The 57,671-nt window shown below is 65.7% G+C and carries 51 protein-coding genes and 1 tRNA gene (1 of these 52 running past the window's edge); 17 read left to right on the top strand and 35 right to left on the bottom strand.

The window, feature by feature from the left end; translation table 11 throughout:
• Both ASE64_RS10655 and ASE64_RS10650 read right to left on the bottom strand, forming a co-directional pair.
• Positions 1–2,691 carry the 5' portion of a GH32 C-terminal domain-containing protein gene (locus ASE64_RS10655; protein WP_156351813.1) on the bottom strand. 429 nt of this gene lie to the left of the window's left edge, so 2,691 of the gene's 3,120 nt are visible here — the first part of the coding sequence; its start codon is at positions 2,689–2,691; the stop codon falls past the left edge of the window.
• A gap of 178 nt (positions 2,692–2,869) precedes the next feature.
• Positions 2,870–3,919, bottom strand: a complete 1,050-nt coding sequence (locus ASE64_RS10650) for a LacI family DNA-binding transcriptional regulator (protein WP_055780100.1) — start codon at positions 3,917–3,919, stop codon at positions 2,870–2,872.
• A gap of 109 nt (positions 3,920–4,028) precedes the next feature.
• Between ASE64_RS10650 and ASE64_RS10645 the strand changes: the two genes are divergently transcribed.
• The 5 genes from ASE64_RS10645 to ASE64_RS10625 all read left to right on the top strand — a co-directional run bounded on the left by ASE64_RS10645 (position 4,029) and on the right by ASE64_RS10625 (position 8,401).
• Positions 4,029–5,126 carry a substrate-binding domain-containing protein gene (locus ASE64_RS10645; protein WP_055780099.1) on the top strand — a complete coding sequence of 366 codons (1,098 nt, stop codon included), beginning with the start codon at positions 4,029–4,031 and terminating at the stop codon, positions 5,124–5,126.
• Positions 5,127–5,198: 72 nt separating this feature from the next.
• Entirely contained in the window at positions 5,199–6,245 is a 1,047-nt protein-coding gene (locus tag ASE64_RS10640) for an ABC transporter permease (RefSeq protein WP_104278054.1), read from the top strand.
• Positions 6,242–7,036 (top strand): ATP-binding cassette domain-containing protein, encoded by a 795-nt coding sequence (locus ASE64_RS10635; protein ID WP_055780092.1) that lies wholly within the window; start codon positions 6,242–6,244, stop codon positions 7,034–7,036. Before ASE64_RS10640 ends, ASE64_RS10635 begins: the two co-directional genes overlap by 4 nt.
• Positions 7,033–7,347, top strand: coding sequence for a putative quinol monooxygenase (locus tag ASE64_RS10630; RefSeq protein WP_055780089.1), 315 nt, complete (start codon positions 7,033–7,035; stop codon positions 7,345–7,347). The genes ASE64_RS10635 and ASE64_RS10630 overlap by 4 nt, the downstream gene beginning before the upstream one ends.
• A 73-nt stretch (positions 7,348–7,420) precedes the next feature.
• On the top strand, positions 7,421–8,401 hold the full coding sequence (locus ASE64_RS10625; RefSeq protein ID WP_055780086.1) for a carbohydrate kinase family protein: 981 nt from the start codon (positions 7,421–7,423) through the stop codon (positions 8,399–8,401).
• Between the two features lie 48 nt (positions 8,402–8,449).
• On the opposite strand, the gene budA is transcribed toward ASE64_RS10625, so the two are convergent.
• The 4 genes from budA to ASE64_RS10605 form a co-directional block, all read right to left on the bottom strand.
• Positions 8,450–9,187: an acetolactate decarboxylase gene (gene budA, locus ASE64_RS10620; protein ID WP_055780083.1), complete on the bottom strand. Its 738-nt coding sequence runs from the start codon at positions 9,185–9,187 to the stop codon at positions 8,450–8,452.
• Positions 9,184–10,860 (bottom strand): acetolactate synthase AlsS, encoded by a 1,677-nt coding sequence (gene alsS / locus ASE64_RS10615; RefSeq protein ID WP_055780080.1) that lies wholly within the window; start codon positions 10,858–10,860, stop codon positions 9,184–9,186. Before alsS ends, budA begins: the two co-directional genes overlap by 4 nt.
• A gap of 77 nt (positions 10,861–10,937) precedes the next feature.
• Positions 10,938–12,548, bottom strand: coding sequence for an MFS transporter (locus ASE64_RS10610; protein WP_055780077.1), 1,611 nt, complete (start codon positions 12,546–12,548; stop codon positions 10,938–10,940).
• 252 nt (positions 12,549–12,800) lie between these two features.
• Positions 12,801–12,874, bottom strand: a tRNA-Leu gene (locus ASE64_RS10605).
• Between the two features lie 132 nt (positions 12,875–13,006).
• Between ASE64_RS10605 and ASE64_RS10600 the strand changes: the two genes are divergently transcribed.
• The 5 genes from ASE64_RS10600 to ASE64_RS10580 are packed head-to-tail and all read left to right on the top strand — an operon-like array spanning position 13,007 to position 18,194.
• Positions 13,007–14,041, top strand: a complete 1,035-nt coding sequence (locus ASE64_RS10600) for a LacI family DNA-binding transcriptional regulator (protein WP_055780074.1) — start codon at positions 13,007–13,009, stop codon at positions 14,039–14,041.
• Between the two features lie 40 nt (positions 14,042–14,081).
• A complete protein-coding gene (locus ASE64_RS10595) occupies positions 14,082–15,362 on the top strand; it encodes an extracellular solute-binding protein (RefSeq protein WP_055781863.1) in 1,281 nt (426 codons plus the stop codon).
• Positions 15,363–15,373: 11 nt separating this feature from the next.
• Positions 15,374–16,294: a carbohydrate ABC transporter permease gene (locus tag ASE64_RS10590; RefSeq protein WP_055780071.1), complete on the top strand. Its 921-nt coding sequence runs from the start codon at positions 15,374–15,376 to the stop codon at positions 16,292–16,294.
• Entirely contained in the window at positions 16,294–17,127 is an 834-nt protein-coding gene (locus ASE64_RS10585; protein ID WP_055780069.1) for a carbohydrate ABC transporter permease, read from the top strand. Before ASE64_RS10590 ends, ASE64_RS10585 begins: the two co-directional genes overlap by 1 nt.
• A gap of 2 nt (positions 17,128–17,129) precedes the next feature.
• The gene (locus ASE64_RS10580) at positions 17,130–18,194 is read left to right on the top strand and encodes a glycoside hydrolase family 130 protein (protein ID WP_055780065.1); all 1,065 of its coding nucleotides are present in this window, start codon (positions 17,130–17,132) and stop codon (positions 18,192–18,194) included.
• Between the two features lies 1 nt (position 18,195).
• Here ASE64_RS10580 and ASE64_RS10575 read toward each other — a convergent pair whose 3' ends face one another.
• The gene (locus ASE64_RS10575; RefSeq protein WP_082466162.1) at positions 18,196–20,031 is read right to left on the bottom strand and encodes an alpha-amylase family protein; all 1,836 of its coding nucleotides are present in this window, start codon (positions 20,029–20,031) and stop codon (positions 18,196–18,198) included.
• 60 nt (positions 20,032–20,091) lie between these two features.
• Between ASE64_RS10575 and ASE64_RS10570 the strand changes: the two genes are divergently transcribed.
• Complete coding sequence (locus tag ASE64_RS10570) at positions 20,092–21,084, top strand: alpha/beta fold hydrolase (protein WP_055780059.1); 993 nt, start codon at positions 20,092–20,094, stop codon at positions 21,082–21,084.
• 52 nt (positions 21,085–21,136) lie between these two features.
• Here ASE64_RS10570 and ASE64_RS10565 read toward each other — a convergent pair whose 3' ends face one another.
• The 11 genes from ASE64_RS10565 to mfd all read right to left on the bottom strand — a co-directional run bounded on the left by ASE64_RS10565 (position 21,137) and on the right by mfd (position 34,757).
• Positions 21,137–22,666 carry an NAD(P)/FAD-dependent oxidoreductase gene (locus ASE64_RS10565; protein WP_082466156.1) on the bottom strand — a complete coding sequence of 510 codons (1,530 nt, stop codon included), beginning with the start codon at positions 22,664–22,666 and terminating at the stop codon, positions 21,137–21,139.
• 38 nt (positions 22,667–22,704) lie between these two features.
• Positions 22,705–23,970, bottom strand: a complete 1,266-nt coding sequence (locus ASE64_RS10560) for a S8 family peptidase (RefSeq protein ID WP_235480583.1) — start codon at positions 23,968–23,970, stop codon at positions 22,705–22,707.
• Positions 23,967–24,485 carry a DUF501 domain-containing protein gene (locus ASE64_RS10555; protein ID WP_055780056.1) on the bottom strand — a complete coding sequence of 173 codons (519 nt, stop codon included), beginning with the start codon at positions 24,483–24,485 and terminating at the stop codon, positions 23,967–23,969. Before ASE64_RS10555 ends, ASE64_RS10560 begins: the two co-directional genes overlap by 4 nt.
• Positions 24,482–25,033, bottom strand: coding sequence for an FtsB family cell division protein (locus tag ASE64_RS10550; protein WP_055780054.1), 552 nt, complete (start codon positions 25,031–25,033; stop codon positions 24,482–24,484). The genes ASE64_RS10555 and ASE64_RS10550 overlap by 4 nt, the downstream gene beginning before the upstream one ends.
• A 43-nt stretch (positions 25,034–25,076) precedes the next feature.
• Positions 25,077–26,357 carry a phosphopyruvate hydratase gene (eno, locus tag ASE64_RS10545; protein WP_055780051.1) on the bottom strand — a complete coding sequence of 427 codons (1,281 nt, stop codon included), beginning with the start codon at positions 26,355–26,357 and terminating at the stop codon, positions 25,077–25,079.
• A 98-nt stretch (positions 26,358–26,455) separates the two neighbouring features.
• A complete protein-coding gene (locus ASE64_RS10540) occupies positions 26,456–26,911 on the bottom strand; it encodes a MarR family winged helix-turn-helix transcriptional regulator (RefSeq protein WP_055780047.1) in 456 nt (151 codons plus the stop codon).
• Between the two features lie 10 nt (positions 26,912–26,921).
• Positions 26,922–28,523 (bottom strand): MDR family MFS transporter, encoded by a 1,602-nt coding sequence (locus ASE64_RS10535; protein ID WP_055781857.1) that lies wholly within the window; start codon positions 28,521–28,523, stop codon positions 26,922–26,924.
• Between the two features lie 204 nt (positions 28,524–28,727).
• The gene (locus ASE64_RS10530) at positions 28,728–29,180 is read right to left on the bottom strand and encodes a MarR family winged helix-turn-helix transcriptional regulator (protein WP_055780045.1); all 453 of its coding nucleotides are present in this window, start codon (positions 29,178–29,180) and stop codon (positions 28,728–28,730) included.
• 19 nt (positions 29,181–29,199) lie between these two features.
• On the bottom strand, positions 29,200–30,483 hold the full coding sequence (hisS, locus tag ASE64_RS10525) for a histidine--tRNA ligase (RefSeq protein ID WP_055780041.1): 1,284 nt from the start codon (positions 30,481–30,483) through the stop codon (positions 29,200–29,202).
• Between the two features lie 9 nt (positions 30,484–30,492).
• Positions 30,493–31,149 carry a MazG family protein gene (locus tag ASE64_RS10520; RefSeq protein WP_200920209.1) on the bottom strand — a complete coding sequence of 219 codons (657 nt, stop codon included), beginning with the start codon at positions 31,147–31,149 and terminating at the stop codon, positions 30,493–30,495.
• Complete coding sequence (gene mfd / locus ASE64_RS10515) at positions 31,146–34,757, bottom strand: transcription-repair coupling factor (RefSeq protein ID WP_055780036.1); 3,612 nt, start codon at positions 34,755–34,757, stop codon at positions 31,146–31,148. Before mfd ends, ASE64_RS10520 begins: the two co-directional genes overlap by 4 nt.
• A 91-nt stretch (positions 34,758–34,848) precedes the next feature.
• On the opposite strand from mfd, the gene ASE64_RS10510 reads away from it, so the two are divergent.
• Positions 34,849–35,451: a DUF6264 family protein gene (locus ASE64_RS10510; RefSeq protein WP_055780033.1), complete on the top strand. Its 603-nt coding sequence runs from the start codon at positions 34,849–34,851 to the stop codon at positions 35,449–35,451.
• Positions 35,452–35,460: 9 nt separating this feature from the next.
• On the opposite strand, the gene pth is transcribed toward ASE64_RS10510, so the two are convergent.
• The 4 genes from pth to ASE64_RS10490 form a co-directional block, all read right to left on the bottom strand.
• A complete protein-coding gene (pth, locus tag ASE64_RS10505) occupies positions 35,461–36,045 on the bottom strand; it encodes an aminoacyl-tRNA hydrolase (RefSeq protein WP_082466154.1) in 585 nt (194 codons plus the stop codon).
• Positions 36,046–36,075: 30 nt separating this feature from the next.
• Positions 36,076–36,699, bottom strand: coding sequence for a 50S ribosomal protein L25/general stress protein Ctc (locus ASE64_RS10500; protein ID WP_055780027.1), 624 nt, complete (start codon positions 36,697–36,699; stop codon positions 36,076–36,078).
• Positions 36,700–36,894: 195 nt separating this feature from the next.
• On the bottom strand, positions 36,895–37,821 hold the full coding sequence (locus ASE64_RS10495) for a hypothetical protein (protein WP_055780024.1): 927 nt from the start codon (positions 37,819–37,821) through the stop codon (positions 36,895–36,897).
• Between the two features lie 12 nt (positions 37,822–37,833).
• Positions 37,834–38,724, bottom strand: coding sequence for an EamA family transporter (locus ASE64_RS10490; RefSeq protein WP_055780022.1), 891 nt, complete (start codon positions 38,722–38,724; stop codon positions 37,834–37,836).
• A 71-nt stretch (positions 38,725–38,795) separates the two neighbouring features.
• On the opposite strand from ASE64_RS10490, the gene ASE64_RS10485 reads away from it, so the two are divergent.
• Positions 38,796–39,740 carry a LysR family transcriptional regulator gene (locus ASE64_RS10485; RefSeq protein ID WP_055780019.1) on the top strand — a complete coding sequence of 315 codons (945 nt, stop codon included), beginning with the start codon at positions 38,796–38,798 and terminating at the stop codon, positions 39,738–39,740.
• On the opposite strand, the gene ASE64_RS10480 is transcribed toward ASE64_RS10485, so the two are convergent.
• The 6 genes from ASE64_RS10480 to ASE64_RS10455 form a co-directional block, all read right to left on the bottom strand.
• A complete protein-coding gene (locus ASE64_RS10480) occupies positions 39,714–40,784 on the bottom strand; it encodes an L-idonate 5-dehydrogenase (protein WP_055780016.1) in 1,071 nt (356 codons plus the stop codon). The genes ASE64_RS10485 and ASE64_RS10480 overlap by 27 nt on opposite strands.
• Positions 40,785–40,796: 12 nt before the next feature.
• Positions 40,797–41,534, bottom strand: coding sequence for a fumarylacetoacetate hydrolase family protein (locus tag ASE64_RS10475; RefSeq protein WP_055780013.1), 738 nt, complete (start codon positions 41,532–41,534; stop codon positions 40,797–40,799).
• A gap of 48 nt (positions 41,535–41,582) precedes the next feature.
• A complete protein-coding gene (locus tag ASE64_RS10470; RefSeq protein WP_055780010.1) occupies positions 41,583–42,350 on the bottom strand; it encodes a glucose 1-dehydrogenase in 768 nt (255 codons plus the stop codon).
• A 53-nt stretch (positions 42,351–42,403) separates the two neighbouring features.
• Positions 42,404–43,852 (bottom strand): MFS transporter, encoded by a 1,449-nt coding sequence (locus ASE64_RS10465; RefSeq protein ID WP_055780007.1) that lies wholly within the window; start codon positions 43,850–43,852, stop codon positions 42,404–42,406.
• A gap of 143 nt (positions 43,853–43,995) precedes the next feature.
• On the bottom strand, positions 43,996–44,784 hold the full coding sequence (locus tag ASE64_RS10460) for an IclR family transcriptional regulator (RefSeq protein WP_055780005.1): 789 nt from the start codon (positions 44,782–44,784) through the stop codon (positions 43,996–43,998).
• A 35-nt stretch (positions 44,785–44,819) separates the two neighbouring features.
• Complete coding sequence (locus ASE64_RS10455) at positions 44,820–45,878, bottom strand: D-2-hydroxyacid dehydrogenase (RefSeq protein WP_055780002.1); 1,059 nt, start codon at positions 45,876–45,878, stop codon at positions 44,820–44,822.
• 89 nt (positions 45,879–45,967) lie between these two features.
• On the opposite strand from ASE64_RS10455, the gene ASE64_RS10450 reads away from it, so the two are divergent.
• Both ASE64_RS10450 and gndA read left to right on the top strand, forming a co-directional pair.
• Entirely contained in the window at positions 45,968–46,900 is a 933-nt protein-coding gene (locus ASE64_RS10450) for an NAD(P)-dependent oxidoreductase (RefSeq protein ID WP_055779998.1), read from the top strand.
• A 41-nt stretch (positions 46,901–46,941) separates the two neighbouring features.
• Positions 46,942–48,408, top strand: a complete 1,467-nt coding sequence (gene gndA, locus ASE64_RS10445) for an NADP-dependent phosphogluconate dehydrogenase (protein ID WP_082466153.1) — start codon at positions 46,942–46,944, stop codon at positions 48,406–48,408.
• A gap of 56 nt (positions 48,409–48,464) precedes the next feature.
• Here gndA and ASE64_RS10440 read toward each other — a convergent pair whose 3' ends face one another.
• From ASE64_RS10440 to ASE64_RS10425, 4 genes are all read right to left on the bottom strand, one after another.
• Entirely contained in the window at positions 48,465–49,244 is a 780-nt protein-coding gene (locus ASE64_RS10440) for an amino acid ABC transporter ATP-binding protein (protein ID WP_055779994.1), read from the bottom strand.
• Positions 49,241–50,209, bottom strand: a complete 969-nt coding sequence (locus ASE64_RS10435; RefSeq protein ID WP_055779992.1) for an amino acid ABC transporter permease — start codon at positions 50,207–50,209, stop codon at positions 49,241–49,243. The genes ASE64_RS10440 and ASE64_RS10435 overlap by 4 nt, the downstream gene beginning before the upstream one ends.
• Positions 50,210–50,214: 5 nt before the next feature.
• Positions 50,215–51,105: an ABC transporter substrate-binding protein gene (locus ASE64_RS10430; protein ID WP_055779989.1), complete on the bottom strand. Its 891-nt coding sequence runs from the start codon at positions 51,103–51,105 to the stop codon at positions 50,215–50,217.
• A 70-nt stretch (positions 51,106–51,175) separates the two neighbouring features.
• The gene (locus ASE64_RS10425) at positions 51,176–52,825 is read right to left on the bottom strand and encodes an amidohydrolase (RefSeq protein WP_055779986.1); all 1,650 of its coding nucleotides are present in this window, start codon (positions 52,823–52,825) and stop codon (positions 51,176–51,178) included.
• A gap of 119 nt (positions 52,826–52,944) precedes the next feature.
• On the opposite strand from ASE64_RS10425, the gene ASE64_RS10420 reads away from it, so the two are divergent.
• Positions 52,945–53,313: a hypothetical protein gene (locus ASE64_RS10420; protein ID WP_055779983.1), complete on the top strand. Its 369-nt coding sequence runs from the start codon at positions 52,945–52,947 to the stop codon at positions 53,311–53,313.
• 25 nt (positions 53,314–53,338) lie between these two features.
• Here the strand turns inward: ASE64_RS10420 and ASE64_RS10415 are convergent, their stop codons facing one another.
• From ASE64_RS10415 to glmU, 3 genes are read right to left on the bottom strand one after another with little or no spacing between them, the layout of a single operon-like run.
• Positions 53,339–53,593 (bottom strand): mycoredoxin, encoded by a 255-nt coding sequence (locus tag ASE64_RS10415; RefSeq protein WP_055779981.1) that lies wholly within the window; start codon positions 53,591–53,593, stop codon positions 53,339–53,341.
• Positions 53,594–53,620: 27 nt separating this feature from the next.
• Positions 53,621–54,598 (bottom strand): ribose-phosphate diphosphokinase, encoded by a 978-nt coding sequence (locus ASE64_RS10410; RefSeq protein ID WP_055779977.1) that lies wholly within the window; start codon positions 54,596–54,598, stop codon positions 53,621–53,623.
• A gap of 1 nt (position 54,599) precedes the next feature.
• A complete protein-coding gene (gene glmU / locus ASE64_RS10405; RefSeq protein ID WP_055779975.1) occupies positions 54,600–56,039 on the bottom strand; it encodes a bifunctional UDP-N-acetylglucosamine diphosphorylase/glucosamine-1-phosphate N-acetyltransferase GlmU in 1,440 nt (479 codons plus the stop codon).
• A 144-nt stretch (positions 56,040–56,183) separates the two neighbouring features.
• Between glmU and ASE64_RS10400 the strand changes: the two genes are divergently transcribed.
• A complete protein-coding gene (locus ASE64_RS10400; RefSeq protein ID WP_156351807.1) occupies positions 56,184–56,984 on the top strand; it encodes a LysM peptidoglycan-binding domain-containing protein in 801 nt (266 codons plus the stop codon).
• Positions 56,985–57,671 lie beyond the last annotated feature (687 nt).

Here is a 57,671-nt window from a genome sequence, read left to right as displayed (position 1 = left end):
ACCCTGCTCAGTCGACGTCGCCGCAACCGAGGTCGGAGCACCGGGCGTCTCGAGCACCGTCTGCGGATCGTACATTCCGCCGTACAGCGGCGTGATCGTCAGGCTCTCGATCTCGGCGGAGCCTCCGTTCGACACGAGCGAGATTCCCGTCGACGACGGGTCGGGGAACACCTGATCCGTGATCGTCGTCCCGCCTCCCTGGGCGAAAGCCTGCACCGACGCATTGTCGACGTACACCTCGAGCCCCAGACGGCCATCGCTATCCAAGGCCACGGGTGCCGTCTCGACAGACGAGAAGGTCGGGTTGAATGACACATCACCCGACGTGCGACGATCCAGACTCAACGACCCGGATGCGGTGTCGTAGGTGAGCGGTGTCGACTGCGCGCCGTCGCTCGACGTGCGCAGGGCGAGCCCGAAGCTCGACGCCGTACCCGGCTTGAGAACGGCATCCACCCGGTACACCGCACCGACGCCGTCGACCGGTAGGGCCGTCGTGCCCTCGGAGACGGCACCGGCGGGCACCGACACCGCGGCGAACGGCTTGGCCAACCCATCGACCTGAGGCGTGACCTCGGAGACGAGCCGCGGACGCCCATCGATGGTCTGCAGCGAGAGCTCGCGAGGCAGAGCCATGGCGCTCCTCCACTGGCCGGTCGGGATGTCGTTCGCATACTCCCAGTTGTTCATCCAGGCGATCATGATGCGTTTGCCGTCGGGCGCGTTGTCGTAGGTGACTCCCGCATAGAAGTCACGCCCCCAGTCGAGCCAGTCGTACGACTCGATGCGGGGCGCGGCGGCCGTGTCCGAGAACATGAACTGGTCGGCGAGAACGTGCCCCCATCCGGCGCGATTGTTGTCGACCACCTCGATGTGTGCCGTCGTGCCGATGAGATCGGAGACGTCCCATGCGGACCAGTCCAGGGTCTCGCTGTCGTTGCCGGTGGAGCTTCGAGCCACCTGGCCGTCGACGACGAGGTTGACGGAGGTCTCACTGCTTCGCACAAGGGCAGGGCTGTCGGCCAGAACGACCTCGTCGAGGGTGAGATGGCCCCATCCGCCGGTCGCCTGGTCGTTCACTCGTAGCTGAGCCTGCTTGCCCTGGTACGCGCTGACATCCCAGCTCTTCCAGTTCAAGGCGCCGTCGTTGTCGCCTGACGCCGCCGCGACGACCGCTCCGTCGACGAGAAGTTCGACCTGCAGAACCTGGCCGCTCGACGCGTCGCGTTTTCCGCCCCCGACGAGCATGCTGACGAAGGACTTGTCGATGGTGAAAGACCCCGAGGTGAGGGTTCCGGTGTTGTCGTCTCCCCTGGCCCCGCCCTCCCAGGTGTTGATGCGTTTGGCTCCGATGGCGTAGTCGCCGCCCGAGGTGGAAGGATTGCGCTCCGCCACGAAGTCGCCCGACACTGTCCACCCGTGATCGACCACGCTCTCGGTGCCCGCGTACTCGAAGCCGTCGAAGAGAAGCTCACTGCCGACGGGCGGCTCATTGCCCAGCTGACCGCCGTCGAGGTGAGCATGCTTGCCGCCTCCGACCAGGAAGTTGACGTAGTCCTTGCTGATCGTGAAGTCCGGCGACGACACGCGTCCGATCGGCCAGTCGCCATCGTTGAATCCGTTGATGAGTCCAGACCCGACCTGGCCGACGACCGTCTGCTGTCCGTCGATCGCGCCGGCGGCCGGCTGGTCTCCGAACGGTCCGTTCTTCCAGTTTCCCGGCTCGTTGTCGACGGCCCATCCTGAGTAGGTGCCATCGTCGAATCCAGCGAAGAGGTCACCCTCGGGCAGCGAGTCGGTCGGCTGCGTGGTGTCCGACGTGAAGGTGGTGCCGTCGAAATCACCCACGAAGTACTGCCCGCCAGAACCGCCGGACACCGCGCCCGGGTTGAGATTCACCACCATCACCCACTTGGTGTTGGCTGGATCGCCGTCGACGGCGAGCGGAAAGAGATCGGGGCATTCCCATACGCCACCCGTGGCGTTGGCAGGGCCGAAGTCGCTGAGGTAGCTCCAGTCGACCAGATTGTCAGAGCGGTAGAGCAGCACGCGGTGTTCGGTCGCCTCGACGGTAGCCACGACCCAGTAGGAGTTCTCGGGCGAGCCGCCGTCGTACCAGAACATGTGCGGGTCTCTGAAGTTGTTCGAGTCGCGATCGAGGATGGGGTTGCCGGAGTACTTGGTCCAGGTCGTGCCCGCGTCGGTGCTGTAGGCGAGCGCCTGAGCCTGCTTGCCGGTCTTGTACGCGGCCGTGTACATGGCCACCAGCGGAGGGTTGTCCGCCGTTCCGAAACCGGAGGTGTTGTCGTGGTCTACGACGATGGAGCCCGAGAAGATGTCCGCGTCGGCATCTTGGGGAATCGCCAGCGGCTGCTCAGACCAGTGCACGAGATCGGTGCTCGTGGCGTGGCCCCAACTCATGTTGCCCCAGGTCGTGCCGAAGGGGTTGTACTGGTAGAAGAGGTGGTAGACGCCCTCGTAGTAGACGAGACCGTTGGGGTCGTTCATCCAGTTCTTCTCGGGGCTGTACCCGAGGTAGGGGCGATACGGCTCGGCAGGAGGGGCCACGTCGGACACCGCTGCCGAGCCGATGGACTGCGCCGGCGATACAGTCACCGGATCAGCCGCCGCCGCCGAGGTGGCACCCGAGACCCCGGCGGCCACGAGCAGACAGGCCCCGGCCGCCGCCACGATTCTCGTGGTTGTTCCGGGTCGATTTCTCCATTGCTGTTGTTGTTTGTCGTGATGCTTCACGGGACGCCCTTCGCTGCGCGTTGTCGCGATGACATCGATGTCATCGATCGCGAGCGATGCTACGGAATGTCCACCGAACAATTCAAGGAGCACCGTGAATTGTCCTTCGAACGGCTCAAGCCGGCGGGATCTCCCCCGAGCCCCTCACGACGAGTCGGGTCGGCACGACGAAGTCGCGCGCCGGTTCGTCGAGTCCGTCTAGCCGCTCGAAGACACGGCGTGCCGCGATCTCTCCGATCGAGGTGGGATCCTGCGCCACGACGGTGATCGCCGGCTCGAGCAGAGCGGCCATGGGCACGTCGTCGAAACCGACGAGGGCGACTCGCGTCGATGCCCCTGCCGACCTCAGCGAGGTGATCACTCCGAGCGTGATGAGGTTCTGTGCGCTGAAGATGGCCGTCGGCGGGTCATCGAGCGCGAGCAGTCGAGCGACAGCATCGGATGCCTTGCCCTCGTCGTCGAGATTGTCCACGATGATCCGCTCGTCTGGCGCAACACCATGACGCCGAAGCGTGTCGAGGTAGCCGCGCTTGCGCTCCCTGGCCGTGAAGATCTTCTCGTCGTCGCCGAGATAGGCGATACGGCGGTGACCGACGGCGAGAAGATGCTCGACGGCCCCGGCGGCCCCTTCGGCGTTCTCCGTGATCACGGCGTCCGCCTCGATTCCGTGGGGCCTGCGGTCGACGAAGACGATGGGGATACCCTGATCGAGCTGAGACCCGAGATAGGCCTGACTCGGCTGGATCGTCGTGAGGATCAGTCCATCGACTCTCCGGCGAAGAAAGGCGTTCACCGACGAGAGCTCGCGCTCCGGATCCTCGTCGAGGCTCGAGGCGAAGACCGCCACATGTCGCTCGAGCGCGATGTCTTCGACCGCTCGATGAACCGCGGCCGAGAACGGGTTGGCCACGCTTCCGACGAGCAGACCGAGCGTGTCGGTTCGACGGTCGGCCCGTCGCAGATTCCCGGCGTGGATATCCGGTTGATACTGCAATTGTTCGGCAGCCCGGCGCACCCGCGCGATGGTCTCCTCCGACACGTGCGGTTCACGATTGATCACGCGAGAAACGGTCTTGACCCCGACGCCCGCCAGGTCGGCCACGTTCTTCATGGTGGGACGGCGACGAAGCGCTTCGCTTCGCCGGGGGTCTGATAACGATGTCATAACTGCTCTTCTTCTTCGAGGATTAACTTGACTCTACTAATCGAAGGCGCCTATACCTATACCTGACATCGTTGTCGGGCAGATCGCCCCCTGAGCCAATGAGGACTCCATGAACACACGCAAATCGCCCATCGCCCGGCTAGCCGGCCTTGGCACCATCGCGCTCGTCGCATCCGTGGGGCTCGCCGCCTGCTCGAGCGGCGGAGCATCGACCAGCACCGACTCGGCCGGCAGCGGCGACGTCGGCGTCACGCTCATCGTCAAGACCACGACGAACCCCTTCTTCGTCGCCATGGAAGACGGCGCGAAGGCCGCGGCCGACAAGGCCGGCGTCAAGCTGACGCTGGCGGCCGGCAAGGAAGATGGCGACGAGGACACTCAGATCCAGGCCATCGAGAACGCGATCTCAAAGGGAGACAAGGGCATCCTCATCACGCCCAACGGTCCGTCGGTCGTCGACGCCATTCAGAAGGCACGCGACGCCGGTCTCTATGTGATCGCCCTCGACACGGCCCCCGACCCCGCCGACGCCGTCGACATCACCTTCGCCACCGACAACTTCACCGCCGGAGAGTCGATCGGCAAGTGGACCGCAGCACAGCTCGGTGGCAAGAAGGCCACCATCGCCATGCTCGACCTCTTCAACGACAAGGTCGTCTCGGTCGACTACAACCGCGACCAGGGATTCCTGACCGGAATGGGCATCGACACCGCCGACGACAAGAAGAACGGCGATGAGGCCAAGACCGGCAAGTACAGCGGCGGCGAGTACGAGCTCGTCGGCAACGAGGCGACCGACGGAGCCGAAGATGGCGGCCGCACGGCGATGGAGACCCTGCTGTCGAAGAACTCCGACATCAACGTGGTCTACACGATCAACGAGCCTGCTGCGTACGGCGCATACCAGGCTCTGCAGGCCGCAGGAAAAGAGAAGGACGTGCTGCTCGTCTCGATCGACGGCGGCTGCGCCGGCGTCAAGAACGTAGCCGACGGCGTCATCGGAGCCACGGCACAGCAGTACCCCGTGAAGATGGCCGAGCTCGGTGTCGAGGCCATCGCCAAGCTCGCCACCGACGGCACCAAGCCGTCGACCAGCGCAGGACTCGACTTCTTCGACACCGGCTCGAAGCTGGTCACCGAGAAGCCCGTCGACGGACTCGACAGCATCACCGCTGCCGACGCTACCGACATCTGCTGGGGCAAATAATCCGACGGCAGGGGGTGGAGCAATGCTCCGCCCCCTGCATCCTCCTGCTCCACCTCCCCCAGAAAGGCTCTCGTGACTTCTCCCAACCCGGTGACCAACCCACCGACCTCTTCACTCGCTCTCGCTTCTGAATTTCTCGACCGCCGCACGCCCATCGACCGCGTGCGAGGCGTCCTCCACCGCTACCCGGCCGTCAGCCCGGCCGTGGTTCTCGTCATCGCCGTCATCGTCTTCGGCATCCTCAACGACCGATTCCTCGCCCCCGCCAATCTCTCGCTGATCACTCAGCAGGTCGCCGTCGTCGGAACCCTCGCCGTCGCGCAGACCTTGATCATCCTCACCGCGGGAATCGATCTCTCGGTCGGTGCCGTGATGGTGCTCGCCTCGATGGTGATGGCTCAGACCGCCACCCAGAACGGAGTGCCCGCCTTCCTGGCTCTGCTCATCGGCATCCTGGTCGCCGTTGCCGCGGGTCTGTTCAACGGTCTGCTCGTCACGAAGCTCAGGCTTCCTCCGTTCATCGTGACCCTCGGAACCCTGAACATCTTCGTCGCCCTCACCCTGCTGTACTCCGCCGGCTCCACCGTTCGTGGCTCCGACATGCCGGAACTGCTGCCCTCGACGGGCCAGACCTTCGACCTCTTCGGTGTGCGGGTCAGCTTCGGCGTGATCATCATGCTCGCGCTCTACATCGTCGTGGCCTTCATTCTGGGCAAGACGGCCTGGGGTCGTCATGTTTACGCGGTGGGTGACGACAAGGAGGCCGCACGCCTCGCCGGAATCAGTGTCAACCGCGTGCTCGTCAGCGTGTACATCGCTGCCGGCGCCATCCTGGCCATCGGCGCCTGGATTCAGATCGGTCGCAGCAACGCGGCCAGCCCGAATGCCGGAGCAGACCTCAACCTCGACTCGATCACGGCCGTCGTGATCGGCGGAACGAGCCTGTTCGGCGGTCGAGGCACCATCTGGGGCACCTTGCTCGGCGCCCTCATCGTCGGTGTCTTCCGCAACGGGCTCTCGCTCGCCGGACTCGACGTGCTCTACCAGACGCTCGCCGTGGGCATTCTCATCATCGTCGCGGTCGGCGTCGACCAGTGGATTCGAAAGGTACGCAAGTGACCATCACAGACAACGTCGTTCCCGAAGCCGAGACACGCACGCCGGTTCTGCAGGCCCGTCGTCTCGTCAAGACCTACGGCCGGGTCGTAGGCCTCGACGGCGTGAGCCTCGAGCTCTACCCCGGCGAAGTGCTCGCCATCATCGGCGACAACGGAGCCGGAAAGTCGACCCTCATCAAGTGCCTCACCGGTGCCGAGATTCCCGACGAGGGTGAGATCTTCCTCGACGGCAAACGGGTCTCGTTCAAGCGGCCGCAGGATGCCCGCTCGGCAGGCATCGAGACCGTCTACCAGAACCTCGCCGTCTCCCCGGCCCTCGACGTGGCGTCGAATCTCTACCTCGGTCGAGAGAAGCGCAAGAAGGGCATCCTTGGATCGGTCTTCCGTGTGCTCGACACCGCGGGAATGCGGCGCGAGGCGAAGGAGGAGCTCACGAAGCTCGGCATCTCGACGCTTCAAGACGTCACTGTGCCCGTCGAGAATCTCTCCGGCGGACAACGCCAGGCTGTGGCCGTTGCGCGTTCCGCGGCCTTCGGGTCGAAGGTCGTCGTCTTGGACGAGCCGACAGCTGCCCTCGGTGTTCGCGAGTCGAACCAGGTTCTCGAGCTGATCCGCAATCTGCGCGATCGTGGCGTGCCCGTCATCCTGATCAGTCACAACATGCCGCACGTGTTCGACGTGGCCGATCGCATCCACATTCAGCGCCTGGGAAAGAGGGCGGCGACCATCACGCCGCAGTCGCACTCGATGACCGACGCCGTCGCCATCATGACGGGTGCGGCCACCGCGTGAGCGCCGTCGCCCCCGCCTCGAAGGTGTTGTTCGCCGAGTTCACGGCGCGACCCGGATGCGAGGAGACCGTGGCCGAGCTTCTGGCAGGGCTGGCAGACGACGTGAGGCGCGAACCCGGATGCATCGAGTTCGCCCCCTCTCGTCTGAGCGCTGAGCCCGCCCGTTTCTTCGTCTACGAGGTCTATCGCGATGACGACGCGTTCGCGGCGCACATCGGCGCGTCCTACGGTCGTGTCTTCAACGAGCGGCTCGCTCCCCTGATCGTCGAAGACGGGTCGCAGCTAACCTGGCTGCAGCCGCTTTCGAACTGATCACTCCCGACAATGGCTCTGCCTGCTGCTTCTCGGGCAGGCAGAGCCGTTTCCATGCCCCGAAAGGCCCCCTGTGTCGCACTCGCTCACCGCAGTCACCGCAATCGGTGAATCCCTCGTCGACGTGATCGTGGGCTCCGGCGAAGCACCCAGCGTGGAACACCCCGGCGGATCGCCGATGAACATCGCACTGGGACTGGCACGGCTGAACAGGCCCGTCTCCCTCGTCACGCATATCGGCGACGATGCCCGCGGGGCGGCGATCGCGGAGCATCTGAGCGAAGCGGGCGTCAGCCTGGCCGCCGGCTCGATCCGCGACGAGCCGAGCTCGACGGCCACGGCCTACCTCAAGGCAGACGGATCGGCCGACTATGTCTTCGACCTCCGCTGGTCGCTTCCGCTCGGTCTCAGCATCGACGACGCGGTGCTCGACGGATCGGAGATCGTGCACGTCGGATCGATCGGAGCGTTCCTCGAACCCGGCGGAAGCACCGTCGTGTCGCTGCTGAGGCAACTGGTCGATTCCGAACGACCACCCCTCATCTGCTTCGACCCCAACATGCGACCGAGCATCGTGACCGACCACGAGGCGGCACTCGCTCGATTCGAGCAGATCGCGTCGCTCGCGGGCATCGTGAAGCTCAGCGACGAAGACGCCGAGTGGCTTTACCCCGAACTGGGTCTCGAGGCCGTCGTCGAGCACATCCTGCGTCTCGGCGTCGGGCTCGTGACGCTGACCCTCGGCAGCGCCGGTGCGATGCTGGCGACGCGCTCACTGCGGCTGACCGTCGCGGGAATCGTCGTGGAGGTCGCCGACACCATCGGCGCGGGCGATTCGTTCATGAGTGCGCTCATCGACTTCATCGCCGAACTACGCGACGAGGGCGTGTCGACCGCTGATCTGAGGAGCGGCCACGCGTTCGACGCTGCGCTGCTCACGGACATCGGCGACTACGCGGTGCGCTGCGCCGCCATCACCGTCTCGCGTCCCGGAGCCAATCCCCCCACCCGAGCCGAGATCGGCTATCCCCCGAAGGGACCGCGCGCCTCCTAGCGAGGCAGGCCCGTACCGAAGGGCTCGGTCGGCGACAACGCCCGAGTGCTACGACCCGCCTTCGGCTTGGTTCTCGTCAGCGGCGACGTCGGTAGAGATCGTGGCGTCGAGAAACTCCGTCGTCTCGGGGAGGCTGAGGTGCAGCTCACTGATCGGAGATATGTCCACCTTCCCGCTGCTGAGCACGAAGTCGAGCACATGACCTCCGCGGGTGCGGGAGTCGTCGATGAAGTGGAGGTGGTAACCCGCCACGGATATCTCGTCTTCGAACGGCGGAGTCCGGTATCCGGCGATCGTCCCTGTCACCTGAGTGAGCGTGTTCTCCGCCTGGCCGGCGGCGGCGTCGACGAGCGGGGGGTACGGCTTTTTCTGCTCCCCCACCGTTCGGGTCCGAACGCTGTCGAAGGTTCCGGAGATTCGGATGGACGCTCCCACATTCGCACTGTTGATGGTGCCGTCTATCAGAGCGGTGAGGGCATGGCGCGTAGTCACCGTGTCGATGGCGAGTTCGTGTTTGGCGTGGAAATACGTGACAGCCGCGAACGGCGTTTGCTCCGTTCCCGTGGCGACTGTCACCGAACCATCTGATCGCAGGTGGTAGCAGACCCCGTCGAGGACGATCATCTCCCCGTCGAGGTGGTTGAAGGTGCCCAATCCGAAGTCGCCGTGAGCGAGGAGCTCCGAGACGGTCACGGTTCCGTCGTACACGCCGGCCAGCAGGGCCGAGATGGTAGAGGTCTGGTAGACCGAGTAGTCGTCGTTCGTGTCGATCGCTGCATTGCTCATTCGAACGCGTCCTCCGGCAGGTCCTTGGCGATGTCGGTGTTCTTGCTGTAGTCGACCCAGATATCGATGATCGACACTCCGGGCTCGTTGAGCGAGGCCGAGAACACGGTCGAGAACTCATCCAGAGTCGTCACCTTGTGGCCCTTCGCCCCGAACGCTTCCGCCAGAGCCACGGAGTCGTAGTCTCCGAGCTGAATCCCAGAAGTGCGCCCGTATTTCAGCTCCTCCTGGAAAGCGACCATGTTGTACGTGTTGTCGCGCATGATGACGTGGGTGAAGGTGACGCCGAGACGCGTAGCCGTTTCCAATTCCTGAACGGAGAACAGGAACCCTCCATCGCCCGAGATGGAAACGACGTGGGTTCCGGGGCGCACGAGACTCGCGGCGATAGCCCACGGCATGGCAACGCCGAGGGTCTGCTGCCCATTCGAGAACAGGATGTGACGGGGTTCGTACACGCGGAAGTGGCGGGCCGTGAAGATGTAATTGGAGCCCATGTCCACCGCCACCGTGGCATCATCGTCGAGGAGTTCGCGCATGCGAAGCACGAGGGCTGCAGGGTTGACACCCTGGTCCGAGTCCGGAGTCGCTCTCGCCTCATCGTCGAGCGCGGCCAGCGCCGCGCGGTGGGCTGCGAGACGCGTCTGCTGCTGCTCGCTCACCACGAGCCCATCGAGAAGCGGCACGAGGGCGTCGACTGTTGCGGCTATGTCGCCTCGCAGCTCCAGTGTCGGCTGGTAGTGATTGTCCATGTCCGGAGACACGACATCGAGATGGATGATGGTTCTGGAGACGTCTTCGTTCCAGATGACCGGGTCGTACTCGACCGCGTCATAACCGATGGTCACAACGACGTCGGCGTCGTAGAGCACGAGATCGCCGGGCTGATTCTGGAACAGACCGACACGACCGATGTACTGGTCTTCGAGCTCGCGAGAGACGACCCCGGCGGCTTGGAATGTCTCGACGATCGGAAGCCCGGTTGCCGTGAGAAGCGAGCGCACCGCGGCGGTCGCCTCATCGGTTGCACCCCTCAGCCCGACCAGCAGCACCGGAGTCTTGGCTGCTTTGATGAGTTCGGCGGCACGGGTGATGTCGGCCTGCACCGCAGGGCCGTATTGCGCTTTCGGGGCGATATCCGTGATCTCGAACGTGGTCGGTGTCTTCAGCACGCTTGCCGACAGGACGACGGCAGCGGCGCCCTTCGGCTCGTCGATCGCGGCACGGAAGGCGTTGGCCACAGCTTCTGACACATCGTCCGCATCCGTGGACTCGACGGTGGACTTGGTGACGGTCGAGAGGAACGCGGCCGCGTCCATCGACTGGTGCGTGCGCTTGAGGCGATCCGAGAGCTGAACGGAGCCAGCCAGCGCCACAACGGGATCCTGTTCCGTGTTTGCCGTGAGGAGCCCGGTCGCGAGGTTCGTCGTGCCGGGGCCTGAAGTGACCAGTACGACGCCGGGGACCCCGGTGAGTCGACCGATGGCCCCGGCCATGAACGCGGCGTTCTGCTCGTGACGACACACGATCAGTTCGGGGCCACCGTCTTCGAGGGCATCGAAGATCGCGTCGACCTTCGCACCAGGGATACCGAAGATGTACTTCACACCGTGACGGGCGACGGTGGAGACAACGCGGTCAGCACTTCTCAGCGCTTCGGATTGCGTGGACATGTGAACTCCTTGGATGACGTTGGACTCGGTGAGCATCACGGTAGGAGCTGTCTGCGACGGCGGGTATAGACGAATGTCTAGACGTGACGGCGGTGTTCATTCGGATCATGGGGAAAATAGTGGCGTTCCACTGTGTCGCCATCGACATGGGTCATGGCTGCGGCACGGATCTCACGGTCGCGTCCGGTGAGGCGCTGGGTCTCCTGCCGTCGATACTCCGCCCACGATGGCACGATGAACGACTCGAGAAAGGCGTCGGTCACCTCACCGCTGCGGTAGAGCTGCCAGCGAGAGCCACCCGTCCGGCGACGCGACCGTTCAACCTGACCCATGGCATCCACAAACGCGTCGAGCGACGCGGCCCGCACCGTGTAAGAGATCTGGACGAGCATGGGGCCGTCTGCGGGATCGGGCTCGAACACCAGGGTCGGCGTCGGCCACGACATGGAGATGGTGCGGTCGACTGTTCCGGTTCCCGGCAGAAGAGGCAGGCCTCGAACGCTGGCCGCGACGAGGAGCAGCAGCACGGCCGCGGCGGCGAGAGCGGTCGTTGTGCCGAGTGCCTGGGCGACGAGGCCCCAGGCGAACGACCCGACGGCCATCGTTCCCATGAAGACCAGGATGTAGATGGATGCCCCGCGTGACCGCACCCACTGCGGCAGCGTGAGCTGCAGGGCGGCATTCAGCACCGTGAGAGTGCCGATCCAGGCCAGGCCCGCGAGCACGAGCAGCACCAGAGTGGGCACGAACGGCAGGAGGGCCGCCGCGATGGTGCCGGCCGCGAACAGGATGGCGCTGGCTGCGACTATGGCATTGTCCGAGACGCGCTTGCGCGCGATCGGCAGGGCGAAGATGCCGAGAACGGCACCGAGCCCGACGGCGCCGAGCAGCAGTCCGTATCCACTCGAGTCCAGGTCGAGTCGTTTCGCTGTGACGGGGAGCAGCGCCCAGAGGGCACTTGCGGGCAGGGCGAAGAGCGCGGAGCGAACGAGGATGCGCCGCACAAGTCGGGCCGATGCGACGTAGCGCACTCCTGCTCGAAGTGCAGCGCCAAACGGTTCTCGGTCGTCGAGGCCCGTCTGCGGCGGCCGCTTCCACCACCAGAGGGCGAGGACCGCGCCGACGAAGCTCAGTGCGTTGATCCCGAAGACGACAGGTGCCCCGAAGGCCGAGAGGATGACGCCGGCGAGAGCGGGCCCAACGGCCCGCGCCCCATTCACCGTGACCCCGCCGAGCGCAGATGACGAGGCGATGAGGTTGCGCGGAACGAGCTCGGGCTGGATGGCCTGCCAGGCTGGCGAGGTCAGCGTCGAGGTGATGCCCAGCAGGAAGGTGAAGCCCAGAATCGTCAGTGGCGTGAGCGCGTTCGACGCGGCGACGACAGTCAAGCCCGCGGCGATCACAGCGCTCGCGGCCGATCCCCAGATGAGCAGCCGGCGTCGATCGAGCGAGTCCGACAGCACGCCAGCAGGCAGCGAGAAGATGACCGCCGGCGCCAGGCTGGCCGTCTGGACGAGCGCGATGATGGTGGCCCCCGCCGCGGCTTCGACCAAGTACCACTGGGCGCCGACCGTCTGCATCCAGCTGCCGATGTTGCTTCCCAATTGCGCGAACCAGAGAACACGGAACGCCGTGATCGCCATCGGCGCCCAGGCCGATACAGGTGGGCCGGACGGTGTGCTTGTCATCGGTTCTCCTTCAGCCGGGGAATCTCGCTTCCGATCTCACTATGCCCGCCCGCTCACAGATGCGGTTCCGTCGCCCGCCATTGGCAGCGTGATGAACGCGCAAACAATCAAATCCTCGACAAATGAAGCAAGATGACGACGACGTCATCGACCCGATGCGATGGACAGACCCAGGGACGGCGCCCCGGTACCTGTTGCGATCGACAGGTGCGGTCGGATCGTCGAGCCGCGACCAGCGCTCACTGGCAGATGTACCCCCACAGGGACTCGAACCCTGACTGAAACGATTTTAAGTCGTCTGCCTCTGCCGATTGGGCTATGGGGGCGTGAGCCACTTCCGAGGATACCGAACACCTCTCTTGACCATGACGCCGTCGAGGTCTACCGTGTCCCTAAACCGGTTTAGATCAGCGCCCCACACGAACTGACCGGCCCGCCGACTCGATGAGGAGACCGCGATGGACGCATCTCGCCCGACCATCGCCGACGTCGCGCGTGTCGCCGGAGTCAGCAAGGGTCTCGTCTCATTCGCCCTGAATGGGCGCCCGGGGGTATCGCCCGAAAGCCGAACCCGCATCCTCGCCGCAGCCGACGAGTTGGGGTGGTCCCCGAGCATTCGGGCCCGCTCGCTGAGCGCTGATCAGTCGTTCGCCGTAGGCCTGGTCATCGCGCGCGATCCGGAGATCATCGCCGACGACTCGTTCTTTCCCTCGTTCATCTCGGGCGTCGAACAAGTGCTGGCCCCACGAGGTCAGTCGCTGGTGCTGAGCGTCGTGCCCGACGAGCACCTCGAAGAGGCGACGTACCGCAGGCTGGCATCCGAGCGACGCGTCGACGGGGTCATCCTGACCGACCTCCGATCAAACGACTCCCGCATCGCACTTCTCGGCGACATCGGCCTGCGCGCGGTCACCCTCGGCCGACCCGACACCGACGCGACGGCCCCGCCCGCCGTTACGCTCGACGACGACCTGGCCATCCACGATGCCGTTCGTCACCTCGTCGATCTCGGCCACACACGCATCGCACACGTCGCCGGGCCCGACCGCATGGTGCACGCGGCCAAACGCAAGGCGTCGTTTCTGCACGCAATGGCTGACTTCCCGCAGGCGCAACCGGTCGTGGTCGAGACGAACTTCAGCGCGGCGGACGGTGCCCGCGCAACCTCCCAGCTCATGTCCGCCTCCGCTCCCCCGGCCGCGATCGTCTATGCGAACGACGCGATGGCGATCGCCGGAATCGGAGTCGCCCGACGTGCCGGCCTCGACGTACCTTCCCAACTGTCGATCCTCGGCTTCGACGACTCTGCGATCGGGCGTTACATCGAGCCCGCGCTCACGACCGTGGCGACGGATGCGCGGGGCTGGGGATTCACGGCCGCGGACGTTCTGCTTCGGCTGGTGGGCGGCGAGTCCGTTAACGACGTCGAGTTGCAGCCCGCACGACTGGTAGTCCGATCGTCGACGGCGAAGGCGCCCGGCGAACCGGCATAGACGAGGGCTGCAGCGTTGCCGCCCGAGACAGGAGATGACGATGAAGAAGAGACGCGTTGTGGCTGCGGCCGCACTTGTCGTGGCGGCGTTGGCCCTGACGGCGTGCTCGCGGGCGGGGTCGGGAGGATCGCCCGATAAACATGGACCAATCACGATCTGGTACTCGAACAACGAGCAGGAGGTCGCCTGGGGCAAGCAGATGGTCGAGGCGTGGAACGCGGAGCATCCCGATGAGAAGGTCACCGGGCAGGAGATTCCCGCGGGAAGGTCGAGCGAGGAGGTCATCGGAGCCGCCATCACGGCGGGCAACGCTCCCTGCCTCATCTACAACACGGCGCCGAGCGCCGTGGGCCAATTCGAGAAGGCGGGCGGGCTCGTCGACATCTCGTCGTTGCCGGATGGCGCGGAATTCGTCGAGGGGCGGTCGGGTGCGTTGTCGACGCAGTACCAGAACGCCGACGGCGACTACTTCCAGATCCCCTGGAAGTCGAACCCGGTCGTGATCTTCTACAACAAGGACATCTTCGACAAGGCCGGACTCGACCCCGACGATCCGCAGCTGTCCACCTACGATGATTTCCTCGCTGCTTCGAAGACCGTCGTCGCCAAGGGTGGCGCCGACTACGCGATCTGGCCCGCGCCGACGAGCGAGTTCTTCCAGATGCAGTTCGACTTCTATCCGCTGTACGCCGCCCAGACGGGCGGAAAGCTCGTCGTGGAGGACGGCAGGTCCACCTTCGACGACGAGGCCGGCGAGGGAGTCGGCGAATTCTGGTCGACTCTCTACACCGACGGCCTCGCCGGGCAGGAGAAGTACACGGGCGACGCCTTCGCCGACGGCAAGGCGGCCATGGCGATCGTCGGCCCGTGGGCGGTGTCGGTCTACGAAGGCGTGAACTGGGGTTCCGTTCCGGTTCCCACTCAAGATGGAATCGCCGCCGACGAGACCTACACGTTCAGCGACGCGAAGAACATCGGCTTCTACACGGCGTGCGTGAACCAGGGAACGGCGTGGGACGTGGCGAAATTCTCGACCAGCCTCGAGCAGGACAGGAAGCTGCTCGAGACCACCGGCCAGATGCCGTTGCGCGCGGATCTGCTCGACACCTTCCCCGACTACTTCGAAGCCAATCCGGCCTATGCCGAGTTCGGCGATCAGGCCAGCCGAACGGTCGACGTTCCCGCCGGCCCGAACACGGTGCAGATATTGCAGGCTTTCCGCGACCAGTGGTCTCAATCGGTGATCTTCGGCGGCAAAGACGTCAAGCAAGCCCTAGCCGATGCGGCGGCCAAGATCGACGACATCGCGAAGCAGCCGTAAGGGAGACGACCATGACCACACTCATCGAGAACCCGCCCCGTCCTGTCGGCCGTACGCGTCGAATCTTCGGCCGCAACCCGCTCGGACTTCTGTTCAGCGCCCCCTACCTGGTGTTCGTGATTGCGGTTTTCGCCTATCCGCTCATCTACTCCGTCTGGATCTCGTTCCACGACTTCTTCTTCACGGCGCCCGGCTTCGAGGCCGACCGGCCGTTCGTGGGTCTGACCAACTATCTGACGGCGTTCCAAGATCCCGCGGTCATCCGCTCGTTCGGCAACGTGGGCGTCTTTCTCCTCATCAACGTTCCGCTGACCGTCGTGCTGTCCCTGCTGCTCGCCTCGGGCCTGAACCGCATCGTGCACTTCCGCACGTTCTTGCGCGTCGCCTACTATGTGCCCTATGTGACAGCGAGCGTGGCCGTCGTGGCCATCTGGTTGTTCCTCTTCAATGGCGACGGACTCGTGAACGCGGTGCTCGGTCCGCTCGCCCCTGATCCGTCGTGGCTCATCAACTCGGCATGGGCGATGCCCACGATCGCATTCTTCGTCACCTGGAAGCAGCTCGGCTTCTACATTCTTCTCTATCTCGCGGCCCTGCAGGGCATTCCGAAAGAGCTCTACGAGTCCGCGTCGACCGACGGCGCCGGCCCCATTCGGAGCTTCTTCTCGGTGACCGTGCCCGGTGTGCGGCCCGCAACAGTGCTCGTGCTTCTCGTCTCCACCGTCACGGGCGCGAACCTGTTCACAGAGCCTTATCTACTCACGGGCGGCGGCGGCCCCGACGGCGCCTCGGCCTCGCCGGTGCTCATCATGTATCAGAAGGGCCTGCAGCAGGGTCAGCCCGACGTGGCCGCGGCCATCGGCGTTGTCCTTGTGATCCTCGTGCTCGGGGTCGCATTGCTGCAGAACCGTTTCGCGGGAGGTAAGGACTGATGTCGAGATTCCAGAAGATCCTGCGCGGCATCGTGCTGTTCATCGGTGCGGTCGCATTCCTGTTCCCCTTTTACTACATGATCATCGGGTCCCTGCAGACGGCTCCCGATCCCACGATCGCGGGCGCGTTTCCCAACCCGGCGAACGTCACGACAGAGAACTACACGGCGATCAACGAACGCATCAATCTCTTCCAGGGACTGCTGAACTCCGGCATCTTCACCGGCGGCGTACTGCTCGGCACCCTCGTCTTCGGTGTGCTCGTCGGCTACGCACTGGCTGTTCTGCAGTGGCGTGGTCGAGGGGTGACCTTTGCGCTGGCACTGCTCGTTCAGGTCGTTCCGTTCCAGTTGCTCATGATTCCGCTCTACGTGTTGATCGCTCGCGACTACGGCCTGAGCGACAACTACCTGGGCATGATCCTGCCGTTCGCCATCAACTCCACGGCGGTCATCATCTTCCGGCAGTACTTCCTGCAGCTTCCCAAGGAGCTCTTCGAGGCGGCGCGGATCGACGGTGCCGGGGAGTTCGCGGTGCTACGCCGAGTCGCGCTGCCTCTTGTGCGGCCGGCTCTCATCACAGTCGTGTTGCTGACGTTCATCGGGCCGTGGAACGAGTTCCTCTGGCCATTCCTCATCACGAAGGAGGCGGGCCTCCAGCCGCTCGCGGTATCTCTGGCCAACTACATCTCGAATGTCGCCGCCACTGCGGCCAACCCGTTCGGCGCGACCCTCGCCGGCGCCGCGGTACTCGCGGGCCCGGTCGTCATTCTGTTCATCGTGTTCCAGCGCTACTTCATCTCGACCGATATCGGTTCGGGAGTGAAAGGATAATCATGCACACCGCTACTCCGTTCCCCTACGAGCTCACCCGTGTCGGCGTCATCATGACACCAGAAGAGGGCAACGACCTCGAGGCCGAAGGCGTCCTCAATCCCGGAAGCGGGCACACCCCCGATGGCGCGCTGTACCTTCTGCCTCGCCTGGTGGCATCCGGCAACGTCAGCAGGGTCGGTCTCGCTCGCGTCGTCGTCGAGGACGGCGTCCCTGTTGGCGTCGAGCGAGAGGGCGTCGTGCTCGAACCCGATCGCGGATGGGAACGCGGCGCCCGCACCGCTGGCGTCGAAGACCCGCGGGTGACATTCATCTCCGCCCTCGGTCTGCATGTCCTGACCTACGTCGCCTATGGCCCACTCGGCCCGCGAACGGCGATTGCGACGTCGTCTGATCTCCGCGAGTGGACCCGCCTCGGGCCCGCGCTGTTCGACTACGACGACTCCCTCGACATGGATCTGAACCTCTTCCACAACAAAGACACCGTGTTCTTCCCCGAGCCCGTCACCGCGCCCAATGGCACCGAGAGCCTCGCGGTGCTGCACCGACCGATGTGGGATCTCGGTGAGACGAAGCCGGGCGAGGGAGTCCGTGTGCCGCAGGGCGTACCCGATGATCGACAGAGCATCTGGATCAGTTTCATACCGCTGGACGAGGTGCTCCGAGACCCGCGCACCCTCGTGCGGTGGGGGCAGCACCGGTTCCTCGCCGGCCCCGAGTTCCCGTTCGAAGCCGTGAAGATCGGCGGTGGTCCGCCACCCATTCGCGTCGACGAGGGCTGGCTCATCCTGCACCACGGCGTGACAGGCGTGATCAACAGCGCGTTCGCGCAGCAGCAGAAGGTCAACTACGCCGCTGGCGGCATGATTCTCGATGCGTCAGACCCCACGAGGGTGATCGCTCGCAGCCCGGAGCCCCTGCTCTTCGCAGAGACGGACGACGAACGAAGCGGCATCGTGCCGAATGTCGTCTTCCCCACCGCGATAGAGACGATCGACGGCCAGAGATTCGTGTTCTATGGAATGGCTGACTCGAAGATCGGGGTGGCCCGGCTCGATCGACGGTGACTCAGAGGCGCAACCAGAGGAACTGGTGCGGCTCCAGCACGAGATCCGTCCACAGGTCGACGGTGCTGGCCGTCACGAGGTCGTCGGCGGTGGGTGGAAGCCCCGCGAGGGTCTCCTGGGTCACCGTCTGCTCCGTGTCGGAGAAGTTGGCGAGCACAACGACCGTCGACGGCACTCCGTAGTAGTGCCCGACCCGCTGATAGCCCAGCACGTGGGGGTTGTTCGTGCCGAAGGGCACGAGGTCTCCTCCCGCGAACTCCGGTGTGCCCTGCCGCACCGCGATCAGGTGACGCAGCCTCAGGTAGATGGCACCGGCATCCGTCGTCGCATCCCGTCGCGAGGCGTAGCGCGAGGCCGGATATCGCGGTCGCCCGACCCACCGGCTGTCGCCCGCCTGACCGGCGACGTCGAGCTGACCGTAGTCGTTCGTCTGCCCGACCTCATCGCCGAGATAGAGCAGCGGAATGCCGCCGGTGCTCAGGACGATCGAGTGCGCCAGCACGATGCGATAGACGGCCTCGGGGTCGCCCGCCTCGAGCCCTGCGAGGGATGCCGTGGTGCCGGACACGCGCGCATCCCCGGTTTTCGGGTTCTCCTGGAAGGCGACCCCGCGGGCGAAGCTTGCGGGAAAGCGGTTGACGTAGAACGAGTTGAGGAAGCGCCGGTGGTCGAAGCCGTCGATGCCGAGTTCGCGAGCGTCTTCGTCGGCGAAGGTCCACCCGATGTCGTCGTGGCTGCGTACGTAGTTCACCCACGCGGTGCCCGGGGCGATCGAGTGTCGACGCTCCAGCGCCTGCGAGAGAAGGCCCACCTCGCGGGTCGCGAGCGAGTTCCAGATCAAGGCCATCTGCAGCGGGTTGTAGCTGAGCTGGCATTCGTCGGGCGAGATGTACTGCGCCACCTCGTCGGGATGCACGATGGCCTCCGACTTGAAGAGCAGAGATGGCGCCGCGATTCGGCACACGGCGTTGAATGCCTGCAGCAGCAGATGCGCCTCAGGCAGGTTCTCGCTGGTCGTGCCGAGCCTCTTCCAGATGAAGGCCACGGCATCCATGCGCACCACGTCGACGCCGGCGTTCGCCAGAAAGAGCAGCTCGCGCGCCATCGCCCGGAAGACCGCGGGGTTCGAATAGTTCAGATCCCACTGGAACGAGTGGAAGGTGGCCCACACCCATCGCCCGTCGTCGAGCTGCACGAACGACCCGGGGTGGTCATCGGGAAAGATCTCGCGCACCGTCTCCTCGTACGCGTCCGGCATCGCGCGGTCGGGGAAGATCCAGTAGAAGTCCTCGAACTCAGGGTCGCGGGCGAGCGCCTTCTGCGCCCACTCGTGCTCGTTCGAGGTGTGGTTGAAGATGAAGTCGATCACCAGCGAAATGCCGTGCGCGCGCAGCTCTGCGGCGAGCTCGGTGAGCTGCTGCATCGTGCCGAGCGAGGGGTTCACCTGTCGATAGCTCGACACCGCATAGCCCCCGTCGGAATTCTCACTCGGGGCGAGGAAGAGCGGCATCAGGTGCAGATAAGTGAGTCCCAGCTCGACGAAATACGGGATGCGATCGCGGATTCCCGACAGATCGCCCGCGTAGAGGTCGACGTAGCAGACGCCGCCCAGCATGCGATTCGAGAGAAACCACTCCGGTTCGGCGTCGCGCCTCTCATCGAGCAGCCGCAGATCGGCGGGGCGCACCCGCCACGACTCGGTCAGCTCACGAACGAGGGATGCGAGTTGCTCGGCAACCGCGGGCGAGTCGCCGTAGATGCGGGTGAAGAGAGACTCGAGCCGCGGGTACTCGGCGTCTAGTCGCTGCTGGAACTCCCGTTCGTGCAGTGTCGTCATCGTTTCTCCCTTGCACACACTGCCAGCACTCTATCGATCACTCCTTAGTACCCTCTATGCATGAGTGCGTCGCGACGTTCTGAACCCCAGACGAATTCCTCCACCGAGGTCACCGTCGATCGGGTGCACGACGGTGAACTCTACGTGCGCGTCAGCACGATCGGAAAAACGGGAGACCGTCCTTTCGTTCTCGTTCCGGGAATCGGAGTCTCGAGCAACTACTTCGAGCGCCTGGCGCCGAACCTGAATCGCTTCGGTCCCGTGCACGCGCTCGATCTGCCGGGATTCGCGGGCGTGCCGCACCCGAAGTCGGCACTGAGCATCCGCGGGTACGCCGATCTGGTCGGCCGGGTCATCGATGAGTTCGACCTCGTCGATCCGATCGTCGTCGGCCACTCCATGGGCACCCAGATCGTCAGCGATCTCGCCTCGCGTCGTGCCGACATCACCACGCTGGTGCTGATCGGCCCCGTCGTCAATCCGGCCGAACGGCGCATACCCATCCAGGCCGTCCGCTTCCTGCAGTCCGCCTGGCACGAACCGGGGCGGGTCAAGTTCTTGGCCGTCAGCTCGTACCTGCTCTGTGGCTTCAAGTGGTTCTTCCGGGTGCTCCCCCGCATGATCAGCTTTCCCCTCGAAGACCGGCTTCCGCTCATTCAGGCCAATACGCTGGTGATCCGCGGCGAGCACGACGCGGTGGCGCCCTGTGACTGGGTCACCCGGGTCGGACGACTCCTCCCCCACTCGCGCAGCTGGGAGATGCCGGACTCCGCACACTCGGTGATGCACGCCCACGCCGATGAGGTCGCGCGTCTCTGTGTGGCCTTCGCGGAGCATCCGGGAACGGACGACGACACGCTGCGCACCTACGATCTGTCGGCGGACGACATCCCCGATGCCGAAGACGAGAAACCGCCGGCGGATGCCGCCAAGGGCATCGCGGGCCGGGTCACCGAGACGGTCGGAATCCTCACGGACGACGACGAGACGATCGCACGCGGCAAGACCATGCACGCCGAGTCGATGAACGACTCCGACAAGACCTCGCGCTGACGCACGAAGCGCCCGCCCCCTGCGAGGGAACGGGCGCTTCGAACCGATGCGGCTACTTGGTGTCGACGGGGTCTCCGCCACCGGCGATGATGGGAGCGCCCTCGGGCGACGGCAGGTCTTTCTCGGCCGACTTCTTGGCGGGCGCGCGCTTCGACGCCACCTTCTTAACGGTGGGTGCTGCTTCGGTCGGCGCGGACGTGATGGACGACGTCGCGGGTGCCGAGGCGGCAGCGGCGGCGGGTGCCGGAGCGGGCGCGTCAGCCGAAGGGCGGGGACGCGACGCGAACGTCTCGAACGCGGCGCGCGGAGTGACCCGGGCCTCGAGCGACGCGATGTCGCGACCGAGGACGAAGTTGAAGACCCAGTTGCCGATCACGCGGATCTTGCGCTCCCACGTGGGCATGGCGAGCCCGTGGTAACCACGGTGCATGAACCAGGCGGGCAGGCCCTTGATCGCGATCTTGCCCGACTGGAATGCGCCCACTCCGATGCCGAGGCCAGCGACGGCACCGGCGTTCTTGTGGTTGTAGTCGACGAGTGCCTCGCCGCGCAGCTCGGCCACGATGTTCTTGGCCATCAGGCGGCCCTGGCGAACGGCGTGCTGAGCGTTCGGCACGCAGAACCCGCCGACGCCACCACCCGAGAGGTCGGGAACGGCGGAGACGTCGCCGGCGCCCCACGCATCAGCCACGATCTCATCGGCGGTTCCGACGCGCAGGTCGGGGCGAACCTTGAGGCGTCCGCGTTCTTCGATGGGAAGGTCTGTGCCCTTCAGCATCGGGCTCGCCATGACGCCGGCGGTCCAGATGATGGTGTCGGACTCGAAGCTCTCGCCCGTCGAGAGCTCGATGACTCCGCCGACGGCGGACTTGAGCTGCGTGTCGAGGTGGATCTGAGCGCCGCGCTCGGCGAGGTTCTTGATGACCCAGAGGCTGGTGGGCAGCGAGACCTCGGGCATGATGCGACCCATGGCCTCGATGAGGTGGAAGTGCGTGTCTTCGAAGGTGATCTCGGGGTACTGCTTGAGCAGACCGCTCACGAACGAGCGCAGTTCGGCGAAGATCTCGATGCCGGCGAAACCGCCACCGACGACGACGACGGTGAGCAGTCGATCGCGCTCGGGACCGGGCGCCATTCCGGCAGCCTTGTCCATGTTGGTGAGGATGCGATCGCGGATCGCGACGGCCTCCTCGATGGTCTTGAGGCCGATGGCCTCGTCGGCGACGCCCGGGATCGGGAACGTGCGCGAGACCGAACCCGCGGTGACGACGATCTGGTCGTAGGCGAACTCGTAGGGCTCGCCGATGTTGGGCGTGATCGTCGCCGTCTTCGACGCGTGATCGATGCCGGTGACCTTCGCCGCGACGATGGCGGTCTTCTTGAGGTGACGGCGAAGCGGCACGATCGCGTGGCGCGGCTCGATGGAGCCTGCGGCGACCTCAGGAAGGAAGGGCTGGTAGGTCATGTAGGGAAGCGGGTCGACGACGGTGACCTCTGCTTCGCCGGGCCGGAGCCACTTTTCGAGTTTCCATGCGGTGTAGAAACCGGCGTAGCCGCCGCCGACGATCAAGATTCTGGGCACAGTGAAAGCTCTCCTAGGGGGAAGGTGTTGTAGTTAATCTACTCCCTGCGCCGCACGCGCCGAACATGCACCACTGCTGCTGTGACGATCATCGCGAAAAGCATCAGGAACACGGAGATCACTGCGATGGGAATTCCGTTCATCGTCAGTTTAGCAACGCTCGGCCACCAGGAGGCAGCCGGTTGGGCGGTCTTCGCCGGGTCGCCGGCCTCGGGAGCCGCAATCGGCTTCGGGCCTGCACCCGACGCATCCGGCGACGGCCTGTAGGTCGCGACCCAGTCTTTGAGCGATCCCATCGGGTTCGCCGTGACCGACGGAACGTCTGCCGTGACCGCGGCCTCGGCGTTAATGAGACCGTGGCCGTAGATCGGCCCGGGCACGGGATCGCCCTTCGGCGTCGCCGTGCTGACGATTCGATTGATGACGCCGGCCACGTCGAGGTCGGGGTGCGCTGCACGAACGAGCGCGACGAGACCGGACACGATGGGCGTCGCCCCGCTCGTTCCCGCCCATCGCACGTATCCCCCGCCGGGAACGACGCCGACCAGTTGTTCGCTGGGCGCGGCGACCGCGATCGTGATGCCCTGGCTCGATGCGTCGAAGCTCGCGTCTCCGGCCCGATCGACGCCCGCAACCGTCAGTACACCCGGGATCGTGGCGGGTGCACCGACCTCGGTCGTGCCGCTGCCGCGGTTTCCTGCTGCGGCCACCACCACGACATCGTGATCGGCAGCGTAGAGAAAGGCGTCGTCCCAGCTCGTGGGCCAGTCGAGGCTGTTGCGAGTGAGAGACATGTTGATGACATCGGCACCGTTGTCGACAGCCCAGCGCACGGCGTTGGCGATCTGATCGTCGGTGCCGACCACACCGGCGCCCAGTGCGACGCTCACCGAGAGGAGCGACGCCTCGGGGGCCACTCCGATGACGCCGTCGTTTGGCCCGGTTCCGCGGCCCGCGATGAGCGAGCCCACCATGGTTCCATGCTCGTTCTCGTCGCCGACCGGCGTCTGGCCATCGGGCGATCCCACACCCGACACGTCGGTGCCGCCGGTGACGACGCCTGCCAGGTCAGCGACGGATCCGTCTACCCCGGTATCGATCACGGCGACCGTCACACCGGCGCCGCGCGTGGTGTTCCACGCCGCCTGCACTCCGTAGTCGGCCAGCCAGTACTCGGCATTGCGCACGGTGTCGGCGTGAGCCGTAGATACCGGCCCCACCGGGGCGGCGACGAGGATGCCTGTGGCGAGCGCCGCCGAGATCGCCACGACCCGAAGGCGCGGCGTACGACGGCGCGCGATCACGCGCTGGCCTCGTAGTCGATGCACTCGCACACGAGGGGCGACCAGCGCCCGCGCTCGAGTGCGAGATCGCCGATCGGGTTCACCCCGGGGCCGGCCGCCAGCGCGTGACCCGCGAGGGCATGAAGACACTTCACTCGCACGGGCATACCGCCGGCCGAGACGCCGGCGAGCTCGGGGACGACCTCGATGCCATCGCGATCGGAGATGTACGTCGTGTGGGCCGACTCGTACTCCTGGCGAAGCTCGTCGTCGTTCGGCAGCAGATCCTGGAATTCGGCCATGACCTGGGTCGCCTCGAGGGCCGACATGGCCGCGGTGGCGGCGGGGTGGCTCAAATAGTAGAGAGTCGGAAACGGGGTTCCGTCTTCGAGCCGCGGCTTGGTCGCCACGACGGTCGGCGCGCCGCAGACGCAGCGAGCGGCGATGCCGATCACGTTGCGCGCCGGGCGTCCGAGCTGTGCCGAGACGGTCGCGACGTCTTTCTCGGAGGGCGGGTCGAACGGGGGTGTGGTCACTGGATGGTTCCGGATTTCTGGAGTTCTTCGGGCGTCTGCGTGCTGAGACCGGAATTGACGCCGGAGGAGAAGATGGCGCCGAGCCAGTCGACCTTGGTGTTCTGGATGCCGGTGGTCACGGGTGTGTCATCGGCCGGCGCCGTGGGCGTTTGGTCGTCGATCACGAGAAAGCTCGTCTCCCCCGGCATCACGAAGTACAGCCTGTCTCTCGCCTGTGCCTTGATGTAGGCGGGGTCGCTCCACCTGGCGACCTGAGAGTCGAGTTGGGTGTTCTCTGTCTGCTTGTCCGTCACCGCCTGCTGCAGTGCAGCAAGCTGCTGCCGTTGCTCGATGTAGAGCCGCAGTCCTGGCGCGAGCACGATGACGAACACGACGAGTACACCGAGGATCACGAAGGTGAGGCCGGAGACCCTGAAGCTGTACTTCTGAGGCGACGTTCCTCGGGAACGCGGAATGCGCGTACCCCGTGGGGCACGCGCATTCCGAGGCTTCGGTGCGTCGTCCGACGATGCGGCCCCGAGGGGCACACCCAGTGTCGGCTTGCGCATCGAGCGCCTTTCGTTCGGTGGTGTCTTTCGGCTTCGGAAGCCCTTAGCCCTTGAATCGGGGGAAAGCGGTGCGACCGGCGTAGAACGCGGCGTCGCCCAGCTCTTCTTCGATCCTCAGAAGCTGATTGTACTTAGCGACGCGCTCGCTGCGGGCAGGCGCTCCGGTCTTGATCTGACCCGAGTCCGTGGCGACCGCGAGGTCGGCGATGGTGGTGTCTTCGGTCTCTCCCGAGCGGTGCGACAGGATCGCGGTGTAGCCGTGGCGCTGGGCCAGGCTCACTGCGTCGAGCGTCTCGGTGAGCGTGCCGATCTGGTTGACCTTCACCAGAATCGAGTTGCCGGCGCCCAGGTCGAGACCCTTCTGCAGGCGGACGGGGTTGGTGACGAACAGGTCGTCTCCGACGATCTGCAGCTTGGAGCCGAGCTCGGCGGTGAAGTGCTGGTAGCCCTCCCAGTCGTCTTCCTGCAGCGGGTCCTCGATCGACACGAGCGGGTAGTTCGCAGCCAGGTCGGCGAAGTAGGCGGTGAGTTCGAGCGACGAGAGCTGCTTGCCCTCGAAGTGGTACGACCCGTCTTTGTAGAACTCGCTGGCGGCGACGTCGGTGGCGAGCGCGATGTCACTGCCGAGGGTGAAGCCGGCGTTCTGGATCGCCTGGGCGATGAGGTCGAGGGCCTCGCGGTTGCTCGACAGGTTGGGGGCGAAACCACCCTCGTCGCCGAGTCCCGTCGAGAGGCCCTTGGAGTGGAGCAGCGACTTGAGCGAGTGGTAGGTCTCGACGCCCCAGCGCAGCGCTTCGGAGAACGACTCCGCACCGAGCGGGACGATCATGAACTCCTGCACGTCGATGTCGTTGTCGGCGTGCGATCCGCCGTTGATGATGTTGAGCAGCGGAACGGGCAGGGTGTGCGCGTTCGGGCCGCCGACGTAGCGGAACAGGGGCAGGTCGGCCGAGTCGGCCGCGGCCTTGGCGACGGCGAGCGAGACGCCGAGGATGGCGTTGGCGCCGACGCGCTTCTTGTTCTCGGTGCCGTCGACCTTGATCAGTTCGGCGTCGATGAGGCGCTGGTCGGTGGCGTCGAGCCCCTCGATGGCCGGGCCGAGCTCGTCGATGACGGCGGCGACAGCCTTCTGCACGCCCTTGCCGAGGTAACGGCTCTTGTCTCCGTCGCGCAGCTCGTACGCTTCGAACGCACCGGTGGAGGCCCCCGAGGGAACGGCCGCGCGAGAGACGATGCCGTCTTCGAGAAGCACCTCTACCTCAACGGTCGGGTTTCCCCGGGAATCAAGAATCTCGCGAGCGCCTACAGCTTCGATCAATGCCACTGGTGTTTCTCCTCTATCAGAGCAAGGTGGTTTGCATGGAAAGCGCCTTCCGCTGTCCGATCGCAAGTCTAACGACCCGCCGGATGCGGGTGGCTGTGTCAGGCGCGCGGGTCACTCGCGTTGAATCGCTCGAGCAGCCCCGAGAACGTCGCGAGTTCATCGGCGGTCCACTCCCCCAGCCTGTCGCGGTAGTCGCTCTTCACCCGCTGACGCAGGATCTCCATGCGCTCCTCGGCCAGCGGCGTCGGAACGAGGAAGCTCGAGCGGCCGTCGCGCGGATCAGGCTGGGTGTCGACGAGACCGAGGTCACGCAGCACCTTGATCTGCCGACTCACGGCGCTCTTGTCGAGTCCGGTCTGCTGGATGATCGTGCTCGCCTGGGCGGGCGCGCAGGTGAAGATCATGCGGAGGATGTTGAATCCGGTGGGCTGCAGCTCCGGGTGGAAGCCGTTCGAGTAATCCCGCAAGGCCGATCGTCCGGATCGGAAGAGCTGCGCGATACCGGCCTCGATGCCGAGCAGCAGCTCCTGCTCGACGTTCGTGGGTTCTGTCACAGGCACTAGGTTACCGGTCCCTCACAGCGGACATGGAGCCGGTGCGCGGGGTCGCGGCGACCTCGTCGGCACTCACCGCCACGATCGTGTCGGCGGTTTCGCCCTCCAGCTGTTCGAGCGCGGTCTTGGTTCCCAGCGGCTTCGCCGGCAGGAAGGCGATGGCGATCACCGTGACGACAGCGAGAGGAATAGCCAGCATGAACACGTCGCCGATCGCGTGGCCGTACGCGGACTCGACGATCACGCGAACGGGCCCTGGCAGGGTGCTGACATCGGGGATCGCTCCCCCACTCAGGCCTTGAGCCGCCTGCGCTCCAGCCGCGCCGAGGCCCGTCAGGCCATCCTTCACGAATTGAGCGACCTGGGTACCGAGCACCGCGCCCATGACGGACACGCCGATCGTGCCGCCCAGGCTGCGGAAGAACGCCACCGAGGCGCTGGCCACACCGAGCTGACGAGGGTCGACCGAGTTCTGAACGACGAGCACCAGATTCTGCATGACCATGCCCACTCCGGAGCCCATGATGAACATGAAGACGGCGACCAGAACGTAGCTCGTGTCGTAGCGCAGCGTCGACATGAGCGAGACGCCGATGGTGAGGAGGATCGATCCGACGACCATGTAGCGCTTCCACGTACCGGTGCGGCTGATCAGTTGACCGACGATCGTCGATGAGACGAGCACACCGCCGATCATGGGAATCGTCAGCAGACCCGACTCGGTCGGCGTGGCGCCGCGGGCCAGCTGCATGTACTGACCGAGGAAGACACTGGTGCCGAACATGGCGACGCCCACGGAGATGCTGGCGACGACCGCGAGCGTGAAGGTGCGGTTCTTGAAGAGGGTCATCGGGATGATGGGCTCCTTCACGGTGAGCTCGACCCAGACCGCTAGTCCCAGCAGCACGACGCTGCCACCGACCATGAGGTACGTCTGCCACGAGTTCCAGTCGAAGTTGTTGCCCGCGAGCGTGACCCAGATGAGCAGCAGAGAGACACCGGCCGCGATCAGCACAGCCCCGAGGTAGTCGATGGTGACCTTCTTGCGCACCTTGGGCAGCTTCAGGGTGAGCTGCAGCACGATGATCGCGGCGACGGCGAAGGGAACGGCGATGTAGAAGTTCCAGCGCCATCCGATCGAGTCGGTGACGATGCCGCCGACGAGGGGGCCACCCACGGTGGCGACCGCCATGACCGCGCCGAGCAGTCCCATGTACTTTCCGCGCTCACGCGGACTGATGATGTCGGCCATCACGACCTGCACGAGGGCGGTCAGACCACCGGCGCCCAGACCCTGGAGGACGCGGAAGAGAATCAGCGTTCCCGTGTCTTGCGAGAAGCCCGCCAGGATCGATCCGAGCGTGAAGATGACGAGGGAGATCTGGATGAGCAGCTTGCGGTTGGTGAGATCGGCGAGCTTGCCCCAGATCGGCGTCGACACGGTGGTGGCGAGCAGAGTCGCTGTGACGACCCAGGTGAAGGCAGCCTGGTTTCCCTTGAGATCACCGATGATCTTCGGCAGTGAGCTCGACACGACCGTCGAGGCGAGAAGGGCGACGAACATGCCGAGCAGCAGACCCGAGAGAGCCTGCAGCGTCTGTCGCGGGGTCATGGAAGGCCGCGCCGCAGCAGCGGCGCCGGGTTGGGACTCGGCGGTGGAGAGAGAAGACAAAGGGGCTCCTGAAAAAGAAAACTCCTCACCGCTCGTCGATGAGGAGAAAGTTGACTTGCGTCAACGTTATCAAATTAGTTGATTAAACGCAACGACCCTCGGATTTCTCCGAGGGTCGTTGCAGAAGCCGGGCTGCCGGATGACTCAGGCGGCGACGACCTCGCTGCGCACCGCGATGCTGCACTCGAGGAGGTCGACCGTGCGCTGAAGGACGGCGACGTCGTCGGGGTCGAGTTCCTCGAAGAGGGGCTCGAGAGTGGAACCCAGTCGATCGCGCCAATCGGCGAGAGCGCGCTGGCCCTTGGGAGCGACGGCGATCTGCCATGCACGCGCATCGGTCGAGTCGGCGATGCGCTTGATCCACTCGAGCTCGTTGAGGTTCGCCACGATCTTGGTCATGGTGGGCTGACTGACCCGGCTGTGCTTGGCGAGTTCGCCGAGTCGCATGGGGCCGAAAGAGGTGAGCACGCTGAGCGTGCGCCAAGTGGCAGGAGACGTGGAATCGCCGGTGGCCTGCGCAGCGAGGCGGGTAAGACGGTGGGTGACCGATACGAGGTCACCGAGAATGGTACTGAGTTCGCTGTTCACTTCATTCATTGTATAGCCCGGCTATGGTCTAGTGCCCCAGTGCGCGGAATGTCAGATCGGCGGCATTCTCGGCCCCGGGCTGCACGGACGCCACGCGGGCGAAACCCGCGGCGCTGAGCCGCTCGAGCTGAAGCTTGGCGTTCTTGGCCTTGCGCTCGAGTCGCACACGCGAACCGGATGCGATCAGCTCGGTCTTCAGCGACTGCAACAGCACTGCAGACGCCCCCGAATCGTGCAGCAGCACGACGGCGTCGGCCGCCTGCTCGTCGGGCAGATCCACCAGGTCGACGATGCGCTCGAACCCGATGGAGAAACCGACGGCGGGAACATCGGTTCCGAGGAACCGGCCGATCATGCCGTCGTAGCGGCCTCCGCCCCCGAGCGAGAACGTGAAGTCGGGGTGGGCGATCTCGAAGATGGTGCCCGTGTAGTAGCCCATGCCCCGCACCAGGAACGGATCGAAGAAGATGCGCCCGGCATCCAGAGCATCACCGATGGACGAGAGCTCTGCGACGACGTCTGCGTCGATACCGTCAGGCAATGCCCGCGCGATGGCCTCGCGACCGAAATCATGCGCACTTCCTGCGGGTGAGCGAAGGAGGAAAGCCTCGAGCGCGGAGATCGCATCGGCCAGGTGCGGAGCCTTGGTGCGCAGTTCGTCGACGACACCCTCGGTGCCGATCTTGTCGGCCTTGTCGATGACGATGAGAACGAAGTCGTGCTGGTCTGCGGGGAAGCCGAAGAGCTCGAGCATGCCGATGAGCAGCCGACGGTCGTTGATGCGCACCGTGCACCCCTGCAGGCCGAGCGCATCCAGCGTCGAGAGCGTCGCCGAGATCAATTCGACCTCCGCCAACGAGGAGGCATCGCCGATGATGTCGATGTCGCACTGCATGAACTGGCGGTATCGACCCTTTTGCGGGCGCTCCGCGCGCCAGACCGGAGCGATCTGCACGCTGCGGAATACCGGGGGCAACTCGGCGCGGTGGGTGGCGTAGAACCGCGCGAGCGGAACCGTGAGATCGAAGCGAAGCCCCAGATCGGCGAGAGCCTGCGCGTCATCGCTCTGTGCGGCGGCGTCGAGGTCGCTCCGCTCGATACCTCGTTTCAGCACGCTGAACGACAGCTTCTCGTTGTCTCCGCCGAGGCCGGAGTGCAGGCGCTGGATGTCTTCCATCACCGGTGTCTCGATCTCATCGAACCCGTGCGCCGAGTAGCTGCGTCGGATCACGCCGAGCGCGTGCTCCCTCTTGGCCTTCTCTCCGGGGAGGAAATCGCGCATGCCACGGGGAGGAGTTACTGCAGAAGCCATTGTTCGATTCTATTGACCGCCGGCGGGTAGCTCGGCGTCGCGGATCTCGCCCTGCAGATCGCGCAGGGTCGATCTGAGGGCGCGCTCCGCGTCGAGGCCCTGGGACTTGGCGGACGCGACGATCGCCAGGAGCAGCCCACCGAGCTCGTCTTCGGTCTGCATCGGGATCGCCGCGACCGCATCCTTGTCGAGCACACCGATCTTCTGGGCCCGCCCGATGACCTTGTCGGCGAGGGCCAGCGCAGGCATGCCCTGAGGAATGCCATCGAGCACGCTGGTGCGCCCCGGCTTCTCGACGGCCTTCAGGTCGTCCCAGACGGCCACGACATCGTCGGCGGTGCGCGCGACGGCATCGCCGAACACGTGCGGATGACGACCGACCATCTTGGCCGTCATTCGCTCGGCCACCACCTCGATGTCGAAGTCCTCACCGGGGGTGTTCGCCGCCAGGTCGGCGTGGAACAGCACCTGGTAGAGCACATCTCCCAGCTCTTCGATGATGTCGTCGCGCGTTCCTGCCTCGAGCGCGTCGATCAGCTCGTAGCTCTCTTCGACGAGGTACTGCACGAGCGACTCGTGGGTCTGCTCCGCGTCCCACGCGCAGCCGCCAGGACCGCGCAGCCGGGCGACCGTGCGCACGAGTTCGTCGAGCTTCGGATAGCTCACGATTGCTTCTCTTTCTCTGCCACGACCGGCGCAGGAAAGAGCGCCGTGAGCACGCTCTTCGTCCAGTCGATGAGGGCGGCGTCTTCGAGGACCTTGCCGTCGACGACAGGCAGCGGAATGGAGACGGCCGCAGCCTGGGCGAAGTACTTGGCGTCTGGATACATGCGGCGCATGCGCACCTGGATGGAATCAGGAAGATCGGCCGGCGCGAGACGGAGATTCGACCCCATTGTGACGACCTCGCCGAGCCCGGACTTCTGGGCCTGGCGACGAAGTCGAGACACGGCGACGAGGTTGGCGACCTGTTCGGGCGGCTGCCCGTAGCGGTCGGTGAGCTCCTCGATGACCAGGTCGATCTGCTCGTCGTTCGACGTGGGCGAGCTCGCCGTCGACAGCTTCTGGTATGCCTCGAGGCGAAGCCGCTCGCTGTCGACGTAGTCGTCGGGGATATGGGCGTCGACCGGGAGCTCGAGTCGCAGCTCCGTCTGACCCTCGGCGACGTCTCCGCGGAAGGTCGACACGGCCTCACCGATCATGCGGAGATAGAGGTCGAAGCCGACGCCGGCGATGTGGCCCGACTGCTCTCCGCCGAGGAGATTTCCGGCGCCCCTGATCTCGAGGTCTTTGAGGGCGACCTGGATGCCCGAGCCGAGCTCGTTGTTGGCCGCCAGGGTGGTGAGCCGGTCGTTCGCGAGGTCGGTGAGCGGCTTGTGCTCGTCGTACAGGAGGTAGGCGTAGGCGCGTTCGCGCCCGCGGCCGACGCGGCCTCGCAGCTGGTGCAACTGGCTGAGACCGTACTTGTCGGCGCGGTCGACGATGAGCGTGTTGGCATTCGCGATGTCGAGGCCCGTCTCGATGATCGTCGTCGAGACGAGCACGTCGAACTTGCGCTCCCAGAAGTCGACGATCACCTGCTCGAGCTGGTGCTCACCGAGCTGTCCGTGGGCCACACCGATGCGCGCCTCCGGAACGAGCTCGGCGAGTTGGGCGGCGACCTTGTTGATGCTCGAGACGCGGTTGTGCACGAAGAAGACCTGGCCTTCGCGCAGCAGCTCTCGCCGAATCGCCGCTCCGACCTGCTTGTCGGAGTAGGGGCCGACGAACGTGAGGATCGGATGCCGGTCTTCAGGCGGGGTGGCGAGCGTCGACATCTCGCGGATGCCGGTGACCGCCATCTCGAGCGTGCGCGGAATGGGGGTGGCGCTCATCGAGAGGATGTCGACGTTCGTCTTGAGCTTCTTCAGCGCGTCCTTGTGCTCGACTCCGAAGCGCTGCTCCTCGTCGATGATCATGAGGCCGAGGTCTTTGAAGCCGATGTTCTCGGAGAGCAGTCGGTGCGTGGCGATGACCACGTCGACCGTGCCGTCTTTCATGCCGGCGATCGTCTCCTTCGACTCCTTCTCTGTCTGGAATCTGCTCAGAGGGCGAAGGTGCACGGGGAAGCCGGCGAAGCGCTCTTGGAACGTCTCGAGGTGCTGACGTACGAGGAGGGTCGTCGGAACGAGCACGGCCACCTGCTTGCCGTCTTGCACCGCTTTGAACGCCGCCCGCACCGCGACCTCGGTTTTTCCGAAGCCCACGTCGCCAGAAAGGAGCCTGTCCATCGGGATGGGCCGCTCCATGTCAGCCTTCACCTCGTCGATGACCGTGAGCTGGTCGGGTGTCTCGGCGAAGGGGAAGGCCTCCTCGAGCTCACGCTGCCAGGGTGTGTCGGGACCGAAAGCGTGCCCCTTCGATGCCATTCGCGCCGAGTAGAGCTTCACGAGCTCCACAGCGATGTCGCGCACGGCCTTGCGTGCCTTGCCCTTTGCCGCAGACCAGTCGCTGCCGCCCATCTTGGAAAGACCGGGGGCCTCGCCGCCGACGTAGCGAGAGAGCAGGTCGAGCTGATCGGTGGGCACGTACAGCTTGTCGCCGGGGTATCCGCGCTTCGACGGCGCGTACTCGATGACGAGGTACTCGCGCGTGGTCTTGATGGGGTTGCGACCGCCCGACTTGACCTCGCGCTGGGTGAGCTCGATGAACTTGCCGATGCCGTGGGTGGTGTGCACGACGTAGTCGCCCTGCTTCAACTGCAACGGGTCGACCACGTTGCGCCTGCGGGATGCCAGTTTCTTGACCTGGCGCGAGTCGTAGCCGACCGTTCGGCCGTAGAACTCCGACTCGGCGATGAGCGCGAGCTTGAGTTCGGGCAGCTGGAATCCGTGTTCGACCGTGGCCTTGAGGAGATAGGCGATTCCGGGCTCCGCATCTGCGGGGAACAGGTCGACCACGCGGGCGGCGATCTCGTTCTCGGCCAGCACATCGGCGGCTCGCTCGACGAGCCCGGCCCCCTGGGCGACGACAGCGACGGTCCACCCGTCGGCGACGAGGCCTCGCACGTGCTCGATCGCGCCATCGACGTTGCCTTGGAAACTGGGCACGGGATCGGCCTCGATGCGCACCGTGAGGTGCTCTTCGATGTCGCGATGCTCCGGAAGTACCTCGATGAGACCGTCGGCGGATCCCGGAGCGGACTGGAAGGTCGACAGGGTCCACCACGCGCGATCGGCGCCGGCCGCCGCCCGCAACTCGTTGAGGGTGATGAACTCGCCGCTCGTCAGGTCGATCGGCGCCTCGGCCCCGGCCGTCGCGGCCGTCCACGCCGCCGCCAGGAACTCCCGATTCGTCTCGGCGAGACTCACGGCGCGACTGGCGACCTTCTCGGGTGAGAGCACGGCGATGGCCGAGCCCTTCGGCAGGTAGTGAGCGACGGTGACCAGCCGGTCGAGCAGTGCCGGCGCGAGAGACTCCATGCCCTCGACAGGAATCCCCTCGGCGATCTTCGCGAGCAGTCCGGCGATGCTCGGAAACTCGTGCTGCATCTCTCTGGCGCGCTGGCGCACAGCGTCGGAGAGCAGGAGCTCGCGGCTGGGCGGAAGGTCGACCGACTCGACCGGCGTATCGAGAGATCGCTGGTCGGCCACCGAGAATGCACGGATGGTCTCGACCTCGTCGCCGAAGAAGTCGACCCGGTAGGGGTGCTCCGCGACGGGCGGGAAGACATCGAGGATGCCTCCGCGCACCGCATACTCGCCCCGACGTGTGACCATGTCGACGCGTGAATACGCGAGATTAACGAGGTCGAGCGACAGCCGAGAGAGATCGTGCCCCCGTGCGCCCGTGACGAGATGGATGGGTTCGAGGTCGGCGAGGTTGTCTGCGAGAGGTTGCAGCGCGGCTCGCACCGAGGCGACGACGACGAGCGGCTTCTGGCCGTTCCAGGTCGAGAGTCGACGCAGCGCGTCGATCCTCTTGCCGACGATCTCGGCGCTAGGGCTGAGTCGCTCGTGTGGCAGCGTCTCCCAGGCGGGGAACTCGACGATCTCGGCCTCGGGAGTCATCGAGGCCAGGGTTCCCCTGAGCATCTCCGACTCTCGCCCGGTGGCCGTGACCACGAGCAGAGCCTGCGGCAGACCGTTCGCTCCGCGCTGGCTGAGAAGCCCGGCGAGCAGCGGAGCACGAAGCCCCTCGGTCAGGGAGAAATCGACGTCGCGCGCAGCATACGCAAGGGCGTTGTCGAACGTGGAGGCGCGCGAAAGCGCGTGAGTCAAGCCCTGAAGGATCACCGTGCAAGCTTACGCGGGCCCGCCGACAGGCGCCCCTGGCGCAGGTAGAGTTCCTAGGGACTCACTCCGCCCGAACAGTTCTGAGGACCCCGTGTCGCACGTTCCCCCCATCGAACCATCCGAGCCCGCCCGCGACGAGCGTCCGCGTCCCCGGTATGGCGAGTACGCGCCGGCGTCGCAGACACCCCCTGCGGAGGCAGTTCGCTCCGAGGCCACGTCGACCGGCGCGACCGTAGAGGCCCAGCCGTTCGCCGCCTCGACGTTCGCTCCGACCTCGGCCGTCTTCCACAACGCTCCCCCAGCGAAACCGAAGACTCTCGGGGTCGTGGCCTTCGTCGTCGGCCTGGTCGTGCTCCTGTTCGCCGTCGTCTTCTCCGTCGTCGGAGGCCTCGCCTTCGCGCCCATCGCGGGCAAGGCGATCACCGCCGGCGGCACGATAGACCAGACGGTCATCAACAGCGATGATCCGGGCATCGCCGCGTTCGGAGTGCTGAGCACGGTGTTCTTCGTCGCCGGAACACTGTTGGGCCTGTGGGCCATCGTGCAGGGCCTCATTGCCACGATCAAGAAGCGCGGCAGGGCATTCGGAATCGTTGCCATGGCACTCGCCGTCGCGACCCCGGTGATCTCGTTCGTCGTCTTCTACGCCGTGACCTTCGCCTCGGCCCCGGAAATCTTCAGCAACGTCGGCTGACGAGAGGCGTCAAGCCGGTGAGTGAAACTGCTGCTGGGCGGCCGTGAGACCGTCGTCGGCGATCTTCTCGACCGCATCCGCGGCATCCACGAGCAGATTCAGCAGTACCTGACGCTCGGTGCCGGAGAAGTCCCGCAGCACGAAGTCGGCCGCATCCATGCGACCGGGCGGCCGCCCCACGCCGACCCGCACGCGAATGAAGTCGGGCGTTCCTGCGGCACTGATGATGTCGCGGATGCCGTTATGACCGCCCGGGCCACCCCCTGACTTCAGGCGAAGGGTGTCGAACGGAATATCGAGCTCATCGTGCACGACGATGAGCCTCGACGGATCGAGGCTGTAGAAATTGAGAAGCTGAGAGACCGGACCGCCCGAATTGTTCATGAATGAATTCGGCTTGGCGAGGATCAGCTTGGGACCGCCCGGGCGCAGAAAGCCCTCGGCGACCGTCGAGTTCGTCTTGTGTTTGCCGAACTTCGCGCCGATTCGGGCGGCCAGTTCGGCGAGGACCATCTGGCCCACATTGTGCCTATTGCCGGCGTAGCCGGGCCCGGGGTTCCCGAGCCCGGCTACGAGCCAGACATTGTCAGACAGTTTCGTGCCTCACGTCGTGCGTTGAGATCGTTACTCGGCAGCCTCGGGCGAACCGGTGGCCTCGTCGCCAGCGCTCAGCGAGTCGCCGAGGTCGGCCTCTTCCGGAACGGTGACGTTGATGACGAGCAGCTCCGGGTCGCTGACGAGCGTGGCGCCCTCGGGCAGCACGACGTCCTTCGCGAGGATCTGGGTGCCTTCGACGGCGCCCTCGATGTCGACGACGATGCGCTCCGGGATGCTGATGGCCAGCACCTCGACGAGCAGCGTGTTCTCGTCGAGCGAAGCCAGCGTGCCGGCGAACGACTCACCCTCGACGTGGATCGGAACCTCGACCTGGACCTTCTCGCCCTTGCGCAGGACGATCAGGTCGATGTGCTCGATGATCTGCAGAACCGGGTCCTTCTGAACGTCCTTGACCAGGGCGGCCTGCTCGGTGCCCTCGATGTCGAGGTCGAGAACGGCGTTCGCCTTGCGCAGAATCAGCGCGACCTGGTGGCCGGGAAGCGTGATGTGCACGGGCTCGGTGCCGTGACCGTAGAGAACGGCAGGGATCTTGCCCACGGCGCGGATCTTGCGGGCAGCGCCCTTGCCGAACGAGGTGCGAACCTCGGCGACGACGTTGTTGTCGTTCTGGGCGTCTTTTTTGTCAGCCATGAAAGTGCTCCTTGACGAGCCGAGAGGCCCGCATCGTTAGTGTCAATGATTCAACTCGACCGCGTATTGCGAGAGGAAAGACCCAGTTCTTGCGTGCCTCATCCACCGCGTCGATAACGGATGCTCTTCGGGCGCAGTGATCGCACGCCGAACGGCATCCCTCGCCGAAGTTCAGTGGCCAGTGTACACGGCGGGTCAGCGCGCCGCTCGCCGCGCACGCGCAGACGACGCTGCCGATCCGATCAAGGCCACGCCCAGTACGGCGATGACACCGACCGCGAACATCGTGGATGCTCCGGCGGAGGCGTCCGTGGACACCCAGGTCAGGGCGCGAAAGACGAACGTCGACACAGCGGGCAGGAAGCCAGCCACGCCGGCGACCAGGAGGATCACACCCACGACCGCCGTTCCGACCGAGCTCCACGCGGCGGTGAGTGCGACACCGCCCAGAACGAGACATCCGGCCAGGAGGATCACGAGCGAGGCGACGTCGAGGGAACGGCCGCCGAACGCCCCGGCCGAGCGCAGCAGCTCGGTCGATCCGACGACGAGCAGCGCGAGCCCTCCTGTCGTCGCGACCACGGCCACGACGAGCGACACGACCGCGCGGGCGCCGCGGCGCCGGGCTGCACCCGAGCGCGAGGCGATGACGCGTGCGAGAGCAGATGCGAGCAGCACGACACCGACGGCGAGGAGAAAACCGGACTGTGACCAGAGAGTGAGTGTCACGACGGCGGTCGGTCCGAAACCGGGCAGCACCTGTGCCGCCGACAGTGCCAGCATCGGATCGAGAAGGAACGCCACGGACGATGCGGTGACGAGGATTCCGCCGATCAGTGGGCCCGCTGCGGAGAGCAGTCCGGACAGTACGACCACGATAAGCAGCACCAATCCGGCTACGGCGACGAGGATCGACCCGATATCGGGTTCGGTTCGGGCTTGCAGGACGGTCTCCTGGTACGCCCGACCTCCTCCCGCGACGACGAGCAGAAGAGCCGGCACCGTGACGATCAGCCCGATCACCGCGCTGATGACTCGAGCGGCGACCGACCCTCCCCCGGATCGCGACCCGCGCGCGGGAGATTCCTGAAAGTCGGACGCGGAGAAGATTCGCTGGGACATTCAGCGATCTTCTCAGGCGGTGGCCGGCACCGCCACCCGCCTGCCTCGCGCACTGGCGAAGAGCACGCCGCCGACCACGAACACCCCGGCGATCAACTCGACGATGTCGATGACCTCTCCGAAGGCCAGCCACGACGCCAGAACACCCACAACGGGTACGAGCATGGAGAACGGAGCGACCACGCTCGAGGGATTGCGTTTCAGCAGGCCGCCCCAGATTCCGTACCCTACCAGCGTGGCGATGAGCACGATGTAGAGAAGGCCGAACAGAGCCGGAAGGGCGACGAGCGTGAACATCGTTCCGAGGCTGTCGCCGATGCGCTGCGGCCCTTCGACCAGCAGCGCGACCGCGAGCATCGGAACCGGCGGCACCACCGACATCCACAGCGTGAGACGGAACGGATTCGGAGCCTCGGCCTTGCGGGTCGACACGTTGCCGATCGCCCAACCGAGCGCACCGCACAGGGTGAGGATGACGGGCAGCAACGCGGCCACCTGTGCTCTGTACACCGCGATCGCAGCGAGGCCCAGCACGGCGACGGCGATGCCGATCGCCTGCCGCTGGGTGATCCGCTCGCGCAGCCAGATTCCCGCGATCAGCACCGTGAACGGGGCGGATGCCTGCAGCACGAGCGAGGCGAGACCGCTCGGCATCCCCGCGGCCATGCCCGCGTAGAGAAAGGCGAACTGGAGCAGTCCGATGCCGAGACCGGCGCCGAGCAGCCAACGCAGCTTGATCGCCGGTCGGGGAACGAAGAGCACCGTCGGAATCGCGATCAAGGCGAACCGGAAAGCCACGAGAAAGAAGGGCGGAAAGTGATCGAGGGCGAGGGCGGTGGCGGGAAAGTTGAGCCCCCAGCACACGGCGACGAGTACAGCGAGGAGTCGATCTCGGGGGGACATATGCCCATGGTGACCTACTTGTAGCTGAAGGACAATTGCATCGGAAGGCATCGACTTTGTAGCCTTCCTTCATGGATGTGAATCAACTCGCCCTGCTCCGCGAGCTGGCCGAACGCGGAAGTGTCACCGAGGTTGCGTATGCACTGGGCAAGACGCCCAGTGCCGTCTCGCAGCAGTTGCGCACGCTGCAGCGTCAGGTCGGCACCGTGCTGGTCGAACGGGTAGGCCGAGGCGTGCGCCTCACCGACGCCGGACACGCCCTGGCAGAGAGCTCCGTGCGGGTCGCGACGGCCGTAGCCGAGGCCGAGGCGATCTGGAGCGCCTTCCGCGGCGGCGCATCCGGAACCGTGCGCATGGCGATCTTCTACTCGGCGGCGGAGCTTCTTGTGCCCGGGCTGCTCACCCGTATGCGCGCGCACCCCGGCATCGCATTGGAGATCTCCGACCGCGATGTATCGCAAGACGATTTCGCCGCGCTCACGAGCGACTTCGACGTCGTCGTCGCCCACCGCTCTGACGACGTCCTTCCGTCAGACCGCGAACGCCTCACCGTCGTACCTCTCTTGAGAGAACCGCTCGACGTCGCGCTTCCGCTCGATCACCCGTTGTCGTCGCGGTCGCGGGTCTCTCCCGCCGACGTGATCGAAGAAGACTGGATCGGCGTTCCGGTGAATTTTCCCCTCGATCGGGTCCTGCAGGCGATGTCGGCCCAGGCGGGCATCTCCGCACACGTCGTCCACCGCACCACTCATCTGCCGCTCACGGAGAAACTGGTGGCGGCGGGCCACGGCGTCGCGCTACTCCCCCGCAATACGTCGCTCGAACGCGCATCCGGGCGCTACGTGCTCGTACCACTCACCGATCTCAGAGCGGGTCGCCGCATCGAGGTCCTCATGCGTCCAGACCGGGCGGCCAGACGCGCCGTACACCTCGTTCTCGACGAACTCGTGGCCGAAGCCGGCGCATCCGACCCCCGTGAGGGCGTCGAATCAGAACCGCAGCAGCACCTTTCCTGACACCGCGGAGTCCTTCGCCACCTCGAACGCCCGCAGAGCTTCCTCAACGCCGAACTCGTGGGTCACGACGGCGCCCACCTGCAGCGAACCGTCCGCGAGCGCCGCGATGACCTCGTCGATCTCGTCGTTGAATCGGAACGACCCGACGAGTTCGAGTTCTCGAGTGATCGCCGTGGAGATGAGCGCCGGCTGTTCTCCCGAGGGCAGGAGCCCGACCATCACGACCCGGCCGCCTCGGGTGACTCCGCGCACCGCCGACGCGAGCCCGCGGTGACTGCCCGATGACTCGAGGGCGATGTCGGCATCGACAGCGGCGATCGCGGCACTGTCGGTTGCATGGATCGTCCTGTCGGCTCCGACCGCCGAAGCGATGGCAAGGGGCCCTTCGAACATGTCGGTGACGACGATCTCGGCCGCACCGGCGCGCTTCAGAACGGCGACGATCAACGCACCGATCGGGCCGCTTCCGATGACGAGCACGCGTTTGCCTCGCACCTCGCCCGCCCGGGCGACGGCGTGCCACGCCACGCTGGCCGGCTCGACCAGCGCGGCGTCGCGCAGTGACAGGCCGTCGGGAAGCGGGCGCAGCATCCGGCTGTCGAGCACGACACGAGATGCAAAAGCGCCGTCAGTGTGCGGGTCTCTCGCCGCGCTGCCGAGATAGGTGCACCCGGGCGACAGATTGGGACGGTCCTCGGGATAGCGGGAGCCGTCGCCCGGCCCGGGTGTGGCCGGGTGCACGGCGACGCGCGTTCCCGCTGCGGGGCCCGAGCCGTCGGCCGCAGCCTGGCGCACGCTGCCCACGACCTCGTGCCCCAGGAGCATGGGCCGCTTGAGGATCGATTCTCCCGCCGCTCCGTGCAACCAGTAATGGAGATCGGAGCCGCAGATGCCCCCATACGCCACGTCGATGATCGCCTGGTCGGCACGGGCCACCGGCACGGCGATATTCTCGACGCGCAGATCGTCTTTCGCATGCGCCACGACGCCGACGGCGGCGCCGCTCACAGCGTGGGTAGCGGCTGCTTCTGTGGGGGAACTCATCGGGTGCGTCTCCTAGACGATCGTGCTGCTGAGGGTTCCGATTCCCTCGAGACGGATGTCGACCCGGTCGCCGGGAACGACGGGGAGAAACGTTCGCGGTGCACCTGTCATCACGACATCGCCGGCTTCGAGATCGAGCCACGACGTGACATAGACGAGCGTCTCCACCACCGTCGAGCCCAGGTTGAACGAGCCCGACTCAGCCAGCACGACACCATTGATGGCGACCTCGGTGGGCACGGATTCGGGGTCGTCGATCTCGGTCTCGATCCACGGACCGAGCGGCGTGTAGCGCGGTCCGCTCTTGCTCTGAAAGTTCTTCTCGTCGATCGGCACCTGGTCGACGTTGGTCACGTCATTCGCAATCGTGTAGCCGAGCACGGCATCGAGAGCGTCGTCGACCGTGAGCTTCGACGCGTGGCGACCGATCACGACGGCGAGCTCGCCTTCGACGTTGACCTGGCCGACTCCGCGCACGATCTCGATGTGCGCGTTCTGCCCGGTCACCGTGTGGGGCGATTTGTACCAGGCCTGGATGGGAAGCACGTGGTCGTTGTTGCCTTTGTTCTGCGCGATACCGAGCAGAACCCGCGGTTCGACGGGCGCGAGCAGCACAGCCTCGTCGAAAGCCGTTGTGGCGCCCGTGAACACGAGTTCGTCTGCGAAGGGGTCGACGACGTGCTGCCAACCGGCGGCGTCGGCCACCGCATGGCTCGGGCCGTTGGATGTATCGAGTCGCGCAATGCGCATATCGGTGCCTTTCAGAGAGGGTGGGAGGTGAGGAGTCGCACGGTGCCGTCAGACCACGGCGGTCATCCCGCCGTCGACGTAGACGATCTGTCCGTTGACGAAGTCCGACGCCCGGGATGAGAGGAACACGAGCGTGCCCACGAGATCCTGCGTATCTCCCCAGCGACCCGCCGGAGTGCGCGTCCTCACCCACTCGCTGAAGGCCGCATCGTCGACGAGCGCCTGGGTGAGCTCGGTTGCGAAGTATCCGGGCGCGAGCGCGTTGACCTGGATTCCGCTCGGGCCGAGATCGGCGCACATGCCCTTGGTCAGCATGGCGATTCCGCCCTTGGTCGCGGCGTAGGCGGCGATGCCCGGTCGGCCCAACTGCGACTGCACCGAGCCGATGTTCACGATCTTTCCCGAGCCGCGAGACACCATGCCGCGCGCGATCCGCTGACCGACGAAAAACGCGCTCGACAGGTTCGTCGCCACGAGGTCGTTCCAGTCGTCGGCGCTGAACTCGGTGAACGGAGCGCGGCGTTGGATCCCCGCGTTGTTGACGAGGATGTCGATGTCGCCGAACTCCCGCTCGATCCGAGTCACCCCCGCTTCGACGGCGTCACGATCGGTGACGTCGAACGTCGCCGTGAAGACCTCGACATCGCTCGAGGCGAGCACTGCGTCTCGGGCGGCGTCGAGAGTCGCCTGATCGCGACCGTGCAGCACCACCCGTGCCCCCGAGGCCGCGAGGCCGTGGGCGAGCGTGAGGCCGATGCCCCGGCTAGACCCGGTGACGAGGGCGGTACGGCCCGTCAAGTCGAAGAGGTCGGTCATCGTGAGTCCTTTGCGTGTGATGCGAGTCGGGTGCAGGTCATGGAGTGCGCGCGTCAGCGTGACGATCGGGCGAGGTGTTCCTTCTTCGAGACCATCGCGGTGGGGCGGGTGCGCACGTCCTCGTCGCTGTCGAGCACGGCGTCCTGCAACCGCGTCAGATCCCGGCCCCGGGTCTCCGGAGTGATGAACGTGGAGCCCAGCGTGATGGCGGCCAGAACGAAGACGTAGATCGCGAGCGGCCACCAGGCTCCGCCGGTGATCGCGATGAGCCACGCTCCGAGAACGGGCGCGAGGCCTCCGGCAAGAACCGCACTGAGCTCGCGCGAGGTGGCGACGCCGATGTAGCGGTGACGGTTGCCGAAGAGTTCCGGCAGCATGGCGCATTGCGCACCCAGCATGGTGTTCACGCCGAATCCGATGGCGACGGCGATCACGACGATGACGACCACGGGGTTGCCGAGCGACAACAGCCACCAGCCGGGGAAAGCGAGCACGAGCAGGAACGCTGCTCCGAATCGGTAGACCGGAAGCCGTCCGAACCTGTCCGACAGATGGCCCGCGAAGGGCACCGAGACCATGCCCACCAGGGAGCCGACGGCGACGGCCAGCGGGCCGATCCACGCGCCGATTCCGATGGTGCCGACCACATAGCTCACGGCGAGCGTGTTGAAGAGGTACGAGCCGCCGTTCTCCGCCATCCGCAGACCGATGCCGCGCAGAACCGAGGGAAAGGAACTGGTGAAGATCTCTTTGAGCGGGCTGTCGGCGACCTGCTCCTGCTTCTCGAGTTGCACGAAGGTCGGGCTCTCGCGCAGTCGGAGCCTGATGAAGAGCGCGACGCCGATGAGCACGATCGAGGCGAGGAACGGGATGCGCCAGACACCCGAGAGCAGCACCTCGGTGGGCAGCGTGCCGAGGTAGACGAAGACGCCGGCCGCGAGAAGCGTTCCAGCCTGGATGCCGATGAAGGGCAGTGCGGCGAAGAAGCCTCGACGGCGGACGGGCGCGTACTCGGCCATCAGTACCGTTGCGCCGGCCTGCTCGGCGCCGGCCCCGAAGCCCTGCAGCAGACGCATGAGGACGAGGAGGATCGGAGCCCAGATGCCGACCTGCTCGTAGCTCGGCAGAACGCCGACGAGCGTCGACGCGCCGCCCATCAGCGCGATCGTCACGAGGAGAACCCACTTGCGACCGAGACGGTCTCCGATGGTTCCGAAGAAGATGCCGCCGAGCGGGCGGGCGATGAACGCCACACCGAATGTGGCCATGCTCGCCACGAGACCCACCGCGGGATCGAGGTCCGTGAAGAAGACCTTCGAGAAGATGAGCGCCGAGGCCAGCCCGTAGAGGGCGAAGTCGTAGTACTCGAGGGCGCTTCCCACGCTCGAGGCGAGGGTGGCTCGACGGAGATTAGCAGCGTAGTCGGGATCGTCGGATGCCCTGGCCGGTGTGGATGGATCGTTCGTAGTCACGGTTGTTCTCCTCGCTTGGAGACACCTCATACGGTGCCTACGAGAAGTCACCGTTGATTTCGAGGCGTCGACCTCAGCGGGCTGCTTTGCCCGCCGAGACCGACGCTAACACCCTGCTGAACAGAGTTCAACATTCTGAACGAAATATTTATCGCTCACCTTTACGGCAACCGTCAGGCGACCAACAGAGGTCGCGTCAGCTCGTCGGCCGCCACCCGCAGCGCCTCCAGAACGTCGCCCCTCTGCTCGGGGGTGTCGCTCGGATGCACGAGCGACGCGCCGATGCTGAACGACGGTTCGCCCACCCTGCTCGACGGGATGAGCACGGCCAGACCGAGCACGCTGAGATGGATCTCCCCGTCATCGACGGCGTACCCCTGCACCCGCGTCTCCTCGAGCTTCGCCTGCAAGGACTCGAGATCGGCGGTCGATCGGTTCGTGAGGGTCACGAGGTGACTGGGCTCTCTGAAGAGGTCTTCTATGCGTCGCGGATCGAGTTCCGCGAGCAGGGCGGTGCCCACCGCCGTCGCAGATGCAGGATAGCGGTCCCCGACGCTCGCGGAGAGAGGAAAGCGCTCGCGCCCCTCGTAGACGGCGAGGTAGAGAACCCGTGCACCGTCGAGCATCGCTATCTGCACCAGCTGCGAGCGAAGCACCTCGGACTCTTCGCAGATGCGATAGAACTCCCGGATCTGATCGAATCCGGCGAGGTACGCGCTGCCGAGCTCGACAGCGCGCCGACCCAGCAGAAAGCCACCCTCCGTGCGTCGCACGAGGCCACCCTCCTCGAGGGAGGCGCACAGATTGGAGGTCGACGACTTGGCGATACCCAGTTCGCGCGCGATATCACTCAAGGCCCTGGCACGCCCGGGGGTCTCCGCGAGCAGATCGAGGATCTTGACCGCCTTCACGACCGCGGGAGCGAGTGCACCCTTGTCGGCCTCGGTGTCTGGAACAGCCATCGTCTCCCCTTCGACTCGGACTCGTGGCCCGTCGACTAGTAGAACTCGACCGTATCAACCCGATTGATCAGATCCTCGCCATCGAGGTAGCGCCGTGCATTCTCGGCGAAGAGCTCGGCGATGAGCCTGTCCTCCTCGGAGTTGACGGCGGCGGTGTGCGGGCTCACCAGCACTCGAGGAGAATCCCACAGCGGGCTGTCCGCTGACAGCGGCTCCGACGCGAAGACGTCGAGCGCTGCGAAGCCGATACGCCCGTCGTCGAGGGCGGCGACGAGGGCGTCTTCGTCGATGACGGTGCCGCGGCCCACGTTGACGAGAGTGGTTCCGGGAACCACACTGGCGAGGACGCGCGAGTCGATCATCTTGTCGGTGGCGGCCGTCCCCGGCAGCGTGACGACGATTCCGTCGACTCGGGCCACGACCTCGGCCAGGTCATCGGGATGAACGATCTCGTCGACGTGCTCCACGGGCGTCGCGTGCCTGCTCGTGCCGATGACGCCGGCTCCCATGGCCTTCAGCTTGCGCGCGGTCTCACGCCCGATACTGCCGAGGCCGACGACCAGGATCGTCTGCTGCGCCAGGTGCTTCATGTTCCACCTGTCGGTCCAGCGGTGCTCGCGTTGCTGCTGCTGCAATCGCGGAAGCGTCTTGGCACCCGCGAGCAGGCCGAAGACGGCGAACTCGGCGAGCGGGCCGACATGCACGCCGGCCGACGAGGTCACGGCGACCCGCGCGAGCTGCTCGTTGGTCAATCCGGCCTTCTTCACCTGACCACCCACACCGGCAGGCATGCCCTGAACCCAGCGGAGACCCGGATTCGCATCGGCGGCGCGCTTGAGCGCGGTGGCCGATTCGTCGGGCAGTCCATAGAGCGCCTCTGCACTGTCTATCAGCGATTCGAAGCGCTCCTGCTGCTCTGGAGTGCGCTCGAAAGAGGGGTCTCCCGAGTGATCTCCCGGAAATCGCATCGGGGGCAGAAGCTCCTGATCGCGGATGAAGTCGATGCGGGGCTCGCGCGCCACAACCATCTCGATGAGCTCTTCGCTGATCGGGGTAGCCGCAACGACACGGAGTCGATGGTCTTCTTGAGTCACGTCGTCGTCCTTAGAAATCCGTAAACTTGTCTGACGTTCAGTCTATCCAGCTATTCACTCCTCTGAACAGTGTTCTATATGCTGTTCACATGTCAACGGCGCATACAGCTTCTTCCGCTACAAGAAATCCTGATACCCGGCTCTCGATCGGCATGATCGGTCTCGGCAACATGGGAACGCCCATGGCGTTGAACCTCCTCGCCGCATTCCCCGGCTCTCTCACGGTCACCGCTCGCTCCCGCGATCGGGCCGCTGCCGCCTTGTCGGCGGGTGCCGCGTGGGCCGACACCCCGGCCGAGATCGCACGCGCGAGCGACGTCGTCATCCTCATGGTCCCCGACCTCCCACAGGTCGACGAGCTCCTGTTCGCCGAAGGGGGCCTGACCGAGGCACCGACCACCTGCGTGGTCGTCGTCTGCTCGTCAGTGTCGCCCACAGGCATCCGCACGACCGATGAGCGTCTGCGACAGCAGACCGACGGCCGGATGCACATCGTCGACGCGCCCGTCTCGGGCGGAACCGAGGGCGCGGCGGCCGCGACACTCTCGATCATGGTCGGCGGCGGCGAGGCCGATGTCGCCACCGCTCTACCCATCCTCGCGGCGTGCGGCACCCCGGTGCATCTCGGGCCCCTCGGTTCGGGCGACATCGCGAAGGCCTGCAACCAGCTCATCGTCGCGGCGACGATGGCCGCCGTCAGCGAGGCGAGCGTCATCGCCGAGCGCTCGGGGCTCGACCTCGACGCCCTGTTGACACTGCTGCAGGGAGGGTACGCGGGCAGCCGTGTTCTCGAGACGAAGAAGGACAGGCTCGTCGAGCGCGACTACTCCCCCTCGGGCGCCGCCCGCTACATGGTCAAAGACCTCTCGTTCGCCCATGCGGCGGCCGTCGAGACGGCCACGACGGCGCCGGTTCTGGATGCGCTGCGCGCACAGTTCGACGGCCTGGTCGCAGCGGGTCTCGGCGACGACGATCTCGCCGTCATTCACCGCTACATCTCAAGCCCCGAGCAACCCCGTTAGCTACGCTGTAGACGACGGAACAACACCTAGGAGACCAGACAGTGTCAGACACTTCAAGTTCGACGGCCACCGCCAACATCGGCGTGGTCGGCCTCGCCGTGATGGGCTCGAATCTCGCCCGCAACCTCGCCAGCCGCGAGGGCAACACGGTCGCCGTGTACAACCGCTCGCCGGAGCGCACCGACCTCTTGACCAGTGAACATCCGGAGGCCGAGTTCGTCGCCTCCAAGACGATCGAGGAGTTCGTGGCTTCACTGCAGAAGCCGCGTACCGCGATCATCATGGTGCAGGCGGGCAAGGGCACCGACGCGGTGATCAGCCAGCTCTCCGACCTCTTCGAGGAAGGCGACATTATCGTCGACGGCGGCAACGCGTTGTTCACCGACACCATCCGTCGCGAGAAGGCCGTGCGCGAACGCGGCATCAACTTCGTCGGTGCCGGAATCTCCGGTGGCGAAGAGGGCGCCCTGAACGGCCCCAGCATCATGCCCGGCGGTTCGGCAGAGGCTTACGAGACCCTCGGCCCCATCCTCGCCTCGATCGCAGCCGTCGCCGAAGGCGAGCCCTGCGTCACCCACGTGGGCACCGACGGCGCGGGCCACTTCGTCAAGATGATCCACAACGGCATCGAGTACGCCGACATGCAGCTCATCGCCGAGGCCTACGACCTGATCCGTCGCGGCACGGGCTACTCCCCCGCTCAGATCGCCGATGTCTTCGCCGAGTGGAACACCGGCGAGCTCGAGAGCTACCTCATCGAGATCACCGCCGAGGTCCTTCGTCAGGTCGATGCGGAGACGGGCCGCCCGCTCGTCGATGTGATCCTCGACCAGGCAGGATCGAAGGGCACCGGCGTCTGGACCGTGCAGACCGCGCTCGACCTCGGCATCCCCGTCTCGGGCATCGCCGAGGCCGTCTTCGCCCGGGCCCTTTCATCGAAGCCCGCCCAGCGCGCCGCATCCAGCAGTCTGCCCGGCCCAAGCGAGACCGTGGCCGTCGACGACCCGGCCGCGTTCATCGAAGACGTGCGCAAGGCGCTCTACGCGTCGAAGATCATCGCCTACTCGCAGGGCTTCGACGCCATCGTCGCCGGCGCCGAGCACTACGGCTGGGACATCAAGAAGGGCGAGATCGCCAAGATCTGGCGCGGCGGCTGCATCATCCGGGCCCGCTTCCTCAACCGCATCACCGAGGCGTACGCCGAGAACCCTGGCCTCGTCGCCCTGGTCACCGCGCCGTACTTCACCGAGGCGATCGCGGGAACGCAGGATGCCTGGCGACGGGTCGTCGTGAGCGCGGTTCAGGCCGGAATCCCGACCCCCGCCTTCTCGTCGTCGCTCGCCTACTACGACGGGCTGCGCGCAGACCGACTGCCGGCATCCATCGTGCAGGGGCAGCGCGACTTCTTCGGAGCGCACACCTACAAGCGCATCGACAAGGAAGGCACCTTCCACACTCTCTGGTCTGGCGACCGCACAGAGATCGAGTCCGAGGGCTCCTCGCACTAGCCGACGCAAAAAAAGCCCCGTGCCTGCTCTTCAGCGGGCACGGGGCTTTGTGTCGTCTAGAGGACCTTCGAGAGGAACGACTTCGTACGGTCCTGCTGCGGGTTCGTGAGCACCTCGCGAGGATCACCCCGTTCGACCACGACGCCGCCGTCCATGAAGACAAGAGAGTCGGCCACCTCTCGGGCGAATCCCATCTCGTGCGTCACCACGATCATGGTCATGCCGTCTTTGGCGAGCTGCTTCATCACATCGAGCACCTCGCCGACGAGTTCGGGGTCGAGCGCCGACGTAGGCTCATCGAACAGCATCAGTTTCGGATCCATCGCGAGTGCCCGAGCGATGGCGACCCGCTGCTGCTGCCCGCCCGATAGAGAAGCCGGGTAGGCCTTCGCCTTCTCGGCGAGCCCCACCCGGGCGAGCAGCTCAAGCGCTCGCGCAGACGCGGACGCCCGGCTCTGCCGCTTCACCTGCAGCGGTGCCTCCATGATGTTCTCGAGAACGGTCAGGTGTGGAAACAGGTTGAAGCGCTGGAACACCATGCCGATGTCTTTGCGCTGCGCCGCAGCCTCCTTCGGTTTCAGCTCGTAGATCTTGTCGCCGCGCTGGCGATACCCGATCAACTCGCCGTCGACCGTCAACCGGCCTCCATCGAGCTTCTCCAGGTGGTTGATGCAGCGGAGGAACGTGGACTTGCCCGATCCGGACGGCCCGATGACACACACCACCTCGCCCCGGTTCACAGTCAGAGAGATGTCTTTCAACACGGTGTGCGACCCGAACGACTTCACGACGCGGTCGGCGATCACCATGGGGCTGGATGCGAGGGGTTCGGTCATGAGGATCGGCCTTCCGTCGAGGTGTCCGGTTGCGCGGCGACAGGAGCCGTCGGGGTCGCGCCCACGAGAACGGCGGGGTTCTCCACGCCCGGTCCCACATCGACGAAGCGCGATCCGCGGGCGAAACGACGCTCGAGGAAGTACTGCCCGATCATCAGGAGAGAGGTGAAGAACAGGTACCAGATCGATGCCACGATGAGCAGCGGAATGGGATTGAACGTCTCTGCCGAGATATCCCTCGTGCGCGTGTAGAGGTCGGTCGACAACGGCACCGCCGTGACCAGCGAGGTCGTCTTGAGCATCGAGATCACCTCGTTGCCGGTGGGCGGAATGATCACTCTCATCGACTGCGGGATGATGATGCGGCGCATCGTCTGCGACCACGACATGCCGAGCGCGGTCGATGCCTCGCTCTGTCCGGGGTCAACCGAGAGCATTCCCGCCCGGACGATCTCGGCCATGTAGGCGGCCTCATTGAGCGCGAGACCGATCACGGCGAGCCAGAACACGCTGATCGCGTCTTGGGTAGTCCAGCTGAACAGCACATCGGAGCTGAAGGGCACCCCGACCGAGATGGTCTTGTAGATCGTTGCGAGCAGGCCCCAGAAGACCAGCTGCACATACACCGGGGTGCCGCGGAAGATCCACAGGTAGGCCCAGGCCACCGACTTCAGCACCGGATTGGGCGAGAGCCTCATGACGGCGAGAAGAGTGCCGAGCACGATCGCGCCCACCATCGCCAGCACGGTCAATTCGATCGTGACGAGCGCCGCCTGCGAGACGCGCACATCGAAGATGTACTTGCCCACCGCCGGCCAGTCGTACGCCGGGCGGAAGAATGCCGCGTCGACGACGAACAGCACGACGATGAGGATGATGACGACGGCTACGACGTTGCGCACCGGGTGCCGGAGCGGGATCGCGACGATCCGCTCCGGCTGACCCGAGGGTCCTGTGGTCTCCATGAGAGCTACTCCGTGGCGCCGTTGATGTCGATCTTGTCGATGGCGCCCTGCTCGACGCCCCACTTCGAGAGGATCTCCTTGTAGGTTCCGTCATCCATCAGCGACTGCAGCGCAGCCTGAAGCGCCTCGCCGAGTCCCGAGTCCTTCGCGATGGGCATGCCGTAGAGGAAGACCGAGTAGACCTCGCCCGAGGTGACGAGCTTGCCGTCCGACTGCGCGACGGCATACTGCGTCACGGGAGAGTCTGCCGACATCGCGTCGGCACGGCCGAGGGTGACCGCCGCCGTGGCGTCGTCCTGAGTGTCGTAGCCGAGCAGTTCAATCGGCTCCTTGCCCGCGGCGACGCAGGCGTCCGACTTCGCGGGGCCATCGTCGAGGGCCTCCGTCGTTCCATTCTGCACGGCGAGCTTGATGCCGCAGGCGTTCTCGGGATCGATCTTCTTGTCGGCCAACGACGCCCACTGGATTCCCGCGGTGTAGTAGTCGATCATGTCGACCTGCTGCTGGCGTTCCTTCGTGTCGAAGAACGACGACAGACCCAGGTTGTACTTTCCACCGGTGATCGAGGGAATGATGTTGTCGAACTTGGCGATCTGGTAGTCGGTCGTCAGACCGAGCTTGGCGGCCATCGCGTCGGCCAGCTCGATCTCCCAGCCTGTCGGGTTGCCGTCGGCATCCTTGAATTCGTTCGGAGCGTAGGTGGCGTCGGTGCCGATGACGAGCTTGCCGGCCGATGCCACGTCTTCGGGAACGAGCTTCGCTGCCGCGTCGTCTTTGGCGACGGCAGGGGCGGTGCCGCTCGACGCGGGAGTGGTGGGCTCGTTGTTCACGCAGCCGGTGAGCAGCAGGGCCGCGCTGGCCAGCAGCGCTATGGGGACGAGTCTGATCGATTTCATTGGAGCCTCATTCGGTGTGTTGATGGTGGTGATGATGCGATAAGGAGAAGCTGAGTGCGGACCGGCGTCATCAGAACACCCGACGGCCCCGGACCCAGGTCTCGCGGGTGCGGGTCTCGGAGATGAGTTCGGCGGGTGACGCGAAGGGGTCACGATCCACGACCACCAGGTCTGCATCGAATCCCGCCTTGATTCGTCCGGCGGAATCGTGGCCGTTGATGCGCGCCGACCCCGAGGTGTACGACGCGAGCGCCTGCTCGAGGCTGAGCGCCTGTGCGGGGTAGAAAACACGGGGCGTGTAGTCGGCGTCGCCTGGAGGAAGCGTGCGATTGACAGCCACATGCAACGCGGCCCAGGGATCGGGCGTGGTGACGGGCCAGTCGCTGCCGGACGCCAGCTCTGCTCCGGCGCGCGCGAGATCGGCGAACGGGTATTGCCACGCCGCGCGCTCATCTCCGAGGACCGGCAGGTTCAGTTCGATCATCTGCGGTTCGAAGCTCGCCCAGAGTGTCTGCAGATTGGCGGTCACGTCGAGCTCCGCGAAGCGAGGGACGTCGTGTGGATGCACCACCTGGACATGGGCGATGTGGTGTCTGTTCGCGCTCGGCCCGTTGCGTCTACGCGCCTCGGCGAACGCATCCAGAGCCTCGCGCACGGCGCGGTCACCGATAGCGTGAAAGTGAATCTGAAAGGCGAGCGCGTCGAGGGCAGCGACGTAGTCGCCGAGCACGGCGGGGTCGACGAAGGACAACCCCGACCCGAGCCCCTCCGCGCCGCATCGGCATCCGGCGGGAACGACGTAGGGATCGATCATCGCCGCTGTCTGGTTCTCGGGAATGCCGTCCTGCATGATCTTGATGCTCGACGCGGCGAAGCGTTCGTGCACGAGCTGATCGCGTCGCGCGACGAGCTCGGGGATCTGTTCGGCGCCCCTGTTGCGATCCCACCAGAGAGCCGCGACGACGCGGGCGGTGAGGTCACCGTTTCGCGCAGCACGCAGATACACGTCTCCCGTATCGCTGTGGTTACCGTAGTCACCCACGATCGCGTCCTGCCAGCCGGTGACGCCGACGGAGTGCAGGTACTGCTGAGCAGTGAGCAAGGCCGAGTAGTTGTCGTCGTCGGTGTCTTCCGGGATGTGCCGGGAGACAAGCAGCCGCGCGCCCTCCTGCAGCACTCCGCTCGGTGATCCGTCGGCGTGCCGCTCGATACGGCCGTCTATCGGATCGGGCGTGTTCCGGTCGATCCCGGCGAGCTCGAGCGCACGGGTCGATACCCAGGCGCCGTGATGGTCGCGGTTCGCGAGGAACACCGGTCGTCTGCCGACGACGGCATCGAGATCGGATGCCGCGGGTACGCCGCCGGGGAAAGCCGCGAGCTGCCATCCCCCGCCCAGAATCCACGGGAGCTCGGGGTGGGCATCGGCGTAGGAGCGGATGATCGCGAGGTACTCGTCACGCGTCGACGCCGGCGACAGGTCGCAGCGCATGCGCTCGAGTCCTCCCTCGATGGGATGGATGTGGGCGTCGGTGAAGCCGGGAAGGATGAGGCCACCGTCGAGGTCGACCGTGCGAGTGCCGGGGCCGACCATACCGTCGATATCGGAACCCACGCCGATGATGTCCTTGCCCGAGATGGCCACTCGTGTCGACGAGGGCAGCAATCGCCGCCCGTCGAACACGGAACCATTCTCGAAGACGATGTCTGCCTGTGCTTTCACGTCTGGAGCCCTCCGATATCCAGAGCATAACTCACCGATGGCGACGGAATCAGTGCCGTAATGAAGTGTTTACAACCTGATCCGCAGGCCAGGCCACCGGGTGAGAGACTAGACGGCAGATGTCCTCTTACTCAGACGAACCAGAACTCTCGGGCTACGTTCCGCACGGCGAACGGCCCCTGAGAAGTGTGCGCATGCGCCGAGCGATGCGCATCGTCGTGGTCGTCGGGCTCGTCTGTCTGGTGCTGCCGGGCATTCTCACGACGGCGAGTTTCAGCCACGCGACTGCCGAGCGCGCTTGCGCGATCATCGCCCCTTATCAGGATCCCTCGACGCAGGGCTCGTCCGCGCATTTCGAGTTCTTCGGGGAAGGCGGCCTCGGGTGGCAGTGCTACACGGTGGGCGCCTACGGCGGCGACCGCAATGTCGCGCCACTCGGCCTGTTCCCGTCGATTCCCGTCCGGCCCGAGCCGGGCCAGGCGACCTAGACGGATCCACCTAGGTCAGATCTAGCTAGCCCAGACGCGTAACGACCTCGCGAGCCGAGGGATTCGTCGCACTCGTGCCGTCGGGGAAGATGACGGTCGGAACAGTCTGGTTTCCGCCGTTCAGCGACGCCACCAGCTCGGCGGTACCGTCTACCTCTTCGATGTTGACCTCGGTGTAGCCGATGCCCTGCTTGTCGAGCTGGGTCTTGAGTCGCGAACAGTAGCCGCACCACGTGGTCGAGAACATGGTGATGGTGCCGGCTTCGGGAATGTAGTCCATATCTACGAGCCTACGCTCGAAAAAAGATCAGGCGTCCCCGTCGAACATGCTCGTCACCGAACCGTCTTCGAAGACCTCGTGGATAGCGCGGGCGATCAGCGGGGCGATCGGAAGGATCGTGAGCTTGTCGAATCGCTTCTCGGAAGGCAGAGGAAGGGTGTCGGTGACGACCACCGAATCGATGAAGTCGGACTGGAGGATCTCGGTGGCCGGATCGGAGAACACAGCGTGGGTGGCCGCGACGACGACGCTCAGCGCCCCCGCCTTCTTCAGCGCTTCGGATGCCGCAACGATGGTTCGTCCGGTGTCGATCAGGTCGTCGACCAGCAGACACACCCGGCCGCTGACGTCTCCCACGATCTCGTGTACAGAGACCTGGTTGGGAACGAGCGGGTCGCGACGCTTGTGGATGATCGCCAGAGGAACTCCGAGCTTGTCGCTCCAGATGTCGGCGACGCGCACGCGGCCCATGTCGGGAGACACGACCGTGAGCATCGAGGGATCGAGCGCTGTGCGCATGTGCGCGAGGAGCACGGGCATGGCGAAGAGGTGGTCGACCGGGCCGTCGAAGAAGCCCTGGATCTGTGCAGCGTGCAGATCGACCGACATGATGCGATCGGCGCCGGCTGCCTTAAAGAGGTCGGCGACCAGGCGGGCCGAGATGGGCTCGCGCCCGCGGCCCTTCTTGTCTTGCCGGGCGTAGGGGTAGAACGGGGCGACCACGGTGATGCGCTTTGCCGACGCACGCTTCAGGGCATCGACCATGATGAGTTGCTCCATGAGCCACTCGTTGATCGGCGCCGTGTGCGACTGGATCACGAAGACGTCTGCGCCACGCACGCTCTCGTCGTAGCGCACGTACAACTCGCCGTTGGCGAAGGTGCGGGCATCGGTGGGGAGCAGATCGGTTCCGAGCGCCGCAGCGACGTCGATGGCCAGCTGCGGGTGTGCACGACCGGATGCGACCAGAAGGCGCTTCTCCCCGGTAGAGGTGATGTCCGACAAATTAGTCTCCGCTCTGTTCTGACGCACGGTCTTCGGCGGCGATCGCCGCGGCGGTTCCCGGTCGGTTCGTGCTGACCCAGCCCTCGAGGTTTCGCTGTGGGGCCACATTGATGGCCAATGCGCCGGCCGGTACATCCTTTCGGACGACGGTCCCGGCGCCCGTGTAGGCTCCGTCGCCAATTCTAACGGGGGCGACGAACACGTTGTGCGAACCGGTGCGCACGTGCGAACCGACGATGGTCTTGTTCTTGTTGACGCCGTCGTAGTTCGCCGTGATGGTGCCCGCGCCGACGTTGGATGCGACTCCGACGGTGGTGTCGCCGATGTACGAGAGGTGCGGAACCTTGCTGCCCGCACCGATCGTGGAGTTCTTGGTCTCGACGAACGTGCCGATCTTGCCGCCCGCCTCGAGGATCGTGTTGGGGCGCAGATAGGCGAAGGGGCCGACGCTGGCACCGGCACCGATGACCGACAGGGTCGCATCCGTGCGTTTCACCACGGCGCCCTCGCCGATCTCGCAGTCGACGAGAGTCGTGTCGGGGCCGATGACCGCGCCGGTCGCGATGACCGTGGCCCCGCGGATCTGCGAGCCCGGGAGGATCTCGACGTCGTTGGCGATGGTCGCCTTGAGGTCGATCCACGTCGTCGCGGGGTCGTGCACCGTCACGCCCGCCAGCTGCCATCCGCGCACGATGAGCGCGTTGAGCTTGGCGGCCGCGACGCTGAGCTGGGCGCGGTCGTTGATGCCCTCGACGAGCCAGGGTTCGGAGACCGGAACGGCCGCGACCTCGGAGCCCGCCGCTCGCAGCAGGCCGACGACGTCGGTGAGGTACTTCTCTCCCTGGGAGTTCTGCGTGTCGAGCGACGCGAGCGTGTCGCGCAGCTCGGAGAGACCGAACAGGTAGACACCCGCGTTGATCTCGGAGATCGCGAGCTCGGACTCGGATGCGTCGCGATGCTCGACGATGCGCTCGAGGCGGCCGTCGCCATCGCGCACGATACGGCCGTAGCCCGTCGCGTCGTCGAGGAAGGCCGACAGGAGCGTGGCCGAGGATGCGCCCGCTCGGTGTGACTCGATGAGGGCGGTGAGCGTGGCCGCGTCGAGCAGGGGCACGTCACCGTTGACGACCAGAACCTCGCCGGTGAAGTCGGCCGGAAGTGCCGCGACAGCCTGCTCGACTGCTCGCCCGGTTCCGGGAATCTCGTCTTGATCGACGATCATGCCCCCGGGCAGCTGCTCGTCGATGACCTCGGCGAGCTGGTCGCGTTCGTGACGGACGACGGCGACCGTGTACGCGGCATCCATCTCACGCGCCGTCGCGAGCACGTGGCTCACGATCGGGATACCCGCGAGGGTGTGCAGAAGTTTGGGAGTGGTGGACTTCATACGCGTGCCCTGGCCTGCCGCCAGGATCACGATGGCCAGGTGGGAATCGGTCAATGCTCTGCTCCGTTTTCTGGCTGCGGCACGGCGTCCGTCGTCGGCCGCGGTGCGGTTTGCGTCGCCTCAACGATACCGTCAGCGGGCTCGCCCTCGCTGCACTCGAACGCTGCGCGCGCACCCTGCGCACGGCATACTTGCGCTATGACGCGAGGATTGGGGCCTCTGGCCATGACGCTCGGCATCCTGCTTCTGGCCGGATGCTCCGCAGACGCGGGCGCACCCACGCCGGGCCCGTCGGCGAGCGGCTCCCAGAACGGCTCCGCTGCGGACGACGCGCGGCCCGTGCTCTCGCCCGGGACGACCGCGGCATCCGGCAGCTTCGTCGGCTCGGGCGACGTGATGGGCTCGGTTGTCGTTCGGGTGAACGACGCGGGCATCTTCGAACTCGTGGTCGACGACCTCGTCGTGTCAGACTCCGCCGCCGTGCAGTTCACGCTCACCGCCGATGCGCTGTCACCTGACGAACGGTGTCTCGATTCCGACTGGCGCTTCGGGCTCGGGCAGGCGGATGCGGGCCACGATCCCGCGGCCCAACTCGTCTTTCCGATCGGCGGCAGCGACGGCATCGGGCAGGGCGACGTCTCTTTCATTCGAGAAGTGGTCGTGACCCGGGCGGCGTCGGGCGGCGCAGTGGATAAGTCCTGCCCCATTCCGATCGTCTCGCACGCGACCCTGACGTGGGATACGCCTGACCTGCGCCCCGGCCTGTCTGTCGCGGACTCAGGCGCGACGACGGGAGCCATGGGCACCGTGAGCCTCGACAGCGATGACAAGCCGATCGCCTACACGGTCGCTCAGGGAGACACGCTCGCTGCGGTGGCCGAGCGCTTCGGCATCGCCCTCGACGATCTCTTCTACCTCAACCCGAGGCGCTCTCCCAACCCGGAAGACGCACAAGCCTTCACGGGCGAGACGCTCAACCTCTCGCGCGAGAATCGGTGAGCGCCAGAAGGGGCAGTCGGCGAGATCGTTCTGCGGCTCCGTTCCGTTTGCAGCCGCGTTTTCTGCTGCGGCTGCTGCCATGAGTTGTTTCGGTGCGGGTTGCATCCTGCCCTCCGGTCGGATCACGTAGCGGTAGCCGGCTGGCGAGGTGGCGGTGAGGGTGTCGTCTCCGTTCTGTGTGATCTGCCACCTGGTGTGGTGCTTCACCGTGTGATGGCCCTGACTCAGCGGGGCGAGATTCTCGGGAATAGTGTTGCCTCCGTAAGCATGGTCTTCTGTATGGTCGACATCCGCCTGTTCCGACGGAACAGTGCACCCCGGAAACACACACGTCGGATGCACCAACCGGGCGATTGCCTCCGTAAGCATGGTCTTCTGTATGGTCGACATCCGCCTGTTCCGACGGAACAGTGCACCCCGGAAACACACACGTCGGATGCACCAACCGGGCATGGTCGATCATGCGTGCCGTCGGCCGGTAGTCCCTCGGGTCGGTCGTGAGGATGCGTCCCGTGATGGGGTCGGTCAGGATGCGCCTCCACGAGGTTGCCTCCGCCGTCAACTGCGCCGCCGTGGCTGGGTCGATCGGACCATAACCGCGGAGGATCGCGGCCTCCTCACCAACACCGAGCACTGTCATCACCGCGGAGGATCGCGGCCTCCTCACCAACACCGAGCACTGTCATC

The sequence above is a fragment of the Agreia sp. Leaf210 genome (genome assembly GCF_001421485.1).
Classification (GTDB): Bacteria; Actinomycetota; Actinomycetes; order Actinomycetales; family Microbacteriaceae; genus Agreia.
This window is presented reverse-complemented; position numbering and strand designations above follow the sequence as displayed.

Bases quoted from the DNA above. Each gene is read 5' to 3' on its own strand.
- ASE64_RS10575 (WP_082466162.1), bottom strand. From the start codon at position 20,031: ATGACGACACTGCACGAACGGGAGTTCCAGCAGCGACTAGACGCCGAG.
- alsS (WP_055780080.1), bottom strand. From the start codon at position 10,860: ATGTCCACGCAATCCGAAGCGCTGAGAAGTGCTGACCGCGTTGTCTCC.
- ASE64_RS10470 (WP_055780010.1), bottom strand. From the start codon at position 42,350: ATGACCGACCTCTTCGACTTGACGGGCCGTACCGCCCTCGTCACCGGG.
- ASE64_RS10580 (WP_055780065.1), top strand. From the start codon at position 17,130: ATGCACACCGCTACTCCGTTCCCCTACGAGCTCACCCGTGTCGGCGTC.
- ASE64_RS10585 (WP_055780069.1), top strand. From the start codon at position 16,294: ATGTCGAGATTCCAGAAGATCCTGCGCGGCATCGTGCTGTTCATCGGT.
- ASE64_RS10645 (WP_055780099.1), top strand. From the start codon at position 4,029: ATGAACACACGCAAATCGCCCATCGCCCGGCTAGCCGGCCTTGGCACC.
- ASE64_RS10440 (WP_055779994.1), bottom strand. From the start codon at position 49,244: ATGACCGAACCCCTCGCATCCAGCCCCATGGTGATCGCCGACCGCGTC.
- ASE64_RS10600 (WP_055780074.1), top strand. From the start codon at position 13,007: ATGGACGCATCTCGCCCGACCATCGCCGACGTCGCGCGTGTCGCCGGA.
- ASE64_RS10495 (WP_055780024.1), bottom strand. From the start codon at position 37,821: ATGTCCCAGCGAATCTTCTCCGCGTCCGACTTTCAGGAATCTCCCGCG.
- ASE64_RS10500 (WP_055780027.1), bottom strand. From the start codon at position 36,699: ATGGCTGACAAAAAAGACGCCCAGAACGACAACAACGTCGTCGCCGAG.
- ASE64_RS10450 (WP_055779998.1), top strand. From the start codon at position 45,968: ATGTCAACGGCGCATACAGCTTCTTCCGCTACAAGAAATCCTGATACC.
- ASE64_RS10480 (WP_055780016.1), bottom strand. From the start codon at position 40,784: ATGAGTTCCCCCACAGAAGCAGCCGCTACCCACGCTGTGAGCGGCGCC.
- ASE64_RS10650 (WP_055780100.1), bottom strand. From the start codon at position 3,919: ATGACATCGTTATCAGACCCCCGGCGAAGCGAAGCGCTTCGTCGCCGT.
- ASE64_RS10485 (WP_055780019.1), top strand. From the start codon at position 38,796: ATGGATGTGAATCAACTCGCCCTGCTCCGCGAGCTGGCCGAACGCGGA.
- ASE64_RS10570 (WP_055780059.1), top strand. From the start codon at position 20,092: ATGAGTGCGTCGCGACGTTCTGAACCCCAGACGAATTCCTCCACCGAG.
- ASE64_RS10460 (WP_055780005.1), bottom strand. From the start codon at position 44,784: ATGGCTGTTCCAGACACCGAGGCCGACAAGGGTGCACTCGCTCCCGCG.
- budA (WP_055780083.1), bottom strand. From the start codon at position 9,187: ATGAGCAATGCAGCGATCGACACGAACGACGACTACTCGGTCTACCAG.
- ASE64_RS10550 (WP_055780054.1), bottom strand. From the start codon at position 25,033: ATGCGCAAGCCGACACTGGGTGTGCCCCTCGGGGCCGCATCGTCGGAC.
- ASE64_RS10610 (WP_055780077.1), bottom strand. From the start codon at position 12,548: ATGACAAGCACACCGTCCGGCCCACCTGTATCGGCCTGGGCGCCGATG.
- ASE64_RS10415 (WP_055779981.1), bottom strand. From the start codon at position 53,593: ATGGACTACATTCCCGAAGCCGGCACCATCACCATGTTCTCGACCACG.
- ASE64_RS10475 (WP_055780013.1), bottom strand. From the start codon at position 41,534: ATGCGCATTGCGCGACTCGATACATCCAACGGCCCGAGCCATGCGGTG.
- ASE64_RS10400 (WP_156351807.1), top strand. From the start codon at position 56,184: ATGACGCGAGGATTGGGGCCTCTGGCCATGACGCTCGGCATCCTGCTT.
- ASE64_RS10490 (WP_055780022.1), bottom strand. From the start codon at position 38,724: ATGTCCCCCCGAGATCGACTCCTCGCTGTACTCGTCGCCGTGTGCTGG.
- ASE64_RS10465 (WP_055780007.1), bottom strand. From the start codon at position 43,852: ATGAGGTGTCTCCAAGCGAGGAGAACAACCGTGACTACGAACGATCCA.
- hisS (WP_055780041.1), bottom strand. From the start codon at position 30,483: ATGGCTTCTGCAGTAACTCCTCCCCGTGGCATGCGCGATTTCCTCCCC.
- ASE64_RS10420 (WP_055779983.1), top strand. From the start codon at position 52,945: ATGTCCTCTTACTCAGACGAACCAGAACTCTCGGGCTACGTTCCGCAC.
- ASE64_RS10435 (WP_055779992.1), bottom strand. From the start codon at position 50,209: ATGGAGACCACAGGACCCTCGGGTCAGCCGGAGCGGATCGTCGCGATC.
- ASE64_RS10595 (WP_055781863.1), top strand. From the start codon at position 14,082: ATGAAGAAGAGACGCGTTGTGGCTGCGGCCGCACTTGTCGTGGCGGCG.
- ASE64_RS10530 (WP_055780045.1), bottom strand. From the start codon at position 29,180: ATGAATGAAGTGAACAGCGAACTCAGTACCATTCTCGGTGACCTCGTA.
- ASE64_RS10590 (WP_055780071.1), top strand. From the start codon at position 15,374: ATGACCACACTCATCGAGAACCCGCCCCGTCCTGTCGGCCGTACGCGT.
- ASE64_RS10430 (WP_055779989.1), bottom strand. From the start codon at position 51,105: ATGAAATCGATCAGACTCGTCCCCATAGCGCTGCTGGCCAGCGCGGCC.
- ASE64_RS10535 (WP_055781857.1), bottom strand. From the start codon at position 28,523: ATGACCCCGCGACAGACGCTGCAGGCTCTCTCGGGTCTGCTGCTCGGC.